Here is a 57,671-nt window from a genome sequence, read left to right on the forward strand (position 1 = left end):
CCACGTCGTGCCGTGACACCCCGGTCCGCTCGGCCAGTTCGGCGGCGGCCTGCGCGGCCAGCGCCACCGGATCACCGGTCGAGCGGCTGGTCGAGCTGCTGGTCGGGTCAGCGGTCATCGGGCGGCTCCTGACTGGGGCGGTCGGCAGGGAGAACGGCAGGACGGACGGCGGGGAGAACGGCAGGGCGGACGGCAGGGAGAACGGTAGGGAGAACGGTGGGGCGGTCGGTGACCCGGTGCGAGCAGCGTGGCAGGTCGCCGGTGACCCGGTCGAGCGGGGCCGGGATGAGGGCCCGTCGCCGCCGGGACGGGTGGGGCCCGGGCGGAGGACGGGCTGGCACGATGGGGGGATGACATCCGCCGACCCCGGGAACCGATCCGGGCGACCGCCGGGTGCCTCGGGGGGGTCGGGGAGCGCTGCTGCACCGGGGCGGTCCGGCCCGCCCGGCGCCGGCCGGGTGCTCTCCGGCCGGTACCGGCTGGATGCCGTGCTGGGTCGCGGATCGATGGGCACGGTGTGGGCGGCGACCGACCAGTTGCTGCATCGCCGGGTCGCGCTCAAGGAGATCAACGTCCCGCCCGGCACCGGCCGGTACGAGCAGCAGCAGCTGGCCAACCGCACGCTCCGGGAGGCCCGGGCGGTCGCCTCGCTGTCCAACCCGTACGTGGTGACCCTGTTCGACATCCTGCAGCCCGCTGACGGTCCGGTGATCGTCATGGAGCTGCTGGACGCCCGGGCGCTCAGCCAGGTGCTGGCCGAGCAGGGGCCGCTGCGGGACGGCACCGCGGCCACCATCGGGGTCGCGGTGGCGTCCGGGCTGCTGGCCGCGCACGCCGTCGGAATCACCCACCGGGACGTGAAGCCGGCCAACGTGCTGATCTGCCGGGACGGCCGGGTCAAGCTCACCGATTTCGGCATCGCCCGCGGCGTGCAGGACCAGGCGCTGACCGCGACCGGGCTGCTGCTCGGCTCCCCGGCCTACATCGCGCCCGAGGTGGCAGCCGGGCGGCGGGCCATCCCGCAGTCGGACGGTTGGGGGCTGGGCGCGCTGCTGTACGCCTGCCTGGAGGGTCGGCCCCCGTTCGACCGGGGCGAACCGATCGCCACCCTCACCGCGGTGGTGCAGGACCCCGTCCCGCCGTTCCCGCGAGCCGGTCGGCTGGCCCCGGTGCTGGCCGGCCTGCTGGTGAAGGATCCACGCGGCCGGATGCCGTTGGCCGACGCGGTGCCGATGCTGCGGGCCGTCGCCGACGACCCCAGCGCCACCATGTTGCGGTTGGGTCGGCCGGGCCCGGCCGGTGGACCGGCTGCGGGCGGGGTGCCGTCGCACGCCGCGGTGACCCGCGCCGTGCCCCGACCGCCGGGCGCGTTCCGCCCCGGTCCGCAGTCCGGGCTCCCGGCCGGTGCGCCGGTCGGACCGGTCGGGCGGGTCGGGGGGACGGTCGGACAACGTCCGGTGGACCACCGCCCCGGACAGCGCCGTCCCCCCGACCAGGCACCGGTCACGGAGCGACCGCCGGTCCCACCCGCGGGCGGCCGGCCGCAGCCGGCCGGGCACCACGCCCGGCACGACACCCCGCTCGAGGCGGAACCCGGTGTGCCGCAGCACGTTGCGTCGCCCGACGGGGAGGCCCGGACGGCCCTGCTGCCGGCCGGTGAGCCCGCCGCGGGGCCTGCGGGTCAGCACGGCCGGCACCGCTCCGGACCGACCTCCGCCGCGGATCCCGACCCCGCCCCGTCCCCACCGTGGGCCCCGGCGGCGCCGGGATCGTCCGCGTCGCAGCTCGGGGCTCCGCCCCCGCCATGGGATCGCGAGCAGGCGGCCGGGCTGTCCCCGCTCCCCGTGGCCGGCGCCGACGCCGCCGCGGCGGGGACCGGGACCGGTGCGGCGGACGTCGGACCGGACTGGTCGCCGGGCTGGCAACGGCTCGGCCGCCGCCGGGTCATCCTGCTGGCCGCGCTGATCGGCGTGCTGGTGGCCGTCGCCGGGTTCCTCGGCATCCGCGCCATCGGGTCCGGCGCGGCCGCGGAAACTCCGGTGGTACCGCCCGTCTCGAGCGCTGCCGGAGTCCGGCCCGGACCGGGCTGACCGTCCGGGCCGATCAGCCCGCCGGTCAGTCCGCTGTCGGCCAGCTGTGTACCGGGTCGTTGGTGTGCATGTGCCGGGCGTACCGGTGCAGCATCTCGGCCAGCGCCTCGTCCCGGGTCGCGCCCTCGCGTTCCAGCGCGGCGACGGTGCTGGTCTGCCACCTGGCCCCGTTGCGGCGCGTCAGGCACCGTTCCCGGATGACGCCGAGGTAGCGGTCACGGACCACCTGGTCGACCCCGCGGCGGGCCAGTCCTTGGTCGGCCAGCGGCAGCAGGTGCCGCAGCACCAGCTCGTCCCACGGCACCTGCCCGAACCCCGGCCAGTAGAAGGTGGCGTCGACGCCGACCCGCGCCCCCTCGACGAAGTTGGCGGTGGCGGCGTCGAACGACATCCGGGTCCACACCGGGCGGTCCTCGGCGGCCAGCATCTCCACCGCACCGTGGTAGAACGCGGCGTTGGCCAGCGCGTCCAGCACCGTGGGACCGGCCGGCAGCACCCGGTTCTCGACCCGGACGTGCGGAACGCCGTCGACCACGTCGTAGACGGGACGGTTCCAGCGGTAGACGGTGCCGTTGTGCAGCCGCAGCTCCTGCAGTCGCGGGGTCCGCCCGGCGGCCAGTTCCGCGGCCGGGTCCTCGTCGGAGGTCTCCGGCAGCAGCGCCGGGAACCAGCGCACGTTCTCCTCGAACAGGTCGAAGATCGAGGTGATCCACCGTTCCCCGAAGAACACCACCGGCCGCACGCCCTGGTTGGCCAGTTCGGGGGAGCGGGTGTCGGTGGCCTGCAGGAACAACTCGATCCGGGTCTCGGCCCACAGCCGCCGGCCGAACAGGAACGGCGAGTTGGCGCCGAGGGCCAGCTGGGGCCCGGCCAGGGCCTGGGCGGCGTTCCAGTGCGCGGCGAACCGGCGCGGCGGCACCTGCGAGTGCAGCTGCATCGACGTGCACGCCGACTCAGGGGCGATGGTGTCCGCGTACAGGTGCAGCCGCTCCACCGGCATCCCGTGGAGCGGTCCGGGAGAGGAGATGTCGAGCTCGATGTTCTCCCGGCGCGCGGCGAACACCGCCCGGTCCAGGGCCTGGTACCGGGGGTTCGCGCTCATCCAGTCCGTGTCGAAGTGCTCCGGCCGCAGCGTGGGCAGGATGCCGATCATCACGATCTCGCTGTCGGCCGGCTCGGCCATGGCCGTGGCGTGGTCCAGCGACGCGCGCAGCATCGCTTCCAGGTCCAGCACCTGGCTGCCGGACCAGGTCCGTGGCGGCACGTTCAGCTCGATGTTGTAGCGGCCGAGTTCGGTCTGGAACGCCGGATCGGCGATCCGGTTCAGGACCTCGGCGTTGCGCATGGTCGGCTGTCCGTGGGCGTCGACCAGGTTGAGTTCGATCTCCAGGCCGGTCATCCGCGACTCGTCGCCGTCGAACGACTGCCCGGCCAGCATCCGCTCGAAGACGTCGAGGCACCGCTGCACCTTGGTGCGGAACTTGGCCCGCTGGGCCCGGGAGAACAGGCCGTCGGCCGGCTGCTCCGGTCCGGCGGAGGCGTCGAGGTCACCTGCCAGGTCGTCACCCATCGGGTCCGTCCTTCCGGATCGTGCTGAGCGGTCGTACCGGCAGCGGTCGTACCGGCAGCGGTCGTACCAGCAGCGGTCGTGCCGTGCCGTGCCGCTGTCGCGCTCGATCCTGCTGCATGCGCCGGCGTGGTGGCCGCTGACCCGGGGACACGTCGCTCCGGACAGCCTCGACGCGACCACGGACGGGGCCACGACGGGCGCCACCGGACCGTCCTCCGTCTCGCGTCGGCCGGCGGAACGATGCCACAGTCGCACACTGTTCGTGTTTGATCGGTTGCGCTCCGCTACCGCGTCCATCACGATGTGGCGGTCCGGCGACCGGTGCAGGTCCGGAGCCGCGACGACGCCGGCGATGCGTCCCGATGCGGATCGGATCGCCCCGGCCGTCGTCGCGGGTCCGACGTGCCGCGTCCGGCGGATGTGCGGTTGGGGAGCAACCGCGCGGGTGCGCGGGCCGGACAGCTCGCGTCGACGAGGGGGCGCCGGGGTGACCCGAGCATCGATCTGGCCGTTCAACCGTGCCGCACGGCACGGGACGGGGGAGACCGGCAGGAGGCGGACCGGGCGCTCCGGTCGCCGCCGGCCGGCGATGACCGCGGCGGCGCTCACCGCCACCGCACTCATCACCCTGGCCGCGGCGGTCCCGGCCGGGGCGGTCATCACCCCCACCAGGATCGGGACCGGCCCGGCACCCGCGCCCCGGCTGGTGCCTGCCGCCACCGCGACCACCGCGGTGGTCGAGGTGAACACCGGTGGCGACCGGGTCGGCGTGAGCGGGGTCAGCCCGCTGGCCGGCGTCCAGCTCGGCCTGTTCGCCGGCGAGGGCGACGCGAACCCGGTGAACACCAGCTGGGCGCTCTGCACCTCCGACGGCGACGGCGACTGCAGCTTCCAGGTCCCGGACACGCAGTCCGGCGGGGCCAACCGCAACGCCCGGTACTGGGTGAAGCAGGTCGCCGCACCCGCCGGGTGGACCGTCAACGCCACGCTGCGCACCGGCGACGCCGACGGCAGCGGCTCGCAGGCCACCCCGTACGCGTTCCGTACGCCCTCGTTGCGGGCCGGCAACACGTACACCTCCGGCGAGGACTTCATGACCGGCGGGTCCTACGACCGCACCGCCTCGGGCGGGGTCTGGCAGACCTCGCGCAGCAACCCGGTGGCCGGCGACTGCGGGCTGGACGTCGCCCTGGTGCTGGACGTCTCGGGTTCCGTCGGGTCGAGCATGCCGGCGCTGCAGGCGGCCGGGCGCACCCTGGTCAACTCGCTCATCGGCACCCCGTCGTCGGTCGGGCTGTTCACCTTCGCCAGCACCGCGCCCGCGAACAGCTCGAACAACCGCAACCGGCCGGTCGTCCCGGTGTCCACCGCGGCGGGCGCCGGCATGGTCAACGGCTGGATCAACGGCACCTCGTCCGGCGGTGGCACCAACTGGGACCGCGGGCTGGCCCAGGTCGCCGCCTCGGACAGCGACTTCGACGTCGCCATCGTCATCACCGACGGCAACCCCAGCTTCTACGGCTCTCCGACCAAGGGTCCCGGCGACTACACCCGCTTCGTCGAGGTCGAGAACGGCATCTTCTCGGCCAACGCCGTCAAGGCCGAGGGCACCCGCGTGGTCGCCATGGGGGTCGGCGCCGGCGTCTCCGGCTTCCCGCAGAACCTGGCCGCCATCTCCGGGCCGGTCGTCAACTCGGACTACTACCAGACCGCTGACTACACCGTGGCCGGCCAGGCCCTGCGCGCGCTGGCCCTGGAGAACTGCGCCGGCTCGGTCTCGGTGGTCAAGGAGGTCATCCCGCCGGGCGGCACCCTGGTCGACGCGCAGCCGGCCGCCGGCTGGACCTTCGACGCCACCGCCGCGAACGCGACGGTCACCCCGGGCTCCGCCGTGACCGACGCGACCGGCGGCGTCTCCTTCGACCTGGCCTTCGCCGACGGCACCACCTCCAGCCCGGTCACCGTCACCGAGACCCAGCAGGCCGGCTACTCGCTGGTGTCGCAGGGCGGGGCGAACGCCGTCTGCACGAACCTGGCCAGCGGTACCCCGGTGCCGGTGACCAACGCCGGTCCGACCGGCTTCACCGTCGCCGCGGACACCACCGCGCCGATCAGCTGTGTCGTGGTCAACCAGGCCCCGACCCCGCAAGCCGCCGTCCAGGTCGAGAAGCAGTGGGTGGTCGACGGGGTGGCGTACTCGGACGGCGCGCAGCCGGCCGGGCTGGTCGCCTCGCCGACCGTGAACGGAGCGCCGGCCACGTTCGGCGCTCCGGTGTCGGGGTTCACCGCCGGCGACACGGTGACCATCGACGAGGTGGCGACGGTGCTGCCGGGCTGCACCGTGATCAGCGCGACGGTCACCGCGGCCGGGACGTCGCTGCCGGCGACCATCACGCTGCCCGGTGGGCTCACCACCGTCTCCCTCACCAACACGGTGTCCTGCGACAGCAGCCTGACGCTGACCAAGGAGGTCGCGATCGGCGACGCCGACCCGGCCGGTTGGGTGCTCACCGCGACCGGCCCGGACGGATCGCTGACCGGACCGACCGGCGGCACCGGAGTGACCGCACAGGTGACTGCGGGCGAGCCGTACACCCTGACCGAGACCGGCGGTGACCCGCGCTACGTCCAGGCCGTCGATGACACCGGCCGCGCGCAGTGGAACTGCACCGCCACGCTGGCAGGCGGGCCGTTCGACAGCACCGAGGCCGCCTCCGGCACCGTGGTCGTCGGCCTCGGCGAGCAGGTCACCTGTACCGCGGTGAACGTCACCGCCGAGGTGACGCTGGCCAAGCAGGTCGTCAATGACGCCGGCGGCACCGCCGCCCCGGGCGACTTCCAGCTGACCGCCACGCCGACCGGCACTGTGCCGCCGGGCCTGGGCCCGGTCACGGTGCCGGGCAGTGCCGCCGGCGCCGTCGCGCTGCTGCGCCCCGGCCAGCCGTACGCGCTGACCGAGGCCGGTCCGGCCGGCTACACCGGGTCCGTGGCGTGCAGTGTGGACGGCGGCGCACCCCAGCCGGCCACCTCGGTCACCGCGCAGGCCGGCCAGAGCGTGGTCTGCCAGTTCACCAACGACGACATCGCGCCGCAGCTCACCCTGGCCAAGGTGGTGGCCAACGGCGCCACCGGGGGCACCGCCGTGGCGGCGGACTTCACCCTGACCGCGGTGAACGGGGACGCCACCATCACGGGCGCAGCCGGCTCCGCGGCGGTGACGGACCAGACCGCGTCGGCGGGCACCTGGACGCTCAGCGAGGACGGGCCGGACGGCTACTCCGGTTCGGTCTGGACCTGCGCCACCGCGGCCGGGGTCCCGGTCGCCGGCGGTGACCAGGTCACCCTGGAGCTCGGCCAGGACGTCACCTGCATCGTCACCAACACCGCCGTCGCCCCCACGCTGACCCTGGTCAAGCAGGTGGTGAACAGCAGCGGCGGTTCGGCCGAGCCGGAGGACTGGACGCTGACCGCGTCCGGCCCCGTCACCGTGAGCGGGACGACCGGCTCCGCCGAGGTCACCGACGCAGCGGTGGCGACCGGCACCTACGACCTGCGGGAGGCGGGACCGTCCGGGTACTCGCGATCCAACTGGACGTGCACCGGCGCATCGGCCAGCACGGCCGACTCGGTCACCGTCGCCCTCGGCGACGAGGCGACCTGCACCCTGGTCAACACCGATCAACCGGCCACCCTGACGTTGGTCAAGGACGTGGAGACCGGCACCACCGGCTCGACCGCGGTGCCGGCCGACTGGACGTTGACCGCCACCCCGGACGGCATCGCCGGCCAGCCCGTGGTGTCCGGCAACGGCGATCCCACGAGCGCCGGCGGCGTCGCCCTGGTGTCGGTGTTCGCCGGCGAGTACGTGCTCACGGAGCGCGGCCCGGACGGGTTCACCGAACTCGGCTGGCAGTGCCAGGGCGCGGTGGTCGCGCCCAGCGACCTGGGCATCGAGGTGTCCGTCCCGTCCGGCGGCAATGTCATCTGCACCGTCACCAACACCGCCGTCGCGCCCACGCTGACCCTGGTCAAGCAGGTCGACAACGGCAGCACCGGCGGCACCGCGGAGGCAGGCGACTGGACGTTGACCGCGGACGGCCCGACCCCGATCTCCGGCGTCACCGGCGCTCCGGCCGTCACCTCGGCGCCGGTCGCGGTGGGCAGCTACACGCTGACGGAGTCCGGGCTGCCCGGCTACACGGCGGGGCAGTGGGAGTGCGCCATCGACGGCGGCGGTCTGGTCACCGGTGACACCGTCACCCTGGCCGAGGGCCAGGACGCCGTCTGCAGCATCGTCAACACGGCCGTGTCGCCGACGCTGACCCTGGTCAAGTCGGTGACCAACAGCCACGGCGGCACTGCCGTGCCGACCGACTGGACGCTGGCCGCGACCGGGGCCGACGCCGAGTTCTCCGGGACCACCGGATCGGCCGCCGTCACCGCGGTCGAGGTGCCGGTCGGCGAGTACGACCTGGCCGAGACCGGCGACGTGCCCGGGTACGTCGCGGGTGGCTGGACCTGTGTCGGGGCCGGTGACCTCGTCGCCGGGCCGGGCTCCGCGCTGGGCATCAGCACCGGCACGGTCACCCTCGGCCTCGGCGACGAGGCGGTCTGCGCCATCGTCAACGCCGACCGCCCGGCCGACCTGACCCTGGCCAAGGTGGTGGACGCCGGTCAGACCGGTTCGCCGGCCGTGCCGGCCGAGTGGACGCTGACCGCCACCCCGGTCGACCTGCCGGGTCAGCCGGTGGTGTCCGGCTCCGGCGATCCGCTGCAGATCGGCGGCGTCGACGAGGTGCCGGTCTTCGCCGGCCAGTACCGGCTGTCCGAGTCCGGCCCACAGGGCTGGACACCGGGCGACTGGACCTGCACCGGCGGGCAGCTCGACGGTGACCTGGTGACCGTGCCGACCGGCGGTGAGGTCAGCTGCTCGATCACCAACACGGCGCAGCCGGCCACGCTGACCCTGGTCAAGCAGGTCGTCAACGGGGACACCGGCGGCACGGCCGTTCCGGCCGACTGGACGCTGACGGCCACCGGCCCGGTCACCGTCAGCGGCACCAGCGGCGCCGCGGCGATCACCGCCGCGGTGGTGCCGGTGGGGAACTACACGCTCTCGGAGTCCGGGCCGGACGGGTACATGGCCGGCAGCTGGGTGTGTGACGGCGTCACCATCGAGGCCGGTCGGATCACCGTCGGCGTCGGCATCGACCTGACCTGCACGGTGACCAACACCGCGCAGGCCCCGACCCTGACGCTGGTCAAGCAGGTGGACAACGGCAACACCGGCACCGCCGAGGCGAACGACTGGACCCTGCAGGCGGCCGGGCCGGTCACCGTGTCCGGCGTCACCGCGTCGGACGGCGTCACCGCGGTGTCGGTGCCGGCCGGCGAGTACACGCTGTCCGAGACCGGTGGTCCGGATGGCTATGTCGCCTCCGGCTGGATCTGCTCGGACGCGCCGGACACCGTGGTCGGCACCGTCACGCTGATCCTGGGCGCGGACGTCACCTGCACCATCACCAACTCGGTCGCCCCGGCGCCGGGGTGGGAGCTGGTCAAGACGGCGGATCCGGTGACCGAGACCCAGGTGGTGGCCGGTACGCCGATCACCTACACGCTGACTGCGACCAACACCGGCAACGTGGCCATCACCGGGGCGCAGGCGGTCGACGACCTGTCGCAGGTGCTGGACCTGGCCGACCTGCAGGGCCCGCTGCCGGCCGGGTTGACCCTGGACGGCGCGGCGCTGAACTGGGCGCTGCCGGAACTGTCCTTCGGCGGGACGGTGAGCGTCTCGTACACGGTGGTGGTCAGGGCCGGGCTGGACACCGGCACGCTGATCAACACCGCCGCGCCGGTGGGCGACACGGGGGGCAGCTGCGGCGAGTGCGGCACGCTGCACCGCATCGTCAGCCTCACCCCGATCCCGACCAGCAGCTCGACCGGGCCTACCACCACGACCACGGTCTGGACCAGCCCGGACCACGGCGGCGGCAATGGTGGCGGCGGCAATGGTGGGGGCGGCAACGGCGGGGGTGGCCACCACGGTGGCGGCAACCTGCCCGACACCGGCGTGCCGGCCAGCGCCTACCTGCTGTGGGGCGCCGCCCTGCTGGCCGGCGGTCTGGCGCTGCTGTGGTTCAGCCGGCGGAACCGGGCGACCGGAGCCCACCGCTGAACGGGTCCTGACGCGTGATCGGGGCGCCCCGGAGCCTTGGGCATCCACCCGGCTCCGGGGCCGTCCCGTCCGCGTCGGCGGCGCGCTCGGCTCGGCCCGCCCGAGGAGGCGATTACCCTCTGACACCTATGGACCCGACCTCGCCGACCCCGCGTCTCGTGTCCGTTCCCGACCCCGCCGAGGTCGTCGATCTCGGCGCCGGGCGGGGCCCGGCCTGGCTGGACGCAACGTTGGCCGAGCGGCTGCCCGACCTGGTCCGGCTCCGGCGGGACGTGCACCGCCATCCCGAGCTGGGTCGCCGCGAGTCGGCCACCACCGCGCTCGTCGTCCGCACTCTGCGGGACGCGGGCATCGCCGCCCGGGTGCTGCCCGGTGGCACCGGCGCGGTGGCCGACATCGGGACCGACGGGCCGCTGATCGGGCTGCGCGCCGACATCGACGCCCTGCCGATGCGCGAGACGACCGGCCTGCCCTACGGCTCGACCATCCCGGACGTGGCCCACATGTGCGGTCACGACGCGCATCTCACCGTGCTGCTGGGCGCGGCGCTGGCCCTGCACCGGGCGCCGCAGCTGCCCGGCCGGGTGCGGGTGATCTTCCAGCCGGCCGAGGAGATGTTCCCCGGCGGGGCGCACGACGTCGTCGCCGCCGGCCTCGTCGAGGGCATGCAGTCGATCTTCGCGTTGCACTGCGACCCGCGGCTGCCGGTCGGTCAGGTGGGCATCCGGGTCGGGCCGATCACCTCGACCTCGGACGTCATCGAGGTCCGGGTGGCGGGGCCGGGCGGGCACACCTCGCGGCCGCACCTGACCGCTGACCTGGTGTACGCGCTCGGCCTGCTGATCACCGGGCTGCCGGCGCTGCTGACCCGGCGGATGGATCCCCGGGCCGCGGCGGTGATGGTCTGGGGGGCCGTGCACGCCGGACAAGCGCCGAACGCCATCCCGCAGGACGGCGTGGTCCGCGGCACGCTGCGGCTGATGAACCGGGCCGCGTGGGACTCGGCCGAGCACATCGTGCGGTCGTTGGTGTCGGAGATCCTCACGCCGACCCGGGTGGAGTACGAGCTGACCTACAGCCGAGGCGTGCCGCCGGTCGACAACGACCTGGTGTGCTCGACCCTGCAGCGGGCCGCGGTGGAGCGGGGGCTGGGTCCGGACTCGGTGGCGACGGTCGAACAGTCCAGCGGCGCCGAGGACTTCGCGGTGTACCTGGACCACGTGCCGGGGTCGCTGGCCCGGCTCGGGGTGTGGGACGGGGTGCGGGCGCCGGTCGACCTGCACTCGCCGCAGTTCGTGCTGGACGAGCGGGCGCTGGCCGTCGGGGTGCGGCTCACCACCCACACCGCCCTGGCCGCACTGGGTGTCGACCGGGTCCTGGGCTGAGCGATCTCGACGGTGCCGGTCAGCTGCCCAGCGATCGGCACGGCCGGCGGCGCAGCGCGGCCACGTACTCGCTGGGGGCGTCGGCCGCCTCCGCGGCGTCCGCGATGACTCCGAGCAGCCGGGCCGACGGCAACCCGCCCTCGAACGCCTGCAGCGCGTACAGCCAGACCAGCCGGTCGCCGTCCAGCGTGTGCACCCGCACCTTGATCTTGGTGTAGAGCCCGAGATCGGCGCCCTCCCAGGAGTCGAGGGTGCGCTCGTCGTGCTCCGACATGTCGTACAGCACGACGAAGACGGCGGCGTCGGGATCGTCCGGCGCCTCGACGACCATGGACAGCGCGCCCTCCCAGCCGATGTCCTCGCCGCCGAAGGTGAGCCGCCAGCCCTGCAGCCATCCCGTGCCCACCAACGGTGACGACGGGCACCGCTGGAGCATCTGCTGCGGGTCCATGTTCGACCCGTAGGCCGCGTACAACGCCATGGCTGGCAAGGGTAACGGCCTCGATCCGCCCTGGCCGCGACCGGACCGCGCCGCTCGGGGCCTGCCGGATACGGTAGGTGGACGGGCCCCGGCGACGGCCGGGGCCGACTGGACGCAGCTGGACGGGGGAGGGCGCGTGCCGCGGATCGTGATCATGGGTGGGGGGCCGGGCGGGTACGAGTCGGCGTTGACCGCTCGTCAGCTGGGCGCCGAGGTCACCCTGATCGACAGCGAGGGCATCGGTGGCGCGTGCGTGCTGTACGACTGCGTGCCCTCCAAGACGTTCATCGCGTCGGCCGGCGGTCGGACGGCGGTGCTGGACGCGGCCGACCTGGGGATCATGGTCTCGCCGGAGTCGGTGCGGGTCGATCTGCCCACGGTGCACGGCCGGGTCAACGGGCTGGCGCTGGCCCAGTCGCTGGACATCCGGGAGCGGCTCGAGCTCGAGGGCGTCGAGCTGCTGAACGGGCGGGCCCGACTCGACGACGCCTCGCCCGGGCTGGCCCGGCACCGGGTGACGGCGACGCTGGTGGACGGCACAGAACGCTCGATCGAGGCGGACTTCGTGCTGATCGCCACCGGGGCCAATCCGCGGGTGCTGGACACCGCGGTGCCGGACGGCGAGCGGATCCTGACCTGGCGGCAGCTCTACACCCTGACCGAGCTGCCCGAACACCTCATCGTGGTCGGCTCCGGGGTGACCGGCGCCGAGTTCGCCTCGGCCTACACCGAGATGGGGGTGCACGTCTCGCTGGTCTCCAGCCGGGACCGGGTGCTCCCGGGGGAGGACGCGGACGCCGCGGCGGTGATCGAGACGGTGTTCTCCGCACGGGGTTCCACGCTGGTCAAGCAGGCCCGCGCGGCGTCGGTGGCGCGGGACGGTGACGGCCCGGACGCCGGTGTGGTGGTGACGCTGACCGACGGTCGTGAGGTGCGGGGCAGCCACTGCCTGATGACGGTGGGGTCGGTGCCGAACACCACCGGTATCGGCCTGGAGAACGTCGGCGTGGAGACCGACCGGGGCGGGTTCGTCACGGTGGACCGGGTGTCACGGACGTCGGTGTCCGGCATCTACGCGGCTGGGGACTGCACCGGGGTGTTGATGCTGGCGTCGGTGGCGGCCATGCAGGGCCGGATCGCGATGTGGCACGCGCTGGGCGAGGGTGCGCCGCCGCTGCGGCTGAAGTCGGTGTCCTCCAACATCTTCACCCATCCGGAGATCTCCACCGTCGGGGTCTCCCAGGCCGAGGTGGACGCCGGTACGGTGCCGGCCCGGTCGCTGATGTTCCCGCTGGCCACCAACGCGCGGGCCAAGATGCTGGGCTTGTCCGAGGGCTTCGTGAAGCTCATCGTTCGGCCCGCCACCGGCATCATCATCGGCGGCGTGGTGGTCGCGCCGGAGGCCTCCGAGCTGATCCTGCCGATCGCGGTGGCGGTGCAGAACCGGCTCACCGTCAAGGAACTCGCCTATTCGTTCTCGGTGTACCCGTCGTTGTCCGGCACCATCACCGAACTGGGCCGCCGTCTCATGGCCTACGCGGGCGACCTGGGCTGAGCTGCCGCCGGCCGTGCCGCCGTTCCTCGCCGCGCCGGGGATCCGGGGCGCAGGCGTTCAATGGCGGCGCGTTCGTGGGCGGTTGGTCGAGTTGCGCCCCGATCGTGCGTCTGCGCCCCGGATCCGGGGCGCAGACGGCGATCCGCGGCGCGAGTGCTTGCGACGAGGCCGACGAGCCCGCGTTGTTCGGCGGGCTGAGTCACCGCCAGCGGGGAGATCCATCCACAGCGCCGGAGTTGTCCACGGTGAGCGCCTCGCCGGTACCGATCCGGGTGACCGGACGCCACGGTGTCGGCATGACAGAGATCGGTGCTCGAACAACTGCCGCGGAGGCGCCCGTCCGGCCGTTCGCGATGACCCGGCCGTCGCTGCTGGCCCAGGGCACGTCCGACCGGCGGATCCAGCAGCAGCTCGCCCGCCGGGAGTGGATCGCGGTACGGCCGGGTGCCTACCTGACCGCCGCAGAACGAGCGGCGTCCTCCGACGTGCACCGGCACCGGGTGCTCCTCCGGGCCACGCTGCCCAAGCTGGCCGGAGGCGTCGTGGTCAGTCATGTCTCTGCGGCGATCGTGCACGGCCTCCCGGTCTGGGGTGTGCCACTGGATCGCGTGCACGTCGTCCGCCCACGCCCGTCCGGAGGTCACCGACGCCCGCACACCCACATCCACATGGCGCTGGTCCCCGAGTCGGACGTGGTGGTGATCGACGGGTTGCCGGTGACATCACTCAGTCGCACGGTGGTCGACCTGGCGTGCACGGTGCCGTTCGAGTCGGCCGTGGTGACGGCCGATGCGGTGCTGGCGCGTCCCGGTGTCGCCCGTGCCGACCTGCTCGTTCAGGTCGCGGCCGCAGGAAATCGCCGGGGAGTCCGAGCCGGCGCTGTCGTCGTGGCCTTCGCCGACCGCCGGTCGGAGAGTGTTGGCGAGTCACGGAGCCGGGTCCTGCTGCACCGGCTCGGAGTGATGCCGGACGAGCTCCAGCGCTCGATCGCCGATCCGTTCGGCCGGGTGATCGGTCGCGTGGACTTCCTCTGGTCCCGGGAGCGGGTGATCGGCGAGTTCGACGGCGCGGTGAAGTACCGACGGGAGCTGCTCGGCGACCGCGACCCGGGCGATGCCGTGTTCGCCGAGAAGGTGCGCGAGGACGCGTTGCGCGATGCCGGGTACGAGGTGGTCCGGTGGACGTGGGCGGATCTCGGGCGACCGGCCGAGCTCGCGGCCCGCGTCCGACGGGCGCAGATCAGGGGTGCGTCGGCCTCCCGGTGATGCACGGTGCGCCTCTGATCGGCGGCGCGTCGGTGATCCGGGGCGCGGGCTGTTGATCGGGGCCGCAGCAGATGCTGCGGGTCGGTGGGTGCTGCGCCGCAGTTGTGCGACTTGCGCCGGTGATCCGGGGCGCAGGCTGTTGATCGGGGCCGCAGCAGATGCTGTGGGTCGGTGGGTGCTGCGCCGCAGTTGTGCGACTTGCGCCGGTGATCCGGGGCGCGGCTGCACAACCGAGGCGCGGCTGCACACCCGGGGCGCGGCTGCACACCCGGGGCGCGGAGCGTGGGGAGCCGTGGCAGCTGCGCCGCCGTTGTTCGCGTGCGCCGCCGATCCACGCGACCGGGCGCGATCCACGCGACCGGGCGCGATCCGTGCGACGGTGGGCGCGGCCCGCGAGGACGGGGCACCGAGGAGGCGATGTGCGGGACATCGGGACCACCGACGGGCGGTCGGCGGCCGAGCTGGCGGCGATGCGTGCACGGGTGCAGCGCCGCACGCTGCAGACGGTGGTGCTGGCCCAGGTGCTGGGTGGGGCGGGGCTGGCCGCGGGCATCACCGTCGGCGCGCTGCTCGCCCAGCAACTGCTGGGCAGTGACGGCCTCGCCGGGCTGCCGATCGCGCTGTTCACCCTGGGATCGGCGCTCACCGCGTACCTGGTCGGGCAGTTCAGCCGGCGGTCCGGGCGGCGGGTCGGCCTGACCAGCGGCTTCGGTGCCGGCGGGGTCGGGGCCATCGGCGTGGTCGTGGCCGCGGTCGCCGAGAACGTGCCGCTGCTGTTCGCGTCGCTGTTCGTCTACGGGGCTGGCGCGGCCACCAACCTGCAGGCCCGGTACGCCGGTACCGATCTCGCGCGGAGCGACCGGCGCGGAGCGGCGGTGAGCGTGGCGCTGGTGTCCACCACCCTCGGGGCGGTCGCCGGCCCCAACCTGGTCGAGCCGCTCGGTGGGCTGGCCGAGGACCTCGGCCTGCCCGCGCTGGCCGGACCGTTCCTGCTCGCGGCCGTGGCCTACCTGGCGGCCGGCGCCGCTCTCTTCGTCCGGCTGCGCCCCGACCCGCTGCTGCTGGCCCGGCAGCTGGAGCGCCCCGCCGGACCCCCACCGGGACCGACCGCCGACGAGGCACGACGGGCGACGCCGAGACCGGGGCCGCAGGCGATCCTCGGCGCCACGGTCATGGTGCTCACCCAGATCACCATGGTCGCGATCATGACCATGACGCCGGTCCACATGCGCGAGCACCACCACGGTCTCGGGGACGTGGGCCTGGTCATCGGCGTCCACGTGGCCGCCATGTTCCTGCCGTCGCCACTCACCGGGATGCTGGTCGACCGGATCGGCCGGGCGCAGATGGCGGTCGCGTCCGCGGCGACCCTGCTGCTGGCTGGTGCCGCCGCCGCGCTCGCCCCCGGCGACTCGCTGTCGCTGACCATCCTGGCGTTGGCCCTGCTGGGCCTGGGCTGGAACTTCGGCCTCATCGCCGGGACCGCGCTGGTGGTCGACGGGACCGTCCCGGAGAACCGGCCGCAGACCCAGGGCAGCATCGACGTGCTGGTCGCACTGGCCGGCGCGGGCAGCGGTGCGGCGTCCGGGCTGATCACCGCGGCGACCAGCTACCAGTCGCTGGCCCTCGGCGGCGGCATCCTCGCACTGGCCCTGCTGCCGGTGCTGGCCTGGACGCGCCGACGCATCCACGCCTGACGACCGGGCACCGCCGGCCTGCTCAGTCGTCCGGCTCCACCCAGTCGAACGTCCGGGTGACGGCCTTGCGCCAGCGGCGGAACTGCCGGTCCCGCAGGTCGTCGGCCATGGCCGGGTTCCACTGTCGGTCGGCCGCCCAGTTGGCCACGATGTCGTCAGGGGAGTCCCAGAACCCGACGGCCAGCCCCGCCGCGTACGCCGCGCCCAGCGCGGTGGTCTCCGGGACCACCGGCCGGATCACCGGCACGCCGAGGATGTCGGCCTGGAACTGCATGAGCGTGCCGTTGGCGGTCATGCCCCCGTCCACCTTCAGTGAAGTCAGCTCGACACCGGAGTCGGCGCGCATCGCCTCGAGCACCTCCCGGGTCTGGAAGGCAGTGGCCTCCAGCACCGCCCGGGCCAGGTGCCCGCGGGTCACGAACCGGGTGAGCCCGACGATGGCGCCGCGGGCATCGTCCCGCCAGTACGGGGCGAACAACCCGGAGAACGCGGGCACCACGTAGGCGCCGCCGTTGTCCGGCACCGAGGTCGCCAGGCTCTCGATCTCCGCGGCCGAGCCGATCATCCCGAGGTTGTCGCCGAACCACTGCACCAGCGACCCGGTCACGGCGATCGACCCCTCCAGCGCGTACACCGGCGGCTGCTCGCCGAGCCGGTAGCAGACGGTGGTGAGCAGGCCGTGGGTCGAGGGCACCCGCTGCGTCCCGGTGTTCAGCAGCATGAAGTTGCCGGTGCCGTAGGTGTTCTTGGCCTGGCCGACGCGCAGGCAGGCCTGCCCGAAGGTGGCCGCCTGCTGGTCGCCCAGGATGCCGGCGATCGGGACCCCGGCCAGCGTGCCGCGCTGCCGTGCCGTCCCGACCACCTCCGAGGACGAGCAGATCTGCGGCAGCATCCGCAACGGGATGCCCATCTCGGCCGCGATGTCGGCGTTCCAGTCCAGCGTGTCCAGGTCCATCAGCAGCGTCCGCGACGCGTTGGTCACGTCGGTGACGTGCACGCCGCCGTGCACGCCGCCGGTCATGTTCCACACCAGCCAGCTGTCCACCGTGCCGAACAGCAGCTCACCCGCTTCGGCCCGTTCCCGGGCGCCGGGGACCTCGTCCAGGATCCAGCGCAGCTTCGGTCCCGAGAAGTACGTGGCCAGCGGCAGTCCGGTGCGGTCGCGGTACCGGTCGGCGCCGCCGCCGAGCTCACCGAGCTGCCGGCAGATCGCGTCGGTGCGGGTGTCCTGCCAGACGACGGCCGGCGCCACCGGTCGTCCGGTGGTGCGGTCCCAGACCACCGCCGTCTCGCGCTGGTTGGTGATGCCCACCGCGGCGATGTCGCCGGCGACCAGGTCCGCGGTGCTCAGCGCCGCGGCGGTGACCGCCCGGGTGTTGGCCCACAGTTCCGCCGCATCGTGCTCCACCCAGCCGGCCCGGGGGAACGCCTGGGCGTGCTCCCGCTGGTCGCGGGAGACCACCCGCCCGGATCGGTCGAACACCATGCACCGGGTCGAGGTGGTGCCCTGGTCGATGGCGGCGACGAACGGTCCGCGACGCTGCTGGGTCATGCCCCGATCATCGCGCGGGCCGCGCGAGGAGGCAGTACACCGGGGCGGAACACCTCCTGGGTACCGTGAACTCCGGCCGGTCGGTGATCGTCCCGGCCGTACGTGCGCACCCGAGGAGACCGGCATGCCCGTCCCGCCCTGGTCGCCGCAGCTCGGCCCGGAGCGCCGGCGACGTGATCTGGACCGACTGCGCACCCAGCACTTCGACGTGGTGGTCGTCGGCGGCGGCGTGGTCGGCGCGGGGGCGGCGCTGGACGCGGTGACCCGGGGCCTGTCGGTCGCGCTGGTCGAGGCCCGTGACCTGGCCGCCGGCACCTCGTCCCGGTCCTCCAAGTTGTTCCACGGCGGCCTGCGCTACCTCGAGATGTTCGAGTTCGGCCTGGTCCGCGAGGCGCTGCGGGAGCGCGAGCTGATGCTCAGCCGGCTGTGCCCGCACCTGGCCCGGCCGGTGTCGTTCCTCTACCCGCTCACCCGCCCGCTGATCGAGCGGCCGTACGTCGGCGCGGGCCTGGCCCTCTACGACACGATGGGCGGGTCCCGCTCGGTACCGCGGCACCGTCACCTGCGCCGTTCCGGGGCGCGGCGGCTCGTCCCCGCGCTGAAGCGGGACACCCTGGTCGGCGGTATCCGGTACTACGACGGCCTGGTCGACGACGCCCGGCACACCCTGGCCGTGGCCCGCACCGCCGCGGCGCACGGGGCGGTGGTGCTCACCTCCACCGAGGTCGTGGACGTGCTCCGCCATGCCGAGGACGATGCCGGGAACGAGGACGGGGCCGGGGACGGGGCGAGCGGCGACCGGGTGACCGGCGTCCGGGTGCGGGACCTGGAGGCGCCGGACGAGCCGGCGTTCGACGTGCACGGCACGGTGGTGATCAGCGCCACCGGGGTGTGGTCGGACGAACTGCAGGCGATGGCCGGGGCAACGCCGTCGTTCACGGTGCGGGCCAGCAAGGGAGTGCACCTGCTGGTGCCGCGGGCCCGGATCGACGCGGACAGCGGCATGATCCTGCGCACCGCGACGTCGGTGCTCTTCGTCATCCCGTGGAAGGACCACTGGATCGTCGGGACCACCGACACCGACTGGCATCTCGATCTGGCCGAGCCGGCCGCCACCGCCACGGACATCCGGTACCTGCTGGACCAGGTGAACCGGGTGCTCACCGTGCCGCTGACGACCGACGACATCGAGGGCGTGTACGCGGGGCTGCGACCGCTGCTGGCCCGGGCGCACACCGGAGGCCGGCACCCGTCCAGGGTGTCGCGTGAGCACGCCGTCGCCCGGCCGGTGCCCGGGCTGGTCGTGGTGGCCGGGGGCAAGTACACGACCTACCGGGTGATGGGGGCCGACGCCGTCGACGCGGCCGCCGTCGACCTGCCCGAGCCGATCCCGCCGTCCTGCACCGAGCGGATCCCGCTGGTCGGGGCGGACGGGTTCCCGGCGTTGCGCAACCAGGCCGCCCAGCTCGCCGCCGACTGGGATCTGCCGGTCGGCACCGTCCGACATCTGCTGCACCGCTACGGGTCCGAGCTGCACCAGGTGCTGACCCCGGCGGTCGACGACCGGTCGTTGCTGATGCCCCTGCCCGGCGCCGAGCACTACCTGTGCGCCGAAGTGCGGTTCGCGGCCGTCGCCGAGGGCGCCCTGCACGTGGACGACGTGCTGCTCCGCCGCACCCGCATCGCCATGGAGACCGGCCACCGCGGCGCCGACAGTGCCGTCGCGGTGGCCGGTCTCATGGGGGACGTGCTCGGCTGGGACACCGAGCGCCGGGCCGCCGAGGTGGCCGCGGTGCTGGACCGGGTGGCCGCCGAACGCGCCTCCCAGCAGCAGCTCACCGACGCCGCCGCCGACGGCATCCGGCGGACCGCCCCCGACGCCGAACGGTCCGCCGGGACTCTCGCCGGCGACCGGGTCTGAGCCCAGTCGCCGGCGAGAAGCTCAGAACGCCAGCAGGTTGCCCTTGAGCGTGTCGGCCGTGTACTCGCGCCGGGTCAGCCCGCGCGCCTGCAGCTCCGGGATGAGGCCGTCGACGATCTGGGTGACGTAGTTGCGGCTCATGTCGTGCGTGGCCAGCAGGTAGCCGTCGCCGCCGACGTACTCCATCACCTCGCCCATCTTCTCGGCCACGGTCGACGGGCTTCCGACGAACGACACCGACTCGGCCACCGGCTTGTCGGCCAGCTCGCGCAGCGTGGTCTGCCCGGGCACCCGGCCGTGCAGGAACGTCTGCAGGGTCGAGGTGTGCCCGTTGGTGGTGACGTCGGGCAGCGGCTCGTCCAGTGCGAACTGGGAGAAGTCGACGTTGGTGAGTGCGCTGATGTTGGCCAGCGACCGGTCCAGCCGATCGGGATCGTTGGCCGCGGCCAGCGCGGCCTTGGTCCGGGCGATCTCGTCGGTCTCGCCCAGCACCGGGAACACCACGAAGCAGACCTTGAGGTCGTCCGGGTTCCGGCCGAAGGTCTTCATCCGGCCGCGGATGTCGTCCCGGTACGCCTTCATCTCCTCCAGGTTCGGCGCGATGACCAGGATGGTGCTGGCCCACTTGGCGGCCAGGTCGCGCCCCTTGGGGCTGCCACCGGCCTGGCACAGCGGGACGTGCCACTGCGGGCCCGGGCTCATGTTCAGCGGCCCGCGGGCAGTGAAGTACTTGCCGCGGTGCTCGATCACCCGGACCTTGCTGTGGTCGGTGTGGATCCGCCGCTCCCGGTCCATGATCATCGCCCCGGGATCCCACGAGTCCCACAGCTGGTGCACGACATCGACGTACTCATCGGCCATCTCGTACCGCTCGTCGTGGTCGTAGAGCCGCTCCAGGCCGAAGTTCTGGGCAGCCCGATCCTCGCTCGAGGTCACGACGTTCCAGCCGATCCGGCCGCGGGTGACGTGGTCGAGGGTGGCGAAGCTGCGGGCGGTGGCGTACGGGTGGTTGAAGCTGGTGGACGAGGTGCCGATCAGCCCGATGTGCTCGGTCTTCGCCGCGATGTACGGGATGAGCGGCAGCGGATCGTGTTTCGGGGCGTACCGATGGTACTTGAGGTCGGCCTCCATGGAGCCCTGGTAGACGTCCGAGACCATGAGCGAGTCCTCGAACATCATGTAGTCGAACTTGCCCCGCTCCAGCAGCCGGGCCACGTCGACGAGGAAGTCGCCGCTGGTCCAGTCCTCGGAGTCCGGCCGGTGGAACGGTCCCTGCCACGCCGGCGGCGAGTAGTTCAGGAACCACCCCAGGTGGAACATCCTGGCGGACATGCACGGACCTCCTGTCGCACCGGCGGCCGGCTCCCGGTCCGTCCGGTGGCCGCCGGGACGGACGCTAGGCAGCCGCCGTTGCGCCGTGGTTGCCCGTCCGCGGCCCGCAGGTTGCGCCGGTCGGTTCCGGACCGGGTCAGGGGTGTTTCAGCCCGCGCCCGACTCCTGCAGCCCGGCCAGGTGGTGCACGATGTCCCGGGTGGCCGGGTACAGCGCGGCGTACCGATCGGCCAGGCCGTCGTAGACCTCGCGCGACGCCGCCGACGGGGTGACCGTGCGCCCGGGCACCGCCCAGTCGGTCGCCGCCGGCACCAGGCCGGTGCCGATGGCGGCCAGCAGGGCGTCGCCGTAGCTGGCGCCGATGGCCTGCTCGGGCACGGTCTGTTCGCGCCCGGTGATGTCCGAGACGATCTGGGTCCACAGCGACCCCTTGGTCCCGCCGCCCACCGCGACGAGCCGGGACACCGTGCCGGCCGGTGCGTCGAGCAGCTCGAGGATCTGCCGGATGCCGAACCCGATGCCCTCGTACACGGCCCGGAACAGGTGCGCCCGGGTGTGCCGCAGGTGCAACCCGGCCACCACGCCACGGGCCTGCGGGTCGAACACCGGGGTGCGCTCGCCGGCGAAGTACGGCAGCAGCAGCAGACCGTCCGAACCCGGCGGCACCTGCGACGCCTCGGCGACGAGCTGCTCGAACGGCACGCCGCCGACCAGGTCGGCCACCCAGCCGGTCAGCGAGCCGGAGGTCGACATGCCCGCTGCGCGGGTCAGCGTGCCGGGCTCGACGCCGGCCGTGGTCCACAGCAACGGGTCCCGGGCACCGGCCAGCTGCTGCGGCTCGGCGACGGCCACGAAGAACATCGTCGAGCCGTACATGAGCATCACCTCGCCGGGCTGCCGGACGCCCGCCGAGAACGCCTCGGCCCATGCGTCGACCGTGCCGGCGCAGACCGGGGTGCCGGCCGGGAGGCCGGTCTGCTCGGCGGCCACAGGGGTGACCGCGCCGATCACCTCGGCCGGCCAGGCCAGCCGCGGGGCGGGGAGCGCGAACACGTCGTCGTACCAGGGCCGGTACCAGTCCTGCGCGGCCAGGTCGTAGGCCGGATCGCACTGGCTGGCCGTGTGGTGGTCCAGCACGTACTCGCCGGTCAGCCGGCGCACGACGAACGAGCTGGAGTTGTACCAGCGGGCGGCCCGGCCCCACACCTCCGGCTCGTGCCGCTGCACCCAGAGCGCTTTCGGCCCGACGGCCTGGGTGGACAGGGCGGTGCCGCCCCGGGCCAGGACGGCATCGGCGCCGAAACGGTCGGTGAGCTCGTCGATCTCGGCCGTGGCCCGGGTGTCGATGCCGTACAGGATGGCCGGCCGTACCGGGGTGTCCGTCTCGTCGCACAGCACCAGGCACGGGCCGACGCCGCTGACGCACACGCCCACGACCGGGCTGCCCGCGGCCTGCGGCAGCAGTTCGCGGCAGAGTCGGACCACGTCGGCCCACCACACCCCGACCGGGTCGACCTCGGCCCAGCCCGGCCGCGCCATGACCACCGAGTTCGGTCGGGGGACGACGGCCGAGGTCACCACGGTGCCGTCGGCCCGGGCCAGCACCGCCTTGCTGCTGCCGGTGCCGAGGTCGATCCCCAGCAGCAGGCCCGCTCCGGTCGTGTCCGGCTCTGCATCGCTCATGGCTGCGATCGTCCCCGGCCGTCGCGCCGCCCGCGCGCCGGAGCCGGCCGGTGGGTGCGTCGGTCAGCCCGGCAGCGTCGCCGCCCGCCCGGCGGTGGCGGCGGCGATGAGCTGCTCGGACAGTTGCCAGGCGCGGGCCGCGTCCTCGGTGCTGCGCAGCGGCCGGTACTGCGACTGCTCGGCGGGCCGCCCACCCAGGTGCCCCGGACCACCGGGTCCGACCAGCCGGCCGCCGGCGACGCGGGGATCGGTGGCCGCCATCAGTGCGGGCAGCGCGGCGGTGGCCGGGGTGCCGACCAGGATCCTGCGGGACGAGAGGGCGCGGATCAGCCGCACCTGCAGGGTGTCCCGGGCGCGGCCGACCTCGGGCCGGGCGCTGAGCAGACTCGTCGGTGCGACCCCCGGGTGCGACAGAGTGCTGGTGATGCCCCAGCCGCCGGCCTCGCTGCGCCGCTGCAGTTCCACGGCGAACAGCCCGAGAGCGATCTTGGACTGCCGGTAGGCGCGCATGCCGTCGTAGGACCGCTCCCAGTTCGGATCCGCCCAGTTGACGGTGCCGCGGGCCGCGGCCAGGCTGATCTGGCTGGTCACCCGGGCGCGGCCGGCCCGCAGCAGCGGCAGCAGTTCCGCGACGAGCGCGACGTGACCGAGATGGTTCGTCCCGAACTGGATCTCGATGCCGTCCGCGGTGGTCTGCCGATCGGGCGGGGTCATCACGCCGGCGTTGTTGATCAGCAGGTGGACGGGTCGGTCCTCCGCGCGCAGCGTCGCGCCGAGGGCGGCGACGGACCCGAGGGACGACAGGTCCAGCTCCTGCAGCGAGACGTCGGCGGCCGGGTGTCGATCGACGATCCGGGCGACGGCCGCCTGGCCCTTGCGGACGTTGCGCACCGGCAGCACGAGCTCGGCGCCGGCGCCGGCGAGCCGAGTGGCCAGCGCCAGCCCGATCCCGTCGCTGCCGCCGGTCACCACGGCGCGGCGGCCGGTGAGGTCGGGCACGGTGATGTCGATCGGGGTGCGTGGCATGGGGTGATCTCCCGGTGGGTCTGGAGGGTGCAGGTGGATGCCGTACCGAGCCTGCGCGCCGCGGCGCCGGCCGACCACGGCCTGCCGATCCGTGGCTCGGCGGTCCGCCCGAGCCCGGTCGCCAGCGGGGGATCGATGATCCGTGGTTGTGCCCGGCGGCCCCCGGTAGGACTGGGAGCAGCCGGTCGGGGCCGGGGACGAACGCGGGGAGGACCGGGTGGGGATCGATCGGGCCGGGCTGGCGGAATTCCTCCGTGTCCGCCGGCAGTCGCTGCAACCCGAGGACGTCGGGCTGCCCCGCGGTCGGCGCCGCCGAACCGACGGACTGCGCCGGGAGGAGGTCGCCGTGCTGTGCCACATGTCGACCGACTACTACGCGCGGCTGGAACGCGAGCGCGGGCCGCACCCGTCGGAGCAGATGATCACCGCCATCGCCCAGGGCCTGCACTGCTCCCTCGACGAGCGGGACCACCTGTTCCGGCTGGCCGGGCACACGCCACCGGCCCGCGGTGCCGACGGCGACCACATCGGTCCCGGGCTGCTGCGCATCCTGGACCGGCTGCAGGACACGCCCGCCGAGATCGTCACCGAACTGGGCGAGACGCTGCGCCAGACCCCGCTCGGCGTCGCGCTCGTGGGCGACCTGACCCGGTACACCGGGCCGGCCCGCAGCATCGGCTACCGGTGGTTCACCGACCCGGCCACCCGCGCGCTGTACGCGCCGGAGGACCACGACTTCCACGCCCGGATGTACGCCTCGGGGCTGCGGGAGATCGCCACCCTGCGCGGCCCCGGGTCCCGGGCCGCCCGGTACGCGGAGCTGCTGCTCGCCGAGCAGGAGGAGTTCCGCCAGGTCTGGGAGCTGCACGAGGTCGGCATCCGCCCGCGCGGGGTCAAGCGGTACGTGCATCCCGCGGTGGGGCCGCTGGAGCTGACCTGCCAGACCCTGCTCGACCCGGACCAGTCGCACCACCTGCTGGTGTACACCGCCGTCCCCGGCAGCGAGAGTGCCGAGAAGCTCGAGCTCCTGGGTGTGCTCGGGGCGCCGGCGCTGAGCTGACCGCGGCGGCCGCCGCTGTCAGTCCCGGTTCGGAGGGCGCTGGTCGTTCTGCACGGCGTTGGCGATACCGCCGACGATCGGGATGAGCAGCCAAGCGATCCACGCGACACCGCCGGGTACACCGATGGTCAACAAGAGCATGAACAGCCCGAAGGCCACCGGCACGGAGACGCCGGTGGCGATCGCCGCGGCCGTCTGCCCGCGGCTGCGCTTGACCGGTGCGTTCGGTACGAACGGCTGCGGCGGCATCGGTGCGCCGCCGCTGACGGCCGGGCTGCTGCCGGCGCGGACCGCGGGCAGCGCCCAGCCGGACAACTGGGGATGCGGGGCCGGCAGGTCGTCGAACAGCTCCTGCAGGTCGGCCACCGTGCGGGCCTGGGTCACCTTGGCGCTGCGCTCGCCGTACTCGTCCAGATCCAGCCGCCCGGCTGACAGGTGCTCGCCGAGCGCCTCCAGCGCGGCGTTGCGCTCCTGGTCGCCGACCCGGACCACACGGTTCCGGTCGGCGGGGTCGTTCCCGGGCGGCTGGGGTGCAGTCATGGCCACGACTGTAGGACCCGGGCCGGGGGGCGCCCCATGATCAGCACTCTGGTCAGCCGGTCGGACGCCGCCACAGGTCGGTGACCCGGACGCCGATCCCGGCCAGCAGCCGCCGGGTCAACGGCAGCGACAGCCCGATGACGTTGGACGGGTCGCCGTCCACGCCCTCGACGAACCAGCCGCCGAACCCGTCGATGGTCAGTGCGCCGGCCACGGCCATCGGCTCGCCGGTGGCCAGGTAGGCGTCCAGCTCCGCGCGGGAGGGGCGGCCCATCCGGACGACCGTGCTGCCGGTGTCCTCCGCGGCCGCGACCACCTGCCCGTCGACCACCCGGCGCACCGCGTGCCCGGTCAGCAGCAGGCCGTCCCGGCCCGCCATGGCCGCCCAGCGGCGCCGCGCCTCGTCGGCATCGGCCGGCTTGCCCTGCAGCCGGCCGTCCAGCAGCAGCATCGAGTCGCAGCCGATCACCACGAGATCGCCGTGCAGAAATGGATTCTCGGCAGTATCTGATGGTCGGAGCCCGCGCTCGCTCGTGCCTCGCTCGCGCGACTCCTCCTGCAACGCGGCGATCACCGCGTCCGCCTTGGCCGCGGCCAGCCGGGCCACCCGGACCGGTTCCGGTTCACCGGCCAGCGCCTCGAGCGCCGCGTCCTCGTCCACCGCCGAGACCCGCACCACCGGATCGATCCCGGCGGCGCGGAGCACCGCCAGCCGTGCCGGTGAGGCCGAGGCCAGCACCACGGTCGCCCCCTGCAGGGAAGCACTGCTCGTCACGCCTGACCGCCCTCCTGCGCCCCGGCGGCGCCCGGCCGCCATGCTTCCAGGCGGCTTCCAGGCGGCTTCCAGGCGCCGCCGCCCGTCCGGTGGCATCTAGGCTGCGGCCGTGCCCGACCAGCCCGCCGATGATGCCGCCGAACACCGGACCGACCCCGCCGACCGGACCCAGCTCGAGGAACGGGTCGCCACCTCCCGCCGCCCCGGATCCGCCGCCGAGGTCGCTGCCCGGACGACCGATCCGGCGCGCTGGTCGATCAGCTGGGTCCCGGCCACCGGTTCCACGAACACGGATCTGCTGGCCGCCGCCGCGGGCAACGGCCCGGGAGTGGCTTCGGGCGGCACACCGGTGCTCATCACCGACGAGCAGCGCACCGGCAAGGGCCGCTCCGGCCGGACCTGGACCAGCCCGCCGGGAGCGGGCCTGATGCTGTCCGTCCGCCTCGACCCCACCGGCATCCCCGTGTCCCGCTGGAGCTGGGGCGGCGCCGTACTCGGCCTGGCCGTGCGCACCGCGCTGCGCGACGTGGCCGGGATCGACGCCCAGCTCAAGTGGCCCAACGACGTGCTCATCGGCCCGGCCAAGGTGGCCGGGATCCTGGGGGAGAGCAACGGCCAGGACGTGGTGGTCGGGGTCGGGCTGAACGTCTCCCTCGCCTCCGACGAGCTGCCCCGAGCGGACGCGACGTCGCTGCTGCTGGCCGGGGCCACGGACGCCGGCCTCGACCGGGCCACCCTGGCCGCGGCCGTGCTGGACGCCTGGGGCGGCTGGGTCGATCGGTGGCGGGCGGCGGGCGGCGACGTCGGTGCCGCCGGTATCCACGACGCGTACCGGGCCGCCTGCGGCACCGTCGGCCGGACCGTCACCCTGCACCTGCCGGACGGCACCGATCTGGTCGGGCAGGCGGTGGACGTCACCGCGGACGGGGCCATCCAGGTCCGGTCGGCCGACGGGCCCGTCCGCACGTACGGCGCCGCCGACGTCACCCACCTGCGGCCGCTCGTCGATCATCGGGCCGATCACCCGACCGACTGATCCGACCACCGGGGAGCCCGCCCCGACGGCGGAGCCAGGAGGGACGGCGGCCGGTGACCGCTCCGCGACCGGCACGTGTCACTCGCGTGAACGACGGACCCGTCCGCGGGACGAACCTCCGCCAGGTCCGGTGTTGGTGACATCATGCGTGCGTGTCGAGTTCAGACGAGCACTCCGCGCAGACCATCGCCTACCCCGCCGCGGACGTGCTGCCGCGACGCCGGGGGGACGAGCCGCTCATGCCGCACGTGGTGGTGCTCTTCGGCGCCACCGGTGACCTGGCCCGCCGCAAGCTGCTGCCCGGACTCACCCACCTGGAGCTGTCCGACCTGACCCCGGACATCGAGGTGATCGGGACCTCGCTGGAGGAGATGGACGACGAGCAGTTCCGGGCCTTCGCCCGGCAGGCGGTCGACGAGTTCAGCCCCCGGCGGGTCAGCGACGACCAGTGGACCGAGTTCGCGCAGCGCCTGCACTACGTGCCGCAGTCGGCCGGGCCGGAGCCGCTGGCGGCGGCGGTCAAGGAGGCCGAGGAGCGGCTCGGCGACGGTGTGCGCCGCCTGCACTACCTGAGCGTCCCGCCCAAGGCGGCGCTCGCGGTGATCCGGATGCTGCGGGACGCCGGGCTGGTCGAACGCTCCCGCGTGGTCATGGAGAAGCCGTTCGGCACCGACCTGGCCAGCGCCATCGACCTGAACAACAAGGTCCACGAGACCTTCGACGAGTCGCAGATCTTCCGGATCGACCATTTCCTGGGCAAGGAGGCGGCGCAGAACATCCTGGCGTTCCGCTTCGCCAACGGCCTGTTCGAGCCGATCTGGAACCGCAACTTCATCGACCACATCCAGATCGACATCCCCGAGACCCTCGGGCTGGACCGGCGGGCCGGGTTCTACGAATCGACCGGCGCCTACAAGGACATGGTGGTCACCCACCTGTTCCAGGTGCTGGCCTTCGTGGCCATGGAGCCGCCGACCGCGCTGGAACCGCGGGCCATCAGCGAGGAGAAGAACAAGGTCTTCCGCTCGCTGCTGCCCATCGAGCCGCGACACGTGGTGCGCGGCCAGTACTCCGGGTACCGGCGCGAGGAGGGGGTCAGCCCCGAGTCGGACACCGAGACGTTCATCGCGCTGAAGGCCCGGGTGGACAACTGGCGCTGGGCCGGCGTGCCGTTCTACCTGCGCACCGGCAAGCGGATGGAGCAGGGCCAGCGCATCATCTCGATCGCGTTCAAGGAGGCCCCGAAGTCGATGTTCGCGCCGAACTCCGGCGTGGGCACCCAGGGACCGGACCACCTGACGTTCGACCTGGCCGACGAGTCGAAGGTGTCGCTGTCGTTCTACGGCAAGCGGCCCGGCCCGGGCATGCGGCTGGAGAAGCTGTCCATGCAGTTCTCCACCCAGGACACCGAGCGGGCCGGCGACGTCCTCGAGGCGTACGAGCGGCTGATCATGGACGCGATGCGCGGCGACCACACCCTGTTCACCAGCGCCGAGGGCATCGAGAGCCTGTGGCAGCGGTCGCAGCCGCTGCTCGACAATCCGCCGCCGGTGAAGGTCTACTCGCCCGGCTCCTGGGGGCCGAACGCCATCCACCAGCTCGTCGCGCCGCACGCCTGGCGGCTGCCGTTCGAGCGGGCCTGGCGGCAGTCCCGCTGATCGTCCGGTGGTCGTCCGGTGCTCGTCCGGACTGCGGCGACCGGCCGTAGGGTCGTCCGGTGACCCTGACTGCGTGCTCGCCCAAATCGGAGGACGACGGGCTCGCCGTCCGGCTGGCCGGAGTGCGGGCGATGGTCAACCACGCCGCCACTGCGGCCGGCCGGGACCCGGCCGGTGTCCGCGTGCTGCTGGCCACCAAGACGGTGGGCGCGGACCGGGTGCTGGCCGTGCTCCGCGCCGGCTGGACGCTGATCGGCGAGAACCGGGTCCAGGAGGTGCTGGCCAAGGCACCGGAGCTCGAGGAGGCCCGGCTCGCCGGAGTGCCGCACGAACTGCACTTCATCGGGCATCTGCAGTCCAACAAGGTGAACCAGGTGCTGCCGCGCCTGACGTGCCTGCAGACGCTGGACTCGGCCGAGCTGGCCGACCGGCTGGACCGCCGGCTCGCGGCGCTGGACCGCACGCTGGACGTGATGGTGCAGGTCAACGTGTCGGGCGAGGCCAGCAAGTCGGGCGTCGACCCCGAGGCGGCCCTGGACCTGGTCGGCGCGGTGGCCGCCCGGTCGCGGTTGCGCGTCACCGGGCTGATGACGATCGGGCTGAACTCGCCGGACCGCGGCGCGGTCCGGGCCGGGTACGCCCGCCTGGCCCAGCTGCGGGAACAGGTGCTGGCCCAGCGGCTGGCCGGCCCGGGGCCGATTGAGCTGAGCATGGGGATGAGCGGCGACTACGCGGACGCCATCACCGAGGGCGCCACCATGGTCCGCCTCGGCTCGGCGGTGTTCGGGGCCCGGCCGGCCCGCTGACGCGGGGGTGTCGTGGCGGGCCGACCGGGAGCCGGACCATCGCCGGCAGATGGTCACGGGCAGATGGTCACCGGCAGATGCTCACCGGCGGACGGTCACTGGCCGACGAGCCAGGTGTCCGGGGCGATCAGGTCCGCGGCGGCCTGCGGACCCCAGGACCCGGGCGCGTACGGCTGGATGGCCGGCGGCGCCTGCAGCACCGGTTCGACCACGGCCCAGGCGGCGGCCAGCCCGTCGGACCGGGTGAACAGGCTGCGGTCGCCCTGCAGCACGTCGTTGATCAGCCGGGCGTACGGCTCGAGCGCGTCCCCACCCTCGACCTCGGCCAACTGGATGGCCGCGGTGCTGGTGGTCAGCTCGAGCCCGGTGCCCGGCTCCTTGATGACCAGCGACAGGTCGATCCCGCCCTTGCCCTTGAGGTCGAAGGTCAGCACGCCGTGGTCGGCCGGCACGTCGAACGGCGTCCGCTCCGGCTCCCGCAGCAGCAGGCTGACCTGCTGGGCGCCACCGGCCAGGCGCTTGCCGGTGCGCAGGTAGAACGGCACCCCGCGCCAGCGATCGTTGTCGATCCACAGCCGGCAGGCGGCGAAGGTGTCCTGGTCCGAGCCGGGGTCGATGCCCTCGACGTCCCGGTACCCGTCGAACTGACCGAACACCACCTCGGCCGGGTCCAGCGGCCGGAACTGGCTGATCACCGCCTCGCGGGCCGATTGCAGGTCGTCGGCGGACAGGCTGGCCGGGGTGTCCATGGCCACCTCGGCCGCGACCTGCAGCAGATGGGTGACGATCATGTCCAGGAAGGCGCCGGTGGCGTCGTAGAACTTGGCCCGATCGGCGATGTCCAGGGTCTCCGGCACGTCGATCTGCACGGCCCGGACGTGCGTGCTGCTCCATGCGTCACCGATGAGCGAGTTGGCGAACCGCAACACGTGCAGGTTCTGCGTCGCCTCCTTGCCCAGGAAGTGGTCGATCCGGAACACCTGGGACTCGTCGAGCACCTCGTGCACGGTGTCGTTCAGCGTGCGGAAGGTCTCCGGGGAGACACCGAACGGTTTCTCGTAGACCACCCGGGCGCCCTTGGCCAGCCCGTGCTGGCCCAGCGCCCGGGTGTTCTCGGCGAACGCCACCGGCGGCACCGCGAAGTAGTGGATCATCTGGGCGCGGTCGCCGCCCTCCTGCTCACGCGCCTCGGCCAGCACGTCGAGCAGGCTGCCCGGATCGTCGGAGTCGAAGCCGCCGCCGGCGAACCGCAGCCGGGACGAGAAGTCCGCCCAGGCCGCCGCGTTCTCGGCCGCCTCCGGGTCGGCGCCGAACTCGCTGAGCACGTCGTGCACGTGCCCCTTGAAGTCCTCGTGGCTGACGTCGCCGCGGCCGTTGCCGACCAGCAGGTAGTTCTCCGGCAGCAGCCCCTGCTGGGCCAGCGAGAAGAACGCCGGCAGCACCATCCGCTTGGCCAGGTCGCCGGTCGCGCCGAACAGCACGAACACGGTGGGAGGCTCGCTCCGGTGGCCGGACTGCTGTGCCGATCCGCCTGCACTGGTCATCTGTTCCACCCCTTGTCCGTCGTGGCCGATCACCCGGTCACGGTCCGTCACCCCGGCGGAAGCCTACGTGTCCGGCGTTGATCGTTCCCGTCGGCCGCAGGGGTGAGTACTGTCCGCACGCATGGCCTACCCCGACGCCCTGCTGTCGCGGGGCGAGCGCGTCGTGGTGCACAAGCACCCGTCGTGGAAGGTGCTCATCGCGCCGGCGGTCTGGTTCGTGGTGATCATTGCGGCCGCGTTCACCGGCGCGGCGCTGATGCGGCGCTGGGAGGATCACGTCATCGGCTGGTGGATCACCGCGGCCGTGGCCGTGGTGCTGCTGGTCCTGCTGGTGCTGGTGCCGTTCCTGCGTTGGCGGACCGAGCACTTCGTGATCACCAACCACCACATCTTCTTCCGCACCGGGATCCTGAACCGGACCGAGCACCGCATCCCGCTCATCCACGTGCAGAACATGCAGACCGACGTGACGTTCCTGGGCCGGCTGCTCGGCTACGGCACGCTCATCGTCGAGTCCGCCGCCGACCAGCCGCTGACGTTCCGCAACGTCGCGTCGCTGCCCACGGTGCAGCACACGCTCAACCAGCTGATCATGGACGACCGCGACCGGTACCGCGGCGGCGGACCCGGCCCGGCGCCGGCCGGTCCGATCCCGGCGACGCCGCCGCTGCCGCCGGCACACGGCTGATCCCCGGACCAGGACCAGGTCCGTGATCCGGGCCCGGTCGTAGGGTGACCGCGTGACGACGGTGCTGCTGGTGGAGGACGACCCGGCGATCGCCGTCCCGCTGTCGCGGGTGCTGACCCGTGAGGGCTACCGGGTGGCGCACGCCGCGAGCGGTGGCGCCGCGGTCGAGGTGTTCACCGGCGGTCGCGGCCCGGGCGGCGCCGACGCGATCGACGTGGACGTGGTCATCCTCGACCTGGGCCTGCCGGACGTCGACGGCCTGGAAGTGTGCCGGCGCATCCGGGCCGCGGCCGCCCAGGTCCCGGTGCTCATGCTCACCGCGCGGACCGACGAGGCCGATCTGATCGTGGGACTGGACGCCGGCGCCGACGACTACGTCGGCAAACCGTTCCGGATGGCCGAGCTGCTCGCGCGGATCCGGGCGCTGCTGCGGCGGCGCACCCCCGCCCTGCTCGAGGTCTCCGGGGTCCGGATGGAGACCGCAGCCCGGCGGGTCGAGGTGGACGGGGCCGAGATCACGCTGGCCAACAAGGAGTTCGAACTGCTCCGGGTGATGATGAGCCGGGCCGGCCAGGTGGTGACCCGCGAGGAGATCCTGGCCGAGGTCTGGAACGACCCCGGGATGAAGAGCACCAAGACGCTGGACATGCACATGTCCTGGCTGCGGCGGAAGCTGGCCGGCGCGACCGCCGGCGAGGCCGGGGACGGCGGGACCGAGCCGACCCGCATCTCCACCGTGCGCGGCATCGGGTTCCGCTTCGAGGTGTGGACGCCGGACGGGGCCGACCGCGCCGGCAGCACCGGGGCCGGCGGCGACCCGGGCGGGAGCTGACGGGTGCGCCGCCGGGTGCTGCTGTCGACCCTCCTGGCCATCGCCGCGACGGTGCTCACCCTGGGGGTCCCGCTGGGGTTCGTCTCCTGGCGGGTGGTGGACGACCTGCTGCACCGCGACCTGTCCGGCCGGCTCGCCGCCGTCAACAACCTGATCCTCGACCAGGTCGCCGGCGACACCGGCGCCGGCGGGGCGGACCCGGTCGAGCTGGATGTCCGCCGGCTCGAGGCCCAGGTGCCCTCCGGTGGGCGGCTGGACATCCGGATGGCCGGCCGCATCGACCAGTCGGTGGGCCCGCCGCTGGACGGCCAGGTGGTGAGCGAGCAGCTGGTGATGAGCGGCGGCGGCCTGCTGCGGCTGTCGGTGCCGGAGTCCGCGCTGCGGTCCGACCAGATCACCGTGCTGGCCCTGGTCGTCGCAGCGATCGGCCTGTCCGGCGTGGTCGGGACCGGGGTGGCGTTGCTCACCGCCCGCCGCCTGGTCACGCCGCTCACCGAGCTGGCCGGGCGGGCCGCTCGGCTCGGCGCCGGGGACTTCCGCACGTCCGGCCGGCGGTACCAGATCGGGGAACTGGACCGGGTGGCCGAGGTGCTCGACCAGGCCGCTGCCGACATCGCGGCCCTCATCGGTCGGGAGCGGGACCTGGCCGGCGACATCTCCCACCAGCTGCGCACCAGGCTGACCGGCATCCGGCTGCGGCTGGAGGAGCTGTCCATGCACCCCGACCCGGAGGTGGTGCAGGAGGTGCAGGCCGCCCTGGACCAGACCGACCACCTGGTCACCGTGGTCGACGACCTGCTGGCCGGCGCTCGCTCGCAACGGGCCGGCGGCGCTCACGAGGTGGTGCTCGACGACCTGCTCGCCGAGGTGCGACGGGACTGGCGGGAACGGCTGGCCGAGGTCGGGCGCCGGCTGGAGGTGGTCGACGCGCCCGCCGTGCGGGTGCACGCCACCGCGGTGCGGCTCCGCGAGGCGCTGGGCGTGCTCATCGACAACGCGCTGCAGCACGGGCAGGGCCGGGTCACCGTGCAGATGCGCTCACCGGGCCGCGCCGGGCCCACCTCCGGGATGGTCGTGCTCGAGGTGACCGACGAGGGGTCGGGGGTGGCCGACGGACTCGTCGGGCACGTCTTCGACCGCGGGGTGTCCACCGCGTCCTCGACCGGCATCGGACTCGGGCTGGCCCGCGCGTTCCTCGAGGCGGACGGCGGCCGGCTGGAGTTGACCCGGGCGCGGCCGCCGGTGTTCGCGGTGTTCCTGCCGCCGTGGGAGCCGACGGCCGTCGGCGAGCGCGACCAGGACGATGCGGCCGATGTGGACGACATGGCCGGGGGAGCCGGCCGGCCGTCCCGCCGTCAGGACCCGGACGCGGGCGGCAGCGGCTCGCGCACCGGTGCCAGCGGGGCGGTCGTCACTGACGCGACCGGGGAGGTCGGCGCATCGGGATCGTCGAACTCGTCGTACTCCTCGAGCTCGTCCGGGAAGACGAACCGGCGGTAGGCCCAGTACCGGAACATCATCCCGATGACCGTGCCGATCAGGTTGGCCGCCACGAAGTCGGCGATGGTCACCGCGAACTGGCTGTGGTGCTCGGTGGTGAAGCCCAGGACGTACCGCGACACGGCCAGCGGGATCAGGTTCAGGCCGAGCGCCAGCGCGTTGACCACGAAGAAGAGCATCGCCTCGTGGTGCCGCTCGCGGCCGCCCCGGTGGTTGAAGGACCACTCGCGGTTGGCGATGTAACTGAAGATGGTCGAGACCAGGATCGAGATGATCTTCGCGGTGATGACCTTCTCGGCCAGCACGGTGTGCGACAGCACGGTGAAGATGGCGGTGTCGATGCACCATGCCGTGCCACCGACCACCAGGAACTTGGCCATCTCCCGGTACTTCGGTGGCAGAACATCCTTGACCCGGTCGATGACTCCCACGAGGGCGGAGTCTACGGCTGTCACCTGGGCATCCGGGCTGGACGAGGCCTCCGGGAGCCCGGTGCGCCGCACACTGAGACGTTTCGCACCGCGAATGGTCAAGGTCCGGTCAAGTCGGACTCAACGCGCTGTCAACTCGGCCCCGGTCCGGGGGGATGCCGGTCGATCGGGGCCGGCGGTCAGCACAACTACGCTGTCCGGTCGTGGACGAACGGACGCAGCTGCCGCGGGTCGGCATGGTCGGTGGTGGACAGCTGGCGCGGATGACGCACCAGGCGGCGATCGCCCTGGGGCAGTCGGTCCGGATCCTGGCCACCTCGCCGGACGACTCGGCCGCGTTGGTCGCGCCGGACGTGACGATCGGCTCGCACCTGGACCGGGATGCGCTGCTGGCCTTCGCGCGCGGCTGCGACGTCGTCACCTTCGACCACGAGCACGTCCCCGGGGAACATCTCGAGGCCCTGGCTGCGGCCGGCCACACCGTCGCGCCCGGCGCGGCGGCCCTGCGGTACGCCCAGGACAAGGCAGCCATGCGGACCCGGCTGGCCGAGCTGGGCCTGCCGGTGCCGGCTTTCGCCGTCGTCCCGGTGGCAGGCCGGGACGCGGCGGCGGTGACCGCCGACATCGAGACCTTCGCCCACGGACAGGACCGGCGCGGTGGGCGGGACTGGCCGGTGGTGGCCAAGTCCGCCCGCGGCGGCTACGACGGCCGCGGCGTCTTCGTGCTGCGGTCGTCGGACGACGCGGCCGAGCTGGCCGCCCAGCTGAGCGCGACCCCGGACCCGGCCGAGCTGGTGCTGGAGCCGTTCGTCCCCATGGCCCGCGAGCTGGCCGCCGTGGTCGCCCGTTCACCGTTCGGGCAGGCGGCGGCCTGGCCGGTGGTGCAGACCGTGCAGGACGACGGCATCTGCGTCGAGGTCATCGCCCCTGCTCCGGAGCTGCCCGAGGACCGGGCCGCGGCCGCCACCCGGTTGGCCCTGCGCATCGCCGACGCCCTCGGCGTGGTCGGGGTGCTGGCCGTGGAGCTGTTCGAGGTGGCACCGGGCCCGGACGCGCCGGACGGCATCCTGGTCAACGAGCTGGCCATGCGGCCGCACAACTCGGCGCACTGGAGCATGGACGGCGCCGTCACCGGGCAGTTCGAGCAGCACCTGCGCGCCGTCCTGGACTACCCGCTGGGCCGCACCGATGCGCTGGCGCCGTGGACGGTGATGGGCAACGTGCTGGGCGGTCCGGCCGACGGGCTGGGTGCTGCGGTCGGCATCGACGAGCGACTGCACCACCTGTCGGCCCGCTTCCCGCAGGTCAAGGTGCACCTGTACGGCAAGACGCCCCGGCCCGGGCGCAAACTCGGGCACGTGAACGTGCTCGGCTCCGACCTGGCCGAGCTGCGGCGGACCGCCCAGTTGGCCGCCGCCTACCTCGGTTCGGGCCAGTGGCCGGACGGCTGGGACCCGCACACCGCCGATGCGGCGTCCCCCGGCGGTCCGGGAGGCCCTGGTCCCGCCGCTACCCTGCCCCGGTGACCAATGCCGAGCAGTCCACCGACGGGGCCCGGACCCGGGTCGTCGACCCGCTGGTCGGAGTGATCATGGGCAGCGACTCGGACTGGCCGGTGATGCAGGCCGCGGCGGCGGTGCTCACCGAGTTCGACGTGCCGTTCGAGGCCGGGGTCTACTCCGCCCACCGGACGCCGCAGCGGATGCTCGACTGGGCCGGCTCAGCCGCGGACCGCGGGCTGCGGGTGGTCATCGCCGGCGCCGGCGGCGCGGCCCACCTGCCCGGCATGGTCGCCTCGGCCACCGTGCTGCCGGTGATCGGGGTGCCGGTGCCGCTCAGGACGCTGGACGGCATGGACTCGCTGCTGTCGATCGTGCAGATGCCGGCCGGGATCCCGGTGGCCACGGTGTCCATCGGGGGCGCGCACAACGCCGGGCTGCTGGCCGTGCGGATGCTGGCCGGCGACACCGGCCCGCTGGGCCGACGGCTGCGCGCCGACCTGGCCCGGTACGCCGACGGCCTGCAGCGGCTGGTGCTGGACAAGCACGAGGCGCTGCAGCAGCGGGTGGCCGAGGTGATGGACCCGCCGGGCTGACCTGCGGACCACCTCGCCTGCACCCGGGGCTACCCGGCAGTAACCTGCCGGTGGGTCATCCACGACTCGGGTGGGTGCGGCGGCTGCGGAGGTGTTCGATGGGCTCGAGCGGGTCGGACGGGTCGTTCACGCTCACCGACGACCAGCAGGCGGTGCGCGAGGCCGTCCGTGAGCTGGCCCTCGGCGAGATCGCACCGCATGCCGCGGATGTCGACGAGCGGGAGCGCTATCCGGTGGAGGCCCAACAGGCGCTGGCCAAGACCGGGTTCAACGCCGTGCACATCCCGGAGGCCTACGGCGGGGCGGGCGCCGACGCCATCACCACGGTGATCGTCATCGAGGAGGTGGCCCGGGTCTGCGCCTCGTCCTCGCTCATCCCGGCGGTCAACAAGCTCGGGTCCATGCCGCTGCTGCTGTCGGCGTCCGAGGAGCTCAAGGCCCGGGTGCTGCCGGAGATCGCGGCCGGCGACGCGATGATCTCGTACGCCCTCTCCGAGCGGGAGGCCGGCAGCGACGCGGCGTCCATGCGCACCCGCGCCCGGCGGGACGGGGACGACTGGGTGCTCAACGGCACCAAGACCTGGATCACCAACGCCGGGGTGTCCCGGTGGTACACGGTGATGGCGGTGACCGACCCGGACGCGGTCCGGCCGTCGCAGGGCATCTCGGCGTTCGTGGTGCACGCCGACGACGAGGGCTTCTCCGTCGGGCACAAGGAACGCAAGCTCGGCATCAAGGGCTCGCCGACCTGCGAGCTGCACTTCGAGCAGTGCCGGATCCCGGGCGACCGGATCATCGGCGAGCCAGGCACCGGATTCGCCACCGCGTTGGCCACCCTGGACCACACCCGCCCGACCATCGGGGCGCAGGCCGTCGGCATCGCGCAGGGCGCGCTGGACGTGGCCATCACGTACCTCAAGGAGCGCCGCCAGTTCGGCTCGAAGCTGGCCGACTTCCAGGCGCTGCAGTTCATGGTGGCCGACATGGCCATGCGCATCGAGGCGGCCCGGACCCTGACCTACCAGTCCGCCGCGGCCACCGAGCGGGGCGACGCGAACCGCACCTTCCTGGCCTCGGCGGCCAAGTGCCTGGCCTCGGACGTGGCCATGGCCGTCACCACCGACGCCGTGCAGCTGCTCGGCGGGGCCGGCTACACCCGCGACTTCCCGGTCGAGCGGATGATGCGGGACGCCAAGATCACCCAGATCTACGAGGGCACCAACCAGATCCAGCGCCTGGTGATGGCGCGGAACCTGCTGCGCTGACGGCTCAGTCGCTCGGCGGAGCCGGGTGCTGGCAGACCGCCTCGAGGTTGATGCCGTGCGGGTCGTTCACGACCCCGCAGTCGTGATCCTCGTGGTACTGCGGCCAGGGCGGCGGCGTGGAACGCGTCCACCTCGCTGCGGTCGTCGACGGTGAAGGCCAGGTGCATGTCCGTGCCGCCCGTGCCCTCGTCGACCAGCCAGAAGTACGGCGTGCGGTCGGGCCAGCCTGATCCCGTCATCGCCGGGTGGGTGCGGTCCTCCGCGGCCGGGATGACGAGCATCGTGCTGATCCCGATCGAGGCCAGCACCGGCTCGGAGAACGCCGTCGCCGCGGCCAGGTCGGGCACGGCAATGTTCAGCTCGTCGATGCGGGAGCTGGATCGATCGGGCACGGGACGTCCTCTCGCCGAGGGGTCTCACTGATCGGGGGACCGGCATCCGGGTCGGTCCGGGTGCAGCACCGCCCGATCAGCCGGCCAGCACCGTCCGCAACGCGGCCGCGAACGCCGGCGGATCGCCGGCGGGCGCGCCGCCGCCGCCCTCGGAGAACCCGACGTGGTGGCTGGGGACGGTGACCACCGGGACGCCGAGCAGCTCGGCCAGGGCGACGCCCGCCCGGGCGGCGAACTCGCCCTCGGACTCCGCGCCGACGGCCACGACGATCCGGGTGGCCGCGGCTCGCAGCGCGGCCAGGTCCGGCTGGTACGCGGTGCCCGCTCGCAGGTTCTGGCCGAGCAGCACGTCGTCGCGGGACCCGTCGTCGGTGGTGGGCAGTCCGAACGCCGCCGGGTCGGGGGCCGGGTCGAAGACGTCCGCGCCGATCGGGCCGCGGCGCATGACCAGCGTGATGAACCGGGCCATGCCGGCGCCGAACCCGTCCTGCTGGTAGGCGTCGGCCACCGCCGTGCAGGCGGCCAGCGCGGCGTCCCGGTCGGGGAGCATGCGGGCCAGTGGCGGTTCGTGGGCGACCAGGGTGCGGACCTGCTCGGGATGGGCGGTCACCAGGGCGAGCGCGTTCACCGCGCCGCCGCTGCTGGCGAAGACGTCGACCGGTCCGTCGGTGACCGCGGCGATGATCCGGTGCAGGTCGCCGGCGTGGTCGTCCGGAGTGCTCGGTGCCGTCGGATCGGGCCGGGTGCTGCGGGCGGACCCGCGCGGGTCGTACGTGATCACCGTGCGGTCGCCGACATGCGCGGCCAGCGCGGCCAGCCCGGCCGCCGGCATCGGTGAGGCGAACAGGAACAGCGGGACGTCGTCCCCGGTGCCGGGCCGCACGTCGTAGGTCAGGACCGCGCCGGGGACCTCGAGGGTGGCGGTGTGCACGTCGGTGTCGGACGGGGCGGTGGTGGGCTGGCTCATCGCGGGCTCCTGTGAGGACGGGCGGGTCGGCTGCACGTCCGACCGCCCGGTCGCGGCGAACTCATCGGCCGGCGCCGATGATCGGTGCACGCGGTGGTGAGGCCATCCGGCGGTCGGCCGCGGATGCGCCCCCGGTCTCGTCGTCGGGCCGCGGTCGCGCCGACGACCTGGAGGTGCGCCGCCCACCCGTGGCGCGGAGACGCGAGGACGGCGCGCCACCGGAGCGGCTGCAGGAATCCGGTGCGGCTGTCGGAACTCGGCGCGCCGGATGACCCGGCCCGGTCAGCCGATGATCACCGCACGACGGGCAGCCCCGGCACCAGTACTCCGACCGTCGCGGTGGCCTTCTCCATCGCGGCGATCCGCTCGACGTCCGGTCCGGCCGCCCCGGCCGGTCCCGACGTCCGGTCGTCGCCCGGCGCCCCGGCGTCCACGTCGCTGAGATCGGCGGCCACGGCCGGGCCAGCGCCGTCGTCCGGCGGCAGCTGGACCAGGGAACCGTCCACGGCCAGCGCGGTGAGCAGGGTGGCGGCCACGCCGTGCGGCAGCGACCACGCCCCGGTGGACAGCAGTCGGCTGCCGGTGGGCAGCTGGGCCGCCGTGGTGTCGACCAGCTGCAGCAACTGCGTGACGGTCACCGCGCCGGACCCGGTGCGGACGGCCACCGCGTCCGGGCTGCGCGGCAGGCCGCGCGGGGTGTACCGGTCGGCCTGCGGCAGCACCGCGGACGAGAAGTCCTGCTGGTGCGGTTCCAGGTCATGGCTCGGCGCGCCGAGCGGATCGGCCGAGACCACGAACACCTCGTCGCAGCCGGAGTCGTCGCCCTCGGCCACGAAGGCCACCGACGGCGCGGCCCCGGCGCGGCCGGGCTGGGCGGCATCGGCGACATCGGCGTCCGTGGGGTCCTCGAAGTCGGTGACCGCACATCCGGCCCACCAGGCCCCGAGCAGGATGGCCGCCGTCTGCCAGCGGGTGCCGGTCCGCACCACCACGGTGCTGCCGGCGGCCAGGCCCAGCTCGTCGGTCAGCAGCCCGGCCACCTTGGCCGCCCAGTTGGCCAGGGACGCGGTGGACAGCTCCACGCGCGCGCCGTCGGCCGAGTGGGCGGTGAGCCGCGGGCGGTGCGGGTCGAGCGCGAGCAACGGCCCGAGCAGGGCCACCGTCACGCTGCCGGATGCGGTGCCGACGCTGCCGAGCGGGCGGGACGACCCGGTCACGGCCACCTGCACGGAGACCGGCGGCGAGGCCGGCTGGGTCGACCCGGGCGCAGGGCCGCCGGCAGGGCCGGGCGCGACCAGCGGGCCGGCCGGATCCGGTCCACCGCCGAGCAACGAGCGGCCGCGCATCCCGCCGGGACGATCAACCCGATCAGCCTGATCGGCCGGCACCGGTCCGGCGGGCTCGGTGGACGACGGGTCGGTCATGCGTCCTCCCGGACGATCGGGCGCGGCCGGTCGGGCCGTGCGACTCGTCCGAGTCTGCCCGGTCGCGGCTCCCGCCCTGATCCAACGGGTCGCCGGCTCGGGACGTCAGTTCACGCAGGGCACCGACGACTGGAACGACGGCGTCACCGGCGCCGCACTGCCGGCCCCCGGCGCGGCCGCCGTCTGAGCCGGGTCGGCGGCCGGCTCGGGGGCCGGGGTGCTGCTCGCTCCGCTGATGCTGATGTTCAGGTCGGTGCCCACCTCGACGACCACGTGCCCGGCCGGCACGTCGGGGTCCTCGCTGAGCACGCCCAGGCCGAACGCCTGCTGCACGGCGACCGCTGCGTCCCGCTCACCCGGCGCGTACCGCATCGAGGTGGCCGCGGTCTCGTCGTCGACGTCGGTGCCCGGCACCACGCCGGTGATGCCCAGTTCGAAGCCGGCGGTCCGCACCTTGTCGACGGCGAAGTCGGTGACCCCGTCGGCGATGGTGCCGTCCTGGATGTCGACGGTGACCGAGGCCGGGTCGACCGGCTCGGCGGCGGTCTCCTCGGCGGTCGAACTCTCGGCGATGGAGGCGAAGAACGCCTGGATCTCGGCCGAGTCGGTGGCCAGGGCGTCGCTGCTGGCCGACGGCTCGGTGCCGTGGGTGGGCAGGGTCGCGAAGGTGATGTTGCCCGAGCTCATGTCGAGCATCTGGGTGGCGAAGTCGAGCACGGCGAAGTCCTTGTCGAACACCACCGAGCGGTTGGCCGCCTCGATGAGGGCGTTGATCCGGGCGGGATTCAGCGACCCGATCGAGAGGATCTTGTCCGCCGCCCCGGACAGGAACGCCTGTTGACGCCGCACCCGGTCCAGGTCACCCCCCGGCAGGCCGTGCCGCTGCCGGACGAAGGCGAGCGCCGCGGTGCCCTGCACCTCCTGCGGGCCGGCGGCGAAGTCAGCTCCGGACCACGGGTCGTCCACCGGCGCGTTGAGGCAGACGGGGATGCCGCCGATCGCGTTGGACAGCAGGTAGAAGCCGAGCAGGTTCACCTCGGCGTAGTGGTCGACCTGCAGCCCGGTGAACGCCTGCACCACCTTGACCAGCATGGTGCGGCCGGCCTCGTTGGACTGCCGCTCGATCTCGGGCCGGTCCGTCACGCCCTCGGCGACCAGGCGCTGCTCGGTGTAGGCCTTGGCCGTGCCGTAGAAGGAGTTGATCTTGTTCGGCTGGTAGGTGCCGGAACTGCCGTTGGCGTACGGGCCGTCGACCTGCTCGGTGACCGTCTTGCCGATCCAGGTGTCGCGGGGCAGGGAGACCGCGGTGGCGCGACCGCCGCCCTCGGGCACGTGCACCACGATCATCGTGTCGGTGTTGGTGCCGCCGCCGTCGTCCTCCGTGCCGACCTGGGCGAGTTCCTCGGCGCTGAGCGGGTTGCCGTCGGCGTCGGTCCGGGAGTCGGACCCGACCAGCAGCATGGTCATGCCGCCCTCGAACGTGACCCCGGCGCCGCCGGCGTTCGCGGCCGCGTCCGAGGTGGCGCTGCCGCGCTGGATGCTGTCGGTGACCGCCCAGGCGATGCCGGTGCCGGCGAACACGGCGACCGCCAGCAGCAGACTGGCCACCCGGACGGCCAGGCCGGCACCGCCGCGCCGCCGCCGTGGGCCCGCCGGCTCGCGGTCCGGGCCTCCAGGCCCGCCGGGCCCGCCGGGTCCGGACGGGCCGCGAGGGGGGCGCCCGGATCCGGCGTCGGCGGGCCGGGGTGCAGCGGCGTACGCCCGGGTCGGCGGCGGGGCGCCGGTCGGGCGGCCCGCCGTGGTCCGGGTCCGGCCGGCCCGGTCCGACCGTCGGTCCTGGGGCGCCGGCCAAGGCTGGTCCGCGGGGGCCTGGGACCAGGCCCGCCCGCCCGGGTAGGGGCTGGCGGGACGAGGAGCGGACGGGCGGTCGTCGTACCGGTCGTCGTACCGGTCGTCGTACCGGGAGGAGGCGTCGCCCCGCCACGACCGGGCGTCCGGTCCGGGCTGCTGACCGGGCCGGGACGGGCCCGGTCCCCGATCACCCGGCGGGGTCCAGCCCGCGCCGGGTGCCCGATCCGCCCACGGCGGCGGGGTGGGCCGTCGGGGGGCCTGCGGGCGCGGCGTCGGCCGACGCACGTCCTGCGGATCCTGCGGGTGCGACGGCCGGGACCCGGACGGGGCGGCCGGATCGCCCGGCGGGGGACTGGACGGGGTGTTGGCGCGGGGGCCGTACCGGCGTGGGCCGCGACGGTCGTCCGTCGGTCGCCCGTCGTCTCGCCAGTCCGTCATGCCGACCGTGTCCCTCCTGTCGCCCGGCTGCCTGCCATGGGCGTGCCGTGCTCGTCGACCAGGTCCATGACCCGGCGCGTCCGCCACCGTCGGCCCGTGGAGCCGGCCCGACCGGTGCGGGTCGGACGTCGGCAGACGTGTGGTGCCGCCGCCGGGTTGCCCGGCCCGCCGGACGAGGCGGATGGTCGTCGTCGCGTCGTGTCGGTGCGCGCCAGGCCCCCACCGTCCGGCTGCCGCCGCCCCGCGGCCGTCAGGGTCGAGGAGCCGTCCCGACCGCGCGGTCAGGCTAACGGCGGCCACCGCCGTGGCCGGTCAACCGCCCGGCCCGGGCGTTTCCGCGCCGCAGGGATCGGCTGCCGTCCGGGCCCGGACGATGCGCGGGGTGGCTGGATCCGGGCCGTCCTCCCGCCGGATGTGACGCATCGGCGCCGCCCGGCCCGGCGAGTGGTCGCCCGTCGGGCCGGATCCGGTGGGGCAGAATGCTCGACCATGCGCATTCTCGTGACCGGTGGTGCCGGTTTCATCGGATCGGCCTTCACCCGGAACGTCCTGGCCGACCGCTATCCCGGGTTGGAGGGCGCCACGGTCACGGTGCTCGACAAGCTCACCTACGCCGGCAACCTGGCCAACCTGGAGCCCGTCGAGGATTCGGGCGACGACCGGTACGCCTTCGTGCAGGGCGACATCTGCGATCCGCAGCTGGCCGCCGAGCTGGTCGGCGCGCACGACATGGTCGTGCACTTCGCAGCCGAGTCGCACGTCGACCGGTCGATCATGGGCGGCGCGGATTTCGTGCTCACCAACGTGCTGGGCACCCAGACGCTGCTGCAGGCGGCCATGGACACCAAGCTGTCCAAGTTCGTGCACGTCTCCACCGACGAGGTCTACGGGTCGATCGACGAGGGGTCCTGGGACGAGCAGCGCCCGCTGGAGCCGAACTCGCCGTACTCGGCGTCCAAGGCCGGCTCGGACCTCATCGCCCGCGCCTACGCCAAGACCCACGGGCTGCCGGTGGTCATCACCCGCTGCTCGAACAACTACGGGCCGTACCAGTTCCCGGAGAAGGTCATCCCGCTGTTCGTCACCAACCTGATGGACGGGCTGACCGTGCCGCTGTACGGCGAGGGCCGGCAGATCCGGGACTGGCTGCACGTCGACGACCACTGCCGCGGCATCTCGCTGGTGGCCACCGAGGGCCGGCCGGGCGAGATCTACAACATCGGCGGCGGCACCGAGCTGACCAACGCCGAGCTGACCGCCAAGCTGCTCGAAGCCACCGGCCGGGACGAGTCGTACATCGAGCGCATCGTGGATCCGCGGGGCGCCGCGCACGACGCCCGCTACTCGGTCGACATCAGCAAGATCAGCACCGAGCTCGGTTACACCCCGCAGGTCTCCTTCGAGCAGGGCCTGGCCGACACCGTGGCGTGGTACCGCGACCACCGCGACTGGTGGGAGCCGTTGAAGGCCCGCTCCGCCATCGATCGGTGACCAGCCCGTTGACCCACTGACCACGCCGCCTGGCGCCAGCCCGCCCACCGAACGACGACCGACGGGGACCCGATGACCGACACCGAAGCCATCCCGACCCCGCCCGCCCCGGTGGCGGTGCTGGTCACCGGCGCCCGCGGCCAGCTGGGCTCTGATCTGGTGCTGCAGGCCACCGCGGCCGGCCTGCCCGTCGTCGCGTTCGGGTCGGCCGAGCTGGACATCACCGACGGCGCGGCGGTGCGGGCCGCGCTGGAGGCGTTCGCCGCCGGGCTGCCGGGCGAGGCGCGCGGCGTGGTGATCAACGCCGCGGCGTACACCGCGGTGGACGCGGCCGAGACCGACGAGGCCCGCGCGTACGCGGTGAACGAGCAGGGCCCGGCCCACCTGGCCCGGTCCGCCGCCGACCTCGGGCTGGGCCTGATCCACGTGTCCACCGATTACGTCTTCCCGGGCGACGCGACCGAGGCCTACCCGGTCGACGCGCCGACCGGGCCGCGCAGCGTCTACGGGGCCTCGAAACTGGCCGGGGAGCGGGCGGTGCTGGCCGCCCACCCGGACGCACACGTGGTCCGCACGGCCTGGGTGTACGGCGCGGCGGGCGGCAACTTCGTCAAGACGATGGCTGCGCTGGAGGCCTCCCGGCCGGAACTCAGCGTGGTGGACGACCAGCAGGGCACGCCCACCTACTCGGCCGACCTGGCTGCCGGGCTGCTCGAGCTCGCGACCCGGCCGGTGGCCTCGGTCCCCGGTGGGGTGCTGCACCTGACCAATGCGGGCCGCACCACCTGGTTCCACTTCGCCCGGGCCATCTTCACCGAGCTGGGGGCCGACCCGGCACGGGTCAACCCCACCACCACCGACGCCTTTCCGCGGCCCGCGCCGCGCCCGGCCTTCTCGGTGCTCTCGCCGGACGCCTGGACCGCCGCCGGCCTGACCCCGCTGCGGTCCTGGCAGGACGCGCTCACCGCGGCCCTGGCCGAACACCCGGCTGCGTTCAAGCCGGCCTGACCAGCCCCACCACCGCTGCCGCGCCCCGGATGTGAGGAGCGACGGGCGGATCGTTCGGGTCGTCGGGCCTCACCGACCGTGCCCTCCGGCCCCCTCGGACGGGTGGAGCGCGCCACCGGGGCGACGCCGTCTGCTGAGGATGACGACGGTCGTGCCCGGCCCACCTGTGGACTGCCTGGGAGCCGCCCCGCTCGGGCCGGTCGGTCGTGACCGTCCGTCACCGTTGCCCGATCGTTCCGGCAGATCGGATCTGGATGGTCGCCGTACCGACCGCGCTTCCGGGTGACCCCCTCCGAGCCAGGTGACCGATCGTCGATTCACCCGGGCGACCGGCGAGCTGTCACCGTTCGTGCGAACCGCGGAGCGTGCTCATTTGGTTACCGTCGGTGAGACGCGCTGAAGTCCGGCGCGCGCCGAGGGGGAGCGACGATGAGCGTGGCCGGAGTCGAGGCCGAGCACCGGGCAGGTGCACACCGCAGTCCGGGACGGCGGGGTCGGGGGAACCCGTCCGCCCTCCGCTGCCGGACGGGCAGCAGCAGGAGCAGCGGCCGACGGGTCGGCCGGTCGGTCACGGCGCTGGTCGCCGTGGTCGTCACCGTCGCCGGATCGCTCGGCCTGGTCGCCGGGACGGCCGCCGCGGCGCCGTCCCAGCTGGGGTCGTACGACCAGCAGCTCATCAAGCTGGTCAACCAGGCCCGCAGCCAGGCCGGTCTGCCCGCCGTGGTCGAGGCCCGCGGGCTGACCCGGCTGTCGGTCGACTGGTCGACGCAGATGGCCAACCAGGGCCAGCTCAAGCACAACCCGAACGCCTGGACCCAGCTGCTCAGCTACGGGGCGTCCAACCGGACCGCGTGGGCCGAGAACGTGGCGCGCTGGTCGTCGGACGCGTACACCCCGGAGGAGACCTTCGCGGCGTACATGGCCTCGCCCGGGCACAAGGCGAACATCCTGGGCGCCGAGTACCGCTACGTCGGCATGGGCACCATCACCGGCGTCGGTGAGGACGACTACAACACCATGACCTTCACCGACCGGGTCGAGGCCGGCCAAGCGGTGGACGGCAGCTCGGGTGGCGGCACGGCCCCGACCAATCCGACCACCCCGACCAATCCCGGGCCGAGCAACCCGGGCAGCGGCGGTGGGCAGCAGCAGGCCATCAACCCCACCGGCTCGTTCGACGGCGGGTCCCTGGCCGGCACCACCTACACGCTCAGTGGCTGGGCGTTCGACGGCAACAGCCCGACCACCCCGCTGAACGTCGACGTCTACGACACCCGACCGGACGGCACCTCGGCCGGCACCCGCCTGCTGGCGGACCGCAACCGGCCGGACATCGCCAGGGTGTTCCCGGCCGCCGGGGCCGCCCACGGCTTCGAGGGTCAGATCCAGCTCCGGGGCAGCGGCCGGCACCGGGTGTGCGCCTTCGCCATCAACACCGGCCCGGGCAGCAACGTCGTCCTGGGCTGCCGGGACGTCGACGTGCCCGGGCCGACCGGATCGTTCGACGGAGCAGTGTCGTCGGCGCCGGGCCGGATCGACGTGTCCGGCTGGGTGTCCGACGTGGCCGCTCCCGGCAACTCCGAGGTGCACGTCTACGTGGCCGGGCCGAACGGCCGGGTCGGTACGCCCGGGATCCGGACCGGAGCTCCCCGGACCGACGTCGCGCGCGTGTTCCCGTGGGCCGGCGGCAACACGGGGTGGTCGGCCAGCGTGGCGCCCCAGGGGGCTGGGGTCAACGAGATCTGCGCCTTCGCCATCAACGCCAATCCGCCCGGGGCCAACCCGCTGCTGGGCTGCCGGACGGTGACGGTGCGGGACGCCTTCGGCGTGCTCGACGGGGTGTCGGTCTCGGGCGGCCGGATGACCGTCTCCGGGTGGGCGCTCAACCCGAACAACCCGGGCGAGCAGGTCGAGATCCACGTCTACGACTCGGGGCCGAGCGGGACCAAGGGCTACTCGGGCAACCGGGCCGGGGCCGGTCGCCCCGACGTGGCGGCAGTGTTCCCGGGCTACGGCGCCAATCACGGCTACTCGATCAGTCAGCCCATCACCGGCCGGGGCCGGCACTCGATCTGCGCCTTCGCCATCACCACCGGCGGCGGCGCCGGAAACCCCCTGTTGGGCTGCCGCGACGTGACCATCTGATCCACCTGATCGATCTGATCGATCTGATCGATCTGCGCGTCCGCTGGACCCACCGGCCGGGCTGCTTCCGGGACGTCGTCCCGGTCGCAGCCCGGCCGGTGGCGTGTCCGAGGCCGGCCGTCCACGGTCGAGGTCGTGCTGGCGCCCAGGCGCGCCGTCCGACGTCGCGGCGTGGTTCCGCGGCCCGCCGGGCCGGTCCGTCACCCGTACGGGTGTCGCCCGGCCGGGGCGGACTGACCACGCGGCGCGCCCATCGTGTTCACCGTCGCCTCGGTCCGGGAACAGGCTGCTTCGAGTAGATTGCCGACGTCCGTGCGGCGGTCGAGCCGGTCGCCGCGGCGGGTGGAACACGACCGACGGTCGCGCATCGCCGGTCCCGCAGTGGTCACCGACCACGGGACCGGAGCGGATGCGCCGCGACCGGGGAACATCCGCGAGGACGTCCCGACCGAGGGCATCGGCTCCGGCCACCGCGGTGGTGCAGCCGACGAACACTGTGGAGGGACCAGCATGGCGGAGCAGCGGACGGCGATCATCATCGGCGGCGGACCGGCGGGTCTGACGGCCGCGCTGGAACTGCTGCGCCGCACCGACGTCACGCCCGTGGTCTACGAGGCGTCGGACGAGATCGGTGGCATCTCTAAGACCGTCACCTACAACGGCAACCGGATCGACATCGGCGGACACCGCTTCTTCTCCAAGTCCGACCGGGTCATGGACTGGTGGAACGAGATCCTCCCGCTGGAGCACACGGAGTCGAACTCCTTCACCCTGAAGTACCAGGGCAAGACGCGGGAGCTGACCGGGGGCGCCACCGGGGTCGACCCCAACGAGACCGATGACGTGATGCTGGTCCGCAGCCGGCTGTCCCGGATCTTCTACGGCGGCAAGTTCTTCAACTACCCGATCACGCTCGAGGCCACCACCATCCGGAACCTGGGCTTGGCGCGCATGGCCAGGATGGGCTTCAGCTACCTCAAGGCGACGGCTCGGCCGATCAAGCCGGAGGCCTCGCTCGAGGACTTCTACGTCAACCGGTTCGGGCGTGAGCTCTACAACACCTTCTTCCGCGACTACACCGAGAAGGTCTGGGGCGTGCCGTGCTCGGAGATCGCCCCCGACTGGGGCGCGCAGCGGGTCAAGGGCCTGTCGGTGGCCAAGACCCTCACCCACGCGGTGAAGAAGCGGTTCACCCGCACGCCGGTGCAGGACATCGCCCAGAAGGGCACCGAGACCTCGCTCATCGAGTACTTCCTGTACCCCAAGCTCGGCCCGGGCCAGATGTGGGAGACGGTCGCCCGCAAGGTCGTCGAGGCCGGCGGCGAAGTACACCGGCACCGCGCGGTCACCCGGCTGCACACCGCCGGGGACCGGATCACCGCGGTCGACGTGCTGGACACCGAGTCCGGCGCCACCGAGACGGTGACCGGCGACCACTTCCTGTCGACCATGCCGGTCAACGAACTCATCGCGTCCTTCCAGGTCGACGGGGGCGCGGGGGAGGTCCCGGCGAACGTCCGCGAGGTGGCGCAGGGCCTGCCCTACCGCGACTTCATCACCGTGGGCCTGCTGCTGGACAAGTTGAAGATCAGGAACGAGACCGGGCGGTCCCCGTCCGGTCGCGCGGACCTGGTCCCGGACAATTGGATCTACATCCAGGAGCCGGACGTCAAGGTCGGCCGTCTGCAGATCTTCAACAACTGGAGCCCCTACCTGGTCGACAAGGACGACAAGGTCTGGGTCGGCATGGAGTACTTCGTCAACGAGGGCGACGAGCTGTGGACCATGCCCGAGGAGCAGATGGCCCAGTTCGGCATCAGTGAGCTGGCCAGGATCAACATCATCGACGCCGCGGACGTGGTCGACTCCACCGTCATCCACGTGAAGAAGACGTACCCGGCCTACTTCGGCACCTACAGCCGGTTCGACGAGGTGCGGGCGTTCACCGACAGCTTCGCGAACCTGTACCTGCTGGGCCGCAACGGCCAGCACCGCTACAACAACCAGGACCATTCGATGCTCACCGCGATCGCTGCGGTCGACAACATCGCCTCGGGACGCCAGGACAAGGACAACGTCTGGGACGTCAACGTGGAGCAGGACTACCACGAGGAGAAGACGATCTGAGCGGCGTCACGGCGAGCCCCACCGGCTCCGGCCGGCAGCCGTCCCCGGGCCGGTCGATCCTGGTCACCGGCGGTGCCGGGTTCTTCGGCGACCTGCTCACCCGCCGGCTGCTGGCCGACGGGCACCGGGTGGTGTCGGTCGACCTGGAGCGCGACGAGTCCACCCACCCGGCGCTGACCACGGTGCGCGGCGACATCACCGACGCCGGGCTGCTGCACCGGCTGGCCGAGCAGCACTCCTTCGACGCCGTCATGCATGTCGCGGCCATGCTGGCGCACGACATCAAGGACCAGCGGCTGCTGTGGCGGTCCAACGTCGACGGCACCCGCACGGTCGCCGAGGTGGCCCGGACGCACGGCATCGGCAAGGTCGTCTTCACGTCGTCGAACTGCCTGTGGGGGCACACTTTCCGGCGTCCGGTGACCGAGGATGACGTCCCGGCGCCGGTCGAGCTGTACGGGCGGTCGAAGCTGGCCGGCGAGCGCATCCTGCTCGAGGAGTACGCCGGCGCGTTCGACACCGTGGTGTTCCGGTGCCCGACCATCGTGGAGGCCGGCCGGCTCGGCCTGCTGGCCATCCTCTTCGAGTTCATCGAGGAGAACCGCAAGGTCTGGGTGGTCGGCGGCGGCCGCAACCGGTACCAGTTCATCGCCGCACCGGATCTGGCCGATGCCTGCGTGCTGGCGCTGGACCACGTCGGCAGCCGGGTGTTCAACGTCGGCTCGGACGACGTCCCGACGTTCCGGGAGGCGTACGAGTCGGTGATCGGCGAAACGGGCAGCACCTCGAGGGTGGCCACTCTGCCGCGGTCGCTGGCGCTGCCGGCGATGCGACTGGCCCACGCGCTGCGGCTGTCGCCGCTCGGTCCGTACCAGTACAAGATGATCGCCGAGGACTTCGTCTTCGACACCAGCCGGATCAAGCACGAGCTGGGCTGGAAGCCGACGTTGACCAACGCCGAGATGCTGCTGCGGGCGTACCGGTACTACGCCGACCACGCCGCCGAGATCCGCGCCCGCACCGACGGCTCGGCCCACCACCGGGCCGCCGACATGGGCGTCATCCGCGTCCTGAAGTGGTTGAGCTGAGCCCGGTCCCGCCGGTCAGGAGGCCAGGGCCAGCAGCGTGAGCAGCGTGGCCGCGGCCCATCCGAGGGCACCGACGAACACCGTCGTCGCCGTCCGGCGCCCGCCCACGCAGGTGGCCACCGCCGCGGCGAACAGCGGCAGCAGCACCAGCGCGTACCGGGGCTGGGTGCCGGTGGCGTGGTACAGGACGAAGAACGTGACCGGCAGGGAGATCCCGGACGCGACCAGGGCGCCGGCCGCGGCGGTGGCGGACCACTTGGACACCGAGGTCCACGGGACGGCCTGGGCGACGAGCAGCACCAGCACGCCACCGACCAGCCCGATCTGCACGATCTGCGCCAGGGTGGTCAGGTGCGCGGCCTGCGGCCAGGTACCGATGGTCAGCGGCTGCAGCAGCGCGCCGAACGCGTCGAGCACCAGCGCGGGCAGGGACCGGTCGGTGGACAGCAGGGTCTCGTTCAGGCCGCCGTCCGCCGGGACGCCGTCGGGCAGCGGCGCCGTGCGCCACAGGTTCCACAGCAGCGAGACCAGGACCGGCACCGCCGCCAGTGCGGCGATGCCGACCAGCCGGACCGGCCGTACCCGCGACCGGTCGAACGGCCGCCAGCTGCCGTCCGGAACGCCCGGGGCCGGGAACAGCGCGACCACCAGGACCGTGACCGCGGCGATCGGCACGTAGCTGGGCTTGGTCAGCGCCGCGGCGACCGCGACGACGACCGCGGCGACCATCCGGGCCCGGTACGACCGGCGCCACCGGACGAGCAGCAGCGGGGCCGCGCCGTAGCCGAGCGTCAGGGCGTCGGGGGTGACCGTGGCGCCCTGGAACAGCACCGCCGGGGCAGCCGCCACCAGCAGGGTGGCGGCGACCGCCACCCGGGCGCGCACCCCCCACCGGAGCAGCGCGACGACCATGAGCGCCGCGCCCGCGGCGAACAGGACGCTCGAGACGATCCGGGCGGCCAGGAACAGGCTCATGCCGGTGACCGCCTGCAGCAGCCAGGCCAGCACCGCGGTCGGCACGTAGTACACCGGCCCGTACATCAGCACGTAGTTGACGCCGCCCTGCGGGACGGCGTCGTTGCCGACCGGGTCGGCGCACCGCAACTCGGTCAGCCAGACGGTGCCCCGGCAGGACCACTCGTGCAGGGTCAGCTCGGAGCTCACCGATCCGACGGCGGGCAGGGCGTGGCCGTCGAGCAGCTTGACCAGGTAGTCGAAGTGCACGCCCTCGTCGTAGAGCGACACCGGCTGGTAGGCGATGGCGCAGAGCAGCGCCATGAGCCAGACCAGCACCGCGGTGCCCAGCACGGCGACGACGCGGGAACGGTGGACGCCGCCGGCCGTGCCGTTCGCGCCGTCCCCGGGTGACGGGTGGGCGGGCCGGGAGCCGGCCGTCCGGGGTGGCGGTGGACCGTCAGCATCCGGGCCGGCGTGAGACACCCGCACAACCTAACGGCGCGGCGCGACCCGACCAGGGACGCTGCGTCGCGTCGTCGGCCGGACCCTCACCGTCCGTGCCGGTGGCCCGGTCCGGGGTGGGCCGAACGGCGCGCGGGTCCCTGGTCGGGGTGGGTCGCCGGGATACGCTGCCCGGCATGGACAGTGCTGTGCCTGGGCACCGCGGACCTCTGCCCGACGACCGTCCGGGCGAACGGTGAGCGCGGCGGTGGACGAACGGCAGGACCCCACCGAGGACCTCACCTACGGCGACGTCTGGCTGGTCGTCCCGGTCTACAACGAGGCCCCGGTGGTCGCTGCGGTGATCCGGGACGCGTTGGCCACGTTCCCGAACATCGTGTGCGTCGACGACGGCAGCCGGGACGGTTCGGCCGAGCAGATCGCCACCACCACGGCCCGCCTGGTCCGGCACCCGATCAATCTCGGGCAGGGCGCGGCGATCCAGACCGGCGTCGAGTACGCCCGGATGCAGCCGGGCGCCCGCTGCTTCGCCACCTTCGACTCGGACGGGCAGCACCTGGTGCAGGACGTGCAACGCATGGTCCACCGGCTGCGGACCGAACCGATCGACATCGTCGTCGGCACCCGGTTCGCCGGCGACGACAGTCACATCCCCCGGCTCAAGCGCATCGTGCTGAAGTCGGCCGTCAAGCTCAGTCCGCGCGGCCGGCGGCTCGGGCTGACCGACTCGCACAACGGTCTGCGGGTGTTCAACCGGCGGGTCGCCGAGCAGATGGACATCACGTCGAACGGCATGCAGCACGCCCCCGAGATCGTGGAGATGATCGACCGGCGTGGCTGGCGGGTGGCCGAGGAGCCGGTCACCATCCGCTACACCGAGTACTCGATGGCCAAGGGTCAGTCCCTGCTCAACGGCGTGAACATCGTCTTCGACTCAGCGGTGCGCCGCAGGAGGTACTGATCCATGACCCTGATCAAGATCGTCCTCGTCATCGGCGTGCTCGGCATCGCGGCGCTGCTGGTTCGGCACCACGGGACGAACCGGGGCGGCGCCTACGCCAAGATCGGCCTGGGGGTCTTCCTGGTCTTCGCGGCCTACGCGGTGGTCCGCCCGGAGGACGTGACCTGGGTGGCCGGGCTGCTCGGCGTCGGCCGAGGCGCTGATCTGGTGCTGTACCTGCTGGTGATCGGATTCGGGTTCTTCGCGATCAGCACCTACCTGCGTTTCAAGGAACTGGAGCTGCGGATCGCCCGGCTCGCCCGGGCGCTGGCGGTCAGCGACGCGCAGCGCCGGGATCAGACCCTGGCCACCGACGGTGAGCGGCCCACGGCAGCGCCGGCTGAGCTGGGCGACGAGGAGTTCCGCTCCGCATCGAGCCGGCGGAAGTAGTCGACCGTCCGGACCACTCCGGCGGCGACGTCCGTGCGCGGTGACCAGCCCAGTTCTCGTTCCGCTCGTCGGAAGTCGACCGCCGAGTCGCGGACGTCGCCGAGCCGGGCGGGGGCCGTCATGGGCTCGTCGGGCACGCCGACGGTGCGGGCGACGAGCGTGTGCAGCTCCCGGTCGGAGGTCATCCGGGCGGTCCCGATGTTGTAGCGCCGACGATCACCGACCGCGCCGGCGGCCCGGCAGAAGGCGTCCGCCACATCCTCGACGAAGACGTAGTCGCGGGTGTTGCCGCCGTCCCCGTACAGCCGGGTCGGCCGCCCGGCCAGCATGGCCTGGGCGAAGATGGCGACGACGCCGGCCTCGCCGTGCGGGTCCTGGCGGGGCCCGTACACGTTGGCCAGGGCCAGGTGCGTGCACTGCAGTCCGTGCAGCTGCGCGAACGCATTCAGGTACAGCTCACCCGACACCTTGGCCACCGCGTACGGCGACAGCGGGTTGATCGGTGCGTCCTCGTCGACGGGCAGCCGGTCCGGTGTCCCGTAGATGGACCCGCCCGAGGACGTGAAGACGACCTTGCGGACCCCGGCGGCCACCGCGGCCTCGGCCACGTTGATGGTGCCCAGCACGTTCACCCGGGCGTCCTGCTGCGGATCCTGGACGCTGGCCCGGACGTCGATCTGCGCGGCCAGGTGGAACACCACCTCGGGCCGGGCCGCGGCCAGCACCCGGTCGAGGCCGGCTGCCGTCACGTCCCGCTCGACGAGTTCGAGGTCCCCGGACAGGCCGGCCAGGTTGTCCCGGCGCCCCCGGCTCAGGTCGTCGACCACGGTGACGGCGTGACCGTCGGCCAGCAGCCGCCGTACGAGGCTGGAGCCGATGAAGCCGGCACCGCCGGTGACCACCGTTCGCACGTTCTCTCCGTCGAGGTCGTCGGGCCTGGATGGGTCCGGATGGGTCTGGATGGATCCGTGGGACCACCACGCTAGCCGCCGGCGGTCCCCGGAGCGGGATCGACGCGCTCGCCCGCCCAGCTGGGCGACATGCGGGCGAGGTCAGCCCAGCGCGATCCGGTACGCCTGCACGGTGGCGGCCGCGCAGCGCTCCCAGGTGTGCGCCCGGGCGTGCGCGATGCGCTCCGCCCGGCCCCGGGCGGGGTCGCGGTCGACGACCGCATCGAGCACGGCCGCCAGTTCCGGGGCGTCACCGACCGGGAAGACCGGGGCCAGCCCGGCGGTGACCTCGACCAGGGCGGGCGCCGAGCTGACCACCACGGGCGTTCCACAGGCCATCGCCTCCAGCGCGGGCAGCCCGAAGCCCTCGTCCACCGACGGCATGACCAGCGCCGTCGCGCCGGCGACCACGTCGCGGAGTTCCGGCAGCGGCAGGTACCCGCTGACCCGGACGCCCGGCCCCGGCTGCTGCGCAGGGCCCCACCCGGACGGGCCGACCAGCAGGAGATCCGGGACGTCGGCACCACGCTCGCCGCGCAGCAGCGCGTAGGCCCGCAGCAGCGTGTCCAGGTCCTTGCGCGGCTCCCGGGTGCCGACGAACAGCAGGTAGGGGGTGGTGCCGGTCGGGGCCGGACCGGCCCCCGGCTGCTGGAACCAGCGTGCGTCCACGCCCAGCGGCGTCACCACCACCTCGGGCAGCAGCGGCCGGTAGGCCTCCTGCAGCGCCCCGGCCACCGCGGCGGTGGGCACGCAGACCGCCGCGGCGCGGCGCAAGCCCCGCGGGACCAGATCGACCAGCGCGCGGGCGGTGCGGTCGACGGTGCCCGGATGGTGCAGGTAGGCCAGGTCGTGCACGGTCAGCACGCCGGTCGCCCGGCCGGTGGGCGGCAGCACGAAGTTGGTGGCGTGGAAGACCTGCGACCGGCCGGCCAGCGCGCCCACGGTCGGGAACTCGGCCCGGGTCCACAGCGACCGCAGGCCCCGGGCCGGCACCGGCGTCGCCCGGGTGCGCACGCCGGCGGGCACGGCGGTGCGCAGATCGCGCCAGCCGCGCGCGGTGAAGGCGGTCGCTCCGACGGCGACGTCGTCCCGCTGGGTCAGCGCGGCCAGCAGCTCGTGGGTGTACCGGCCGATGCCGGTGAGCGGGCCGAGCAGGGGAGTCGCGTCGAGCGTCGCCGTGATCACGGCGGCCCGCTCATCGTCCCGGCCGCAGCAGCGCCACCAGCCGAGCCGGCAGCAGGCGGGCGATCCGGCGGGCCACGCCCGCGGCCACCCGCCGCGAGCCCACTCGGACGAACTGCCGGCGCCCGTTGACCCGCACGTACTCCTGGGCGTGGGCCAGCCGGTCACCGAGCCGGCCGCCGACCATCGGCCGGCGGTCGACCGGTCGCGACCCGCCGTCCTTGTCCGGTGCCCGCCACGGATCCGCGCAGTAGCGGACGAGCGGGGCCAGCGCCTGCTCCCAGCGGAACCGCGCGGCCACCGCGGTGGCCGCGGTCCGGCACCGGGCCAGCTCGGCGGGATCGGTCAGCAGCTCCCGCAGCGCGGCGGTCAGCCCGGTGCGGTCGCCCTCGGCGACCACCCGGCCCAGCTGCTCCCGCCGCACGATGCCGGCGAACTCGTCGCCCTCGGTGCAGACGATGGGCAGGCCGGCCCAGAGATAGTCGAGCATGCGGGTCCGGAACGAGAACGCGGTCTCCACGTGCACCACGTGGGTCGAGACGCCGATGTCGGCGTCGGCCAGGTACCGGCCGCGGTCGGCGTACGGCACCCATCCCTCGCGGAAGAAGACGTGCCGGCCGAGCAGCCCCAGGGCCTCGGCGCGGTCCATCGCCGCCCGCAGCACCGTGGTCGAGAGGTCGTCCAGCGACGGGTGTTTGGTGCCCATGAAGAGCAGCCGCACGTCGGGGACATCGGCGACGAGATCGGCCACCGCTTCGACCAGGGTGATCGGGTCGAACCAGTTGTAGACGCCACCCGCCCAGATGAGCAGCCGGTCGTCGACGCCGATGCCCTCCATCACGCCCTTCACCGCGCCATGGGCGCCCGCCGGCAGCGGCTCCTCGGCGCCGATGCCGAACGGAGCCAGGTCGATGAGGGACCGCAGGGTGCTGTCCTGCCGGTAGGTGGCCGGGTTGATCCGGCCGGCCGCCGACAGCCAGCCCAGCCAGAGGTCCCGTTGCCGCTCCGACGCGCAGAGGAAGAAGTCGCCCTCCTCGAACTGGACCCGCAGCGCCTGCAGGCCGCCGGCCAGTTCCCGCACGTGGGTCTCCGGATCGTTGCCCGCGGAACCCTCGAGGATCTCCAGGTGGATGGGGTCGTACATGTCCATCACCAGGTGGGCGCCGAGCCGGGCCAACCACGGGTGGGACCGCAGGGTGAAGCCCTGCAGCAGGATGATGTCGACGTCCTGGGCGAGTCCGCGCAGCAGGTCTGCGGACCCGTCGCAGACGGCGAACCGGGGGCTGGAGAGGTCGGCCTTGCGGGTGGAGGCGAGCCGCACGTCGTGGCCGGCGGTGGCCAGCACCTCGGCGATGTTCCAGGCCCGGATGCCGGGCCCGGCCATCCGGGCGCCGAGCACGTCGTCGGTCACGATCAGCACGGAGTGGGCGGTCATCGGGAGGTCCTTCCGGCCAGGCGGTGGCGCAGGGCACGCAGTGGGCCGACGGCGGCCGGCGCGCGCCCGCCGTTCCCGGCCCGGAGGACCGGTCCGTACCGGTCCGGTCGCTGCGGGATGGAGGGCTCGGAGAGGGTCTCCGGGATCCACCCGTCCGACGGGCGCCGGTGCCCCTGGGTGAGCACCGTCCGGCGGGCGGCGTGCAGCGCGGCCAGGTAACGGTGGCCCTGGCGGGCCGGCGAGAGCGCCAGCAGCGCCTGCTGCCGGGCGGCCAGTCCGAGCTGGTCCCGGGCCGCGGCGTCGTCGACCAGGCCGAGCACGGCGTCCACCCAGTCGTCGGGTCGGGCGGCGAGGACCCCGGTGCGCCCGGGCACGATCGCCTCCCGGAACGGCTGG

At 73.5% G+C, this 57,671-nt stretch carries 43 protein-coding genes and 1 pseudogene (2 of these 44 only partly in view); 24 read left to right on the forward strand and 20 right to left on the reverse strand.

The annotated features are described in order from the left end of the window. Window positions 1-118, reverse strand: partial view of a purine-nucleoside phosphorylase gene (locus JL106_RS10280; RefSeq protein WP_205260615.1) — the start only. 719 nt of this gene lie to the left of the window's left edge; 118 of the gene's 837 nt are visible here — the first part of the coding sequence; its start codon is at window positions 116-118; the stop codon falls past the left edge of the window. A 232-nt stretch (window positions 119-350) separates the two neighbouring features. On the opposite strand from JL106_RS10280, the gene JL106_RS10285 reads away from it, so the two are divergent. Further along, the gene (locus JL106_RS10285) at window positions 351-2,090 is read left to right on the forward strand and encodes a serine/threonine-protein kinase (protein ID WP_205260616.1); all 1,740 of its coding nucleotides are present in this window, start codon (window positions 351-353) and stop codon (window positions 2,088-2,090) included. Window positions 2,091-2,115: 25 nt separating this feature from the next. Here the strand turns inward: JL106_RS10285 and JL106_RS10290 are convergent, their stop codons facing one another. Further along, window positions 2,116-3,660: a glutamate--cysteine ligase gene (locus JL106_RS10290; RefSeq protein ID WP_236007365.1), complete on the reverse strand. Its 1,545-nt coding sequence runs from the start codon at window positions 3,658-3,660 to the stop codon at window positions 2,116-2,118. 589 nt (window positions 3,661-4,249) lie between these two features. Between JL106_RS10290 and JL106_RS10295 the strand changes: the two genes are divergently transcribed. Together JL106_RS10295 and JL106_RS10300 are read left to right on the forward strand one after the other, a co-directional pair. Then, the gene (locus JL106_RS10295; RefSeq protein ID WP_205260617.1) at window positions 4,250-9,841 is read left to right on the forward strand and encodes a DUF7927 domain-containing protein; all 5,592 of its coding nucleotides are present in this window, start codon (window positions 4,250-4,252) and stop codon (window positions 9,839-9,841) included. A gap of 128 nt (window positions 9,842-9,969) precedes the next feature. After that, a complete protein-coding gene (locus tag JL106_RS10300) occupies window positions 9,970-11,226 on the forward strand; it encodes an amidohydrolase (protein ID WP_205260618.1) in 1,257 nt (418 codons plus the stop codon). Between the two features lie 19 nt (window positions 11,227-11,245). Here JL106_RS10300 and JL106_RS10305 read toward each other — a convergent pair whose 3' ends face one another. Continuing rightward, the gene (locus tag JL106_RS10305; protein ID WP_205260619.1) at window positions 11,246-11,707 is read right to left on the reverse strand and encodes a gamma-glutamylcyclotransferase; all 462 of its coding nucleotides are present in this window, start codon (window positions 11,705-11,707) and stop codon (window positions 11,246-11,248) included. Between the two features lie 136 nt (window positions 11,708-11,843). Here JL106_RS10305 and JL106_RS10310 point away from each other — a divergent pair, with 136 nt between their 5' ends. From JL106_RS10310 to JL106_RS10320, 3 genes are all read left to right on the forward strand, one after another. Continuing rightward, on the forward strand, window positions 11,844-13,262 hold the full coding sequence (locus JL106_RS10310) for an NAD(P)H-quinone dehydrogenase (RefSeq protein ID WP_205260620.1): 1,419 nt from the start codon (window positions 11,844-11,846) through the stop codon (window positions 13,260-13,262). A gap of 296 nt (window positions 13,263-13,558) precedes the next feature. Further along, the gene (locus JL106_RS10315) at window positions 13,559-14,527 is read left to right on the forward strand and encodes a hypothetical protein (RefSeq protein WP_205260621.1); all 969 of its coding nucleotides are present in this window, start codon (window positions 13,559-13,561) and stop codon (window positions 14,525-14,527) included. 470 nt (window positions 14,528-14,997) lie between these two features. Beyond that, entirely contained in the window at window positions 14,998-16,224 is a 1,227-nt protein-coding gene (locus JL106_RS10320) for an MFS transporter (RefSeq protein WP_205260733.1), read from the forward strand. 22 nt (window positions 16,225-16,246) lie between these two features. Here the strand turns inward: JL106_RS10320 and glpK are convergent, their stop codons facing one another. After that, entirely contained in the window at window positions 16,247-17,776 is a 1,530-nt protein-coding gene (gene glpK, locus JL106_RS10325; protein ID WP_205260622.1) for a glycerol kinase GlpK, read from the reverse strand. Between the two features lie 124 nt (window positions 17,777-17,900). On the opposite strand from glpK, the gene JL106_RS10330 reads away from it, so the two are divergent. Beyond that, complete coding sequence (locus JL106_RS10330; protein ID WP_205260623.1) at window positions 17,901-19,697, forward strand: glycerol-3-phosphate dehydrogenase/oxidase; 1,797 nt, start codon at window positions 17,901-17,903, stop codon at window positions 19,695-19,697. A 21-nt stretch (window positions 19,698-19,718) separates the two neighbouring features. Here the strand turns inward: JL106_RS10330 and JL106_RS10335 are convergent, their stop codons facing one another. From JL106_RS10335 to JL106_RS10345, 3 genes are all read right to left on the reverse strand, one after another. Then, window positions 19,719-21,029, reverse strand: coding sequence for an NtaA/DmoA family FMN-dependent monooxygenase (locus tag JL106_RS10335; protein ID WP_205260624.1), 1,311 nt, complete (start codon window positions 21,027-21,029; stop codon window positions 19,719-19,721). Window positions 21,030-21,176: 147 nt separating this feature from the next. Further along, window positions 21,177-22,712: an FGGY-family carbohydrate kinase gene (locus tag JL106_RS10340; RefSeq protein WP_205260625.1), complete on the reverse strand. Its 1,536-nt coding sequence runs from the start codon at window positions 22,710-22,712 to the stop codon at window positions 21,177-21,179. Between the two features lie 63 nt (window positions 22,713-22,775). Beyond that, window positions 22,776-23,738 (reverse strand): SDR family oxidoreductase, encoded by a 963-nt coding sequence (locus JL106_RS10345; protein WP_205260626.1) that lies wholly within the window; start codon window positions 23,736-23,738, stop codon window positions 22,776-22,778. A 217-nt stretch (window positions 23,739-23,955) separates the two neighbouring features. Between JL106_RS10345 and JL106_RS10350 the strand changes: the two genes are divergently transcribed. Continuing rightward, window positions 23,956-24,798 carry a helix-turn-helix transcriptional regulator gene (locus tag JL106_RS10350; protein WP_205260627.1) on the forward strand — a complete coding sequence of 281 codons (843 nt, stop codon included), beginning with the start codon at window positions 23,956-23,958 and terminating at the stop codon, window positions 24,796-24,798. An 18-nt stretch (window positions 24,799-24,816) separates the two neighbouring features. Here the strand turns inward: JL106_RS10350 and JL106_RS10355 are convergent, their stop codons facing one another. Together JL106_RS10355 and JL106_RS10360 are read right to left on the reverse strand one after the other, a co-directional pair. Next, window positions 24,817-25,338 carry a DUF1707 SHOCT-like domain-containing protein gene (locus JL106_RS10355; RefSeq protein ID WP_205260628.1) on the reverse strand — a complete coding sequence of 174 codons (522 nt, stop codon included), beginning with the start codon at window positions 25,336-25,338 and terminating at the stop codon, window positions 24,817-24,819. A gap of 52 nt (window positions 25,339-25,390) precedes the next feature. Then, entirely contained in the window at window positions 25,391-26,113 is a 723-nt protein-coding gene (locus JL106_RS10360) for a Maf family protein (RefSeq protein WP_328842005.1), read from the reverse strand. 109 nt (window positions 26,114-26,222) lie between these two features. On the opposite strand from JL106_RS10360, the gene JL106_RS10365 reads away from it, so the two are divergent. The 3 genes from JL106_RS10365 (at window position 26,223) to JL106_RS10375 (ending at window position 29,613) form a co-directional block, all read left to right on the forward strand. Then, window positions 26,223-27,149: a biotin--[acetyl-CoA-carboxylase] ligase gene (locus JL106_RS10365; RefSeq protein WP_205260630.1), complete on the forward strand. Its 927-nt coding sequence runs from the start codon at window positions 26,223-26,225 to the stop codon at window positions 27,147-27,149. 152 nt (window positions 27,150-27,301) lie between these two features. Then, window positions 27,302-28,807, forward strand: a complete 1,506-nt coding sequence (zwf, locus tag JL106_RS10370; RefSeq protein WP_328842007.1) for a glucose-6-phosphate dehydrogenase — start codon at window positions 27,302-27,304, stop codon at window positions 28,805-28,807. Between the two features lie 59 nt (window positions 28,808-28,866). After that, complete coding sequence (locus tag JL106_RS10375) at window positions 28,867-29,613, forward strand: YggS family pyridoxal phosphate-dependent enzyme (protein ID WP_205260631.1); 747 nt, start codon at window positions 28,867-28,869, stop codon at window positions 29,611-29,613. Window positions 29,614-29,708: 95 nt separating this feature from the next. Here JL106_RS10375 and JL106_RS10380 read toward each other — a convergent pair whose 3' ends face one another. Beyond that, window positions 29,709-31,157 (reverse strand): glucose-6-phosphate dehydrogenase, encoded by a 1,449-nt coding sequence (locus JL106_RS10380; protein ID WP_205260632.1) that lies wholly within the window; start codon window positions 31,155-31,157, stop codon window positions 29,709-29,711. Between the two features lie 121 nt (window positions 31,158-31,278). On the opposite strand from JL106_RS10380, the gene JL106_RS10385 reads away from it, so the two are divergent. The 3 genes and pseudogenes from JL106_RS10385 to JL106_RS20910 all read left to right on the forward strand — a co-directional run. Next, window positions 31,279-31,845, forward strand: coding sequence for a PH domain-containing protein (locus JL106_RS10385; RefSeq protein ID WP_205260633.1), 567 nt, complete (start codon window positions 31,279-31,281; stop codon window positions 31,843-31,845). Between the two features lie 52 nt (window positions 31,846-31,897). Continuing rightward, window positions 31,898-32,677, forward strand: a complete 780-nt coding sequence (locus JL106_RS10390; RefSeq protein WP_205260634.1) for a response regulator transcription factor — start codon at window positions 31,898-31,900, stop codon at window positions 32,675-32,677. Window positions 32,678-32,773: 96 nt separating this feature from the next. Then, window positions 32,774-33,895, forward strand: a pseudogene (locus JL106_RS20910) (sensor histidine kinase); the annotation flags it as partial. A 137-nt stretch (window positions 33,896-34,032) separates the two neighbouring features. On the opposite strand, the gene JL106_RS20915 reads toward JL106_RS20910, so the two are convergent. Continuing rightward, window positions 34,033-34,608: a GtrA family protein gene (locus tag JL106_RS20915; RefSeq protein ID WP_328842011.1), complete on the reverse strand. Its 576-nt coding sequence runs from the start codon at window positions 34,606-34,608 to the stop codon at window positions 34,033-34,035. Between the two features lie 203 nt (window positions 34,609-34,811). Here JL106_RS20915 and JL106_RS10400 point away from each other — a divergent pair, with 203 nt between their 5' ends. The 3 genes from JL106_RS10400 (at window position 34,812) to JL106_RS10410 (ending at window position 37,968) form a co-directional block, all read left to right on the forward strand. Further along, window positions 34,812-36,134, forward strand: coding sequence for a 5-(carboxyamino)imidazole ribonucleotide synthase (locus JL106_RS10400; protein WP_205260636.1), 1,323 nt, complete (start codon window positions 34,812-34,814; stop codon window positions 36,132-36,134). A gap of 65 nt (window positions 36,135-36,199) precedes the next feature. Further along, window positions 36,200-36,703, forward strand: coding sequence for a 5-(carboxyamino)imidazole ribonucleotide mutase (purE, locus tag JL106_RS10405; protein ID WP_205260735.1), 504 nt, complete (start codon window positions 36,200-36,202; stop codon window positions 36,701-36,703). Window positions 36,704-36,801: 98 nt separating this feature from the next. Continuing rightward, window positions 36,802-37,968, forward strand: coding sequence for an acyl-CoA dehydrogenase family protein (locus tag JL106_RS10410; RefSeq protein WP_205260637.1), 1,167 nt, complete (start codon window positions 36,802-36,804; stop codon window positions 37,966-37,968). Here JL106_RS10410 and JL106_RS10415 read toward each other — a convergent pair. The 4 genes from JL106_RS10415 to JL106_RS10430 form a co-directional block, all read right to left on the reverse strand. Next, complete coding sequence (locus JL106_RS10415) at window positions 37,911-38,360, reverse strand: VOC family protein (RefSeq protein WP_205260638.1); 450 nt, start codon at window positions 38,358-38,360, stop codon at window positions 37,911-37,913. The genes JL106_RS10410 and JL106_RS10415 overlap by 58 nt on opposite strands. Window positions 38,361-38,436: 76 nt before the next feature. Next, the gene (locus tag JL106_RS10420) at window positions 38,437-39,327 is read right to left on the reverse strand and encodes an alpha/beta fold hydrolase (RefSeq protein WP_205260639.1); all 891 of its coding nucleotides are present in this window, start codon (window positions 39,325-39,327) and stop codon (window positions 38,437-38,439) included. Between the two features lie 293 nt (window positions 39,328-39,620). Next, window positions 39,621-40,751: a TIGR03089 family protein gene (locus JL106_RS10425; RefSeq protein WP_205260640.1), complete on the reverse strand. Its 1,131-nt coding sequence runs from the start codon at window positions 40,749-40,751 to the stop codon at window positions 39,621-39,623. Window positions 40,752-40,856: 105 nt separating this feature from the next. Continuing rightward, window positions 40,857-42,359, reverse strand: coding sequence for an LCP family protein (locus tag JL106_RS10430; protein ID WP_205260641.1), 1,503 nt, complete (start codon window positions 42,357-42,359; stop codon window positions 40,857-40,859). Window positions 42,360-43,529: 1,170 nt separating this feature from the next. Here JL106_RS10430 and rfbB point away from each other — a divergent pair. The 5 genes from rfbB to JL106_RS10455 all read left to right on the forward strand — a co-directional run bounded on the left by rfbB (window position 43,530) and on the right by JL106_RS10455 (window position 50,899). Then, a complete protein-coding gene (gene rfbB / locus JL106_RS10435) occupies window positions 43,530-44,531 on the forward strand; it encodes a dTDP-glucose 4,6-dehydratase (RefSeq protein ID WP_205260642.1) in 1,002 nt (333 codons plus the stop codon). A 72-nt stretch (window positions 44,532-44,603) separates the two neighbouring features. Continuing rightward, complete coding sequence (gene rfbD, locus JL106_RS10440; RefSeq protein ID WP_205260643.1) at window positions 44,604-45,539, forward strand: dTDP-4-dehydrorhamnose reductase; 936 nt, start codon at window positions 44,604-44,606, stop codon at window positions 45,537-45,539. A 585-nt stretch (window positions 45,540-46,124) separates the two neighbouring features. Beyond that, window positions 46,125-47,684 carry a CAP domain-containing protein gene (locus tag JL106_RS10445; protein ID WP_205260644.1) on the forward strand — a complete coding sequence of 520 codons (1,560 nt, stop codon included), beginning with the start codon at window positions 46,125-46,127 and terminating at the stop codon, window positions 47,682-47,684. Between the two features lie 510 nt (window positions 47,685-48,194). After that, window positions 48,195-49,811 (forward strand): NAD(P)/FAD-dependent oxidoreductase, encoded by a 1,617-nt coding sequence (locus tag JL106_RS10450; RefSeq protein ID WP_205260645.1) that lies wholly within the window; start codon window positions 48,195-48,197, stop codon window positions 49,809-49,811. Between the two features lie 59 nt (window positions 49,812-49,870). Next, window positions 49,871-50,899 carry an NAD-dependent epimerase/dehydratase family protein gene (locus JL106_RS10455; protein WP_268928112.1) on the forward strand — a complete coding sequence of 343 codons (1,029 nt, stop codon included), beginning with the start codon at window positions 49,871-49,873 and terminating at the stop codon, window positions 50,897-50,899. A gap of 15 nt (window positions 50,900-50,914) precedes the next feature. Here JL106_RS10455 and JL106_RS10460 read toward each other — a convergent pair whose 3' ends face one another. Beyond that, on the reverse strand, window positions 50,915-52,207 hold the full coding sequence (locus JL106_RS10460; protein WP_205260646.1) for a hypothetical protein: 1,293 nt from the start codon (window positions 52,205-52,207) through the stop codon (window positions 50,915-50,917). Between the two features lie 358 nt (window positions 52,208-52,565). On the opposite strand from JL106_RS10460, the gene JL106_RS10465 reads away from it, so the two are divergent. Both JL106_RS10465 and JL106_RS10470 read left to right on the forward strand, forming a co-directional pair. Beyond that, the gene (locus JL106_RS10465) at window positions 52,566-53,279 is read left to right on the forward strand and encodes a glycosyltransferase family 2 protein (RefSeq protein WP_205260647.1); all 714 of its coding nucleotides are present in this window, start codon (window positions 52,566-52,568) and stop codon (window positions 53,277-53,279) included. Window positions 53,280-53,282: 3 nt separating this feature from the next. Further along, window positions 53,283-53,708 (forward strand): DUF2304 domain-containing protein, encoded by a 426-nt coding sequence (locus JL106_RS10470; RefSeq protein ID WP_205260648.1) that lies wholly within the window; start codon window positions 53,283-53,285, stop codon window positions 53,706-53,708. Here JL106_RS10470 and JL106_RS10475 read toward each other — a convergent pair. From JL106_RS10475 to JL106_RS10490, 4 genes are all read right to left on the reverse strand, one after another. Next, on the reverse strand, window positions 53,615-54,619 hold the full coding sequence (locus JL106_RS10475) for an NAD-dependent epimerase/dehydratase family protein (protein ID WP_205260649.1): 1,005 nt from the start codon (window positions 54,617-54,619) through the stop codon (window positions 53,615-53,617). The two genes, JL106_RS10470 and JL106_RS10475, sit on opposite strands and share 94 nt — an antisense overlap. Before the next feature lie 141 nt (window positions 54,620-54,760). Beyond that, a complete protein-coding gene (locus JL106_RS10480) occupies window positions 54,761-55,843 on the reverse strand; it encodes a glycosyltransferase family 4 protein (RefSeq protein WP_205260650.1) in 1,083 nt (360 codons plus the stop codon). A 10-nt stretch (window positions 55,844-55,853) separates the two neighbouring features. After that, the gene (locus JL106_RS10485) at window positions 55,854-57,275 is read right to left on the reverse strand and encodes a glycosyltransferase family 4 protein (RefSeq protein WP_205260651.1); all 1,422 of its coding nucleotides are present in this window, start codon (window positions 57,273-57,275) and stop codon (window positions 55,854-55,856) included. Further along, window positions 57,272-57,671, reverse strand: partial view of a glycosyltransferase gene (locus tag JL106_RS10490; protein ID WP_205260652.1) — the end only. Its footprint extends 2,120 nt past the window's final position; the window shows 400 of its 2,520 coding nt (coding positions 2,121-2,520); its start codon lies off the right edge, out of view; it ends in the stop codon at window positions 57,272-57,274. The genes JL106_RS10485 and JL106_RS10490 overlap by 4 nt, the downstream gene beginning before the upstream one ends.

The sequence above is a fragment of the Nakamurella leprariae genome (assembly GCF_016918035.1).
Taxonomy (GTDB): domain Bacteria; phylum Actinomycetota; class Actinomycetes; order Mycobacteriales; family Nakamurellaceae; genus Nakamurella; species Nakamurella leprariae.

What these genes read in the sequence shown, in the direction of transcription:
- JL106_RS10285 (WP_205260616.1), top strand. Translation starts at nt 351, where the DNA reads ATGACATCCGCCGACCCCGGGAACCGATCCGGGCGACCGCCGGGTGCC.
- JL106_RS10290 (WP_236007365.1), bottom strand. Translation starts at nt 3,660, where the DNA reads ATGGGTGACGACCTGGCAGGTGACCTCGACGCCTCCGCCGGACCGGAG.
- JL106_RS10295 (WP_205260617.1), top strand. Translation starts at nt 4,250, where the DNA reads ATGACCGCGGCGGCGCTCACCGCCACCGCACTCATCACCCTGGCCGCG.
- JL106_RS10300 (WP_205260618.1), top strand. Translation starts at nt 9,970, where the DNA reads ATGGACCCGACCTCGCCGACCCCGCGTCTCGTGTCCGTTCCCGACCCC.
- JL106_RS10305 (WP_205260619.1), bottom strand. Translation starts at nt 11,707, where the DNA reads ATGGCGTTGTACGCGGCCTACGGGTCGAACATGGACCCGCAGCAGATG.
- JL106_RS10315 (WP_205260621.1), top strand. Translation starts at nt 13,559, where the DNA reads ATGACAGAGATCGGTGCTCGAACAACTGCCGCGGAGGCGCCCGTCCGG.
- JL106_RS10320 (WP_205260733.1), top strand. Translation starts at nt 14,998, where the DNA reads ATGCGTGCACGGGTGCAGCGCCGCACGCTGCAGACGGTGGTGCTGGCC.
- glpK (WP_205260622.1), bottom strand. Translation starts at nt 17,776, where the DNA reads ATGACCCAGCAGCGTCGCGGACCGTTCGTCGCCGCCATCGACCAGGGC.
- JL106_RS10330 (WP_205260623.1), top strand. Translation starts at nt 17,901, where the DNA reads ATGCCCGTCCCGCCCTGGTCGCCGCAGCTCGGCCCGGAGCGCCGGCGA.
- JL106_RS10335 (WP_205260624.1), bottom strand. Translation starts at nt 21,029, where the DNA reads ATGTCCGCCAGGATGTTCCACCTGGGGTGGTTCCTGAACTACTCGCCG.
- JL106_RS10340 (WP_205260625.1), bottom strand. Translation starts at nt 22,712, where the DNA reads ATGAGCGATGCAGAGCCGGACACGACCGGAGCGGGCCTGCTGCTGGGG.
- JL106_RS10345 (WP_205260626.1), bottom strand. Translation starts at nt 23,738, where the DNA reads ATGCCACGCACCCCGATCGACATCACCGTGCCCGACCTCACCGGCCGC.
- JL106_RS10355 (WP_205260628.1), bottom strand. Translation starts at nt 25,338, where the DNA reads ATGACTGCACCCCAGCCGCCCGGGAACGACCCCGCCGACCGGAACCGT.
- JL106_RS10380 (WP_205260632.1), bottom strand. Translation starts at nt 31,157, where the DNA reads ATGACCAGTGCAGGCGGATCGGCACAGCAGTCCGGCCACCGGAGCGAG.
- JL106_RS10385 (WP_205260633.1), top strand. Translation starts at nt 31,279, where the DNA reads ATGGCCTACCCCGACGCCCTGCTGTCGCGGGGCGAGCGCGTCGTGGTG.
- purE (WP_205260735.1), top strand. Translation starts at nt 36,200, where the DNA reads ATGGGCAGCGACTCGGACTGGCCGGTGATGCAGGCCGCGGCGGCGGTG.
- JL106_RS10410 (WP_205260637.1), top strand. Translation starts at nt 36,802, where the DNA reads ATGGGCTCGAGCGGGTCGGACGGGTCGTTCACGCTCACCGACGACCAG.
- JL106_RS10420 (WP_205260639.1), bottom strand. Translation starts at nt 39,327, where the DNA reads ATGAGCCAGCCCACCACCGCCCCGTCCGACACCGACGTGCACACCGCC.
- JL106_RS10425 (WP_205260640.1), bottom strand. Translation starts at nt 40,751, where the DNA reads ATGACCGACCCGTCGTCCACCGAGCCCGCCGGACCGGTGCCGGCCGAT.
- rfbB (WP_205260642.1), top strand. Translation starts at nt 43,530, where the DNA reads ATGCGCATTCTCGTGACCGGTGGTGCCGGTTTCATCGGATCGGCCTTC.
- rfbD (WP_205260643.1), top strand. Translation starts at nt 44,604, where the DNA reads ATGACCGACACCGAAGCCATCCCGACCCCGCCCGCCCCGGTGGCGGTG.
- JL106_RS10450 (WP_205260645.1), top strand. Translation starts at nt 48,195, where the DNA reads ATGGCGGAGCAGCGGACGGCGATCATCATCGGCGGCGGACCGGCGGGT.
- JL106_RS10470 (WP_205260648.1), top strand. Translation starts at nt 53,283, where the DNA reads ATGACCCTGATCAAGATCGTCCTCGTCATCGGCGTGCTCGGCATCGCG.
- JL106_RS10485 (WP_205260651.1), bottom strand. Translation starts at nt 57,275, where the DNA reads ATGACCGCCCACTCCGTGCTGATCGTGACCGACGACGTGCTCGGCGCC.